At 69.5% G+C, this 57,671-nt stretch carries 46 protein-coding genes and 1 riboswitch (2 of these 47 running past the window's edge); of the genes, 28 read left to right on the forward strand and 18 right to left on the reverse strand.

Annotated features, from left to right (window positions below):
- The 4 genes from ACFT7S_RS12970 to ACFT7S_RS12985 form a co-directional block, all read right to left on the reverse strand.
- Window positions 1-805: the 5' portion of an ABC transporter substrate-binding protein gene (locus ACFT7S_RS12970; protein ID WP_382730510.1), read on the reverse strand. Its footprint begins 218 nt before the window's first position; the window shows 805 of its 1,023 coding nt (coding positions 1-805); its start codon is at window positions 803-805; its stop codon lies off the left edge, out of view.
- Between the two features lie 27 nt (window positions 806-832).
- A complete protein-coding gene (locus ACFT7S_RS12975; RefSeq protein ID WP_382730855.1) occupies window positions 833-1,606 on the reverse strand; it encodes an ABC transporter ATP-binding protein in 774 nt (257 codons plus the stop codon).
- Complete coding sequence (locus ACFT7S_RS12980) at window positions 1,606-2,715, reverse strand: FecCD family ABC transporter permease (protein WP_382730512.1); 1,110 nt, start codon at window positions 2,713-2,715, stop codon at window positions 1,606-1,608. Before ACFT7S_RS12980 ends, ACFT7S_RS12975 begins: the two co-directional genes overlap by 1 nt.
- Window positions 2,716-2,816: 101 nt before the next feature.
- Window positions 2,817-2,947, reverse strand: a riboswitch (cobalamin riboswitch).
- 57 nt (window positions 2,948-3,004) lie between these two features.
- Window positions 3,005-3,748, reverse strand: a complete 744-nt coding sequence (locus ACFT7S_RS12985; protein ID WP_382730515.1) for an AraC family transcriptional regulator — start codon at window positions 3,746-3,748, stop codon at window positions 3,005-3,007.
- A 54-nt stretch (window positions 3,749-3,802) separates the two neighbouring features.
- Here ACFT7S_RS12985 and ACFT7S_RS12990 point away from each other — a divergent pair, with 54 nt between their 5' ends.
- Window positions 3,803-4,960: an MFS transporter gene (locus ACFT7S_RS12990; RefSeq protein ID WP_382730518.1), complete on the forward strand. Its 1,158-nt coding sequence runs from the start codon at window positions 3,803-3,805 to the stop codon at window positions 4,958-4,960.
- 49 nt (window positions 4,961-5,009) lie between these two features.
- Here ACFT7S_RS12990 and ACFT7S_RS12995 read toward each other — a convergent pair whose 3' ends face one another.
- The gene (locus ACFT7S_RS12995; RefSeq protein ID WP_382730520.1) at window positions 5,010-5,276 is read right to left on the reverse strand and encodes a hypothetical protein; all 267 of its coding nucleotides are present in this window, start codon (window positions 5,274-5,276) and stop codon (window positions 5,010-5,012) included.
- Window positions 5,277-5,791: 515 nt separating this feature from the next.
- Between ACFT7S_RS12995 and ACFT7S_RS13000 the strand changes: the two genes are divergently transcribed.
- The 8 genes from ACFT7S_RS13000 to ACFT7S_RS13035 all read left to right on the forward strand — a co-directional run bounded on the left by ACFT7S_RS13000 (window position 5,792) and on the right by ACFT7S_RS13035 (window position 12,927).
- Entirely contained in the window at window positions 5,792-6,976 is a 1,185-nt protein-coding gene (locus ACFT7S_RS13000) for an ATP-binding protein (RefSeq protein ID WP_382730523.1), read from the forward strand.
- Entirely contained in the window at window positions 6,973-7,818 is an 846-nt protein-coding gene (locus ACFT7S_RS13005; RefSeq protein ID WP_382730524.1) for a roadblock/LC7 domain-containing protein, read from the forward strand. Before ACFT7S_RS13000 ends, ACFT7S_RS13005 begins: the two co-directional genes overlap by 4 nt.
- A complete protein-coding gene (locus ACFT7S_RS13010; RefSeq protein WP_382730527.1) occupies window positions 7,811-8,194 on the forward strand; it encodes a DUF742 domain-containing protein in 384 nt (127 codons plus the stop codon). The genes ACFT7S_RS13005 and ACFT7S_RS13010 overlap by 8 nt, the downstream gene beginning before the upstream one ends.
- Before the next feature lie 3 nt (window positions 8,195-8,197).
- On the forward strand, window positions 8,198-8,758 hold the full coding sequence (locus ACFT7S_RS13015) for an ATP/GTP-binding protein (protein ID WP_382730530.1): 561 nt from the start codon (window positions 8,198-8,200) through the stop codon (window positions 8,756-8,758).
- Between the two features lie 10 nt (window positions 8,759-8,768).
- Window positions 8,769-10,133: a cytochrome P450 gene (locus ACFT7S_RS13020; RefSeq protein ID WP_382730532.1), complete on the forward strand. Its 1,365-nt coding sequence runs from the start codon at window positions 8,769-8,771 to the stop codon at window positions 10,131-10,133.
- A gap of 92 nt (window positions 10,134-10,225) precedes the next feature.
- Window positions 10,226-11,473: a cytochrome P450 gene (locus ACFT7S_RS13025; protein WP_382730535.1), complete on the forward strand. Its 1,248-nt coding sequence runs from the start codon at window positions 10,226-10,228 to the stop codon at window positions 11,471-11,473.
- Complete coding sequence (locus ACFT7S_RS13030) at window positions 11,470-12,267, forward strand: enoyl-CoA hydratase/isomerase family protein (protein WP_382730538.1); 798 nt, start codon at window positions 11,470-11,472, stop codon at window positions 12,265-12,267. The genes ACFT7S_RS13025 and ACFT7S_RS13030 overlap by 4 nt, the downstream gene beginning before the upstream one ends.
- 138 nt (window positions 12,268-12,405) lie before the next feature.
- The gene (locus tag ACFT7S_RS13035) at window positions 12,406-12,927 is read left to right on the forward strand and encodes a hypothetical protein (RefSeq protein WP_382730541.1); all 522 of its coding nucleotides are present in this window, start codon (window positions 12,406-12,408) and stop codon (window positions 12,925-12,927) included.
- Window positions 12,928-12,993: 66 nt separating this feature from the next.
- Here ACFT7S_RS13035 and ACFT7S_RS13040 read toward each other — a convergent pair whose 3' ends face one another.
- On the reverse strand, window positions 12,994-13,560 hold the full coding sequence (locus tag ACFT7S_RS13040) for a hypothetical protein (RefSeq protein ID WP_382730543.1): 567 nt from the start codon (window positions 13,558-13,560) through the stop codon (window positions 12,994-12,996).
- Window positions 13,561-13,671: 111 nt separating this feature from the next.
- On the opposite strand from ACFT7S_RS13040, the gene ACFT7S_RS13045 reads away from it, so the two are divergent.
- Window positions 13,672-14,412 (forward strand): hypothetical protein, encoded by a 741-nt coding sequence (locus ACFT7S_RS13045; protein ID WP_382730545.1) that lies wholly within the window; start codon window positions 13,672-13,674, stop codon window positions 14,410-14,412.
- Here ACFT7S_RS13045 and ACFT7S_RS13050 read toward each other — a convergent pair.
- Both ACFT7S_RS13050 and ACFT7S_RS13055 read right to left on the reverse strand, forming a co-directional pair.
- Complete coding sequence (locus ACFT7S_RS13050) at window positions 14,409-16,067, reverse strand: tetratricopeptide repeat protein (RefSeq protein ID WP_382730548.1); 1,659 nt, start codon at window positions 16,065-16,067, stop codon at window positions 14,409-14,411. The two genes, ACFT7S_RS13045 and ACFT7S_RS13050, sit on opposite strands and share 4 nt — an antisense overlap.
- A 154-nt stretch (window positions 16,068-16,221) precedes the next feature.
- The gene (locus ACFT7S_RS13055) at window positions 16,222-17,631 is read right to left on the reverse strand and encodes a DEAD/DEAH box helicase (RefSeq protein ID WP_382730550.1); all 1,410 of its coding nucleotides are present in this window, start codon (window positions 17,629-17,631) and stop codon (window positions 16,222-16,224) included.
- Window positions 17,632-17,882: 251 nt separating this feature from the next.
- Here ACFT7S_RS13055 and ACFT7S_RS13060 point away from each other — a divergent pair, with 251 nt between their 5' ends.
- Window positions 17,883-18,704: a hypothetical protein gene (locus ACFT7S_RS13060; protein WP_382730553.1), complete on the forward strand. Its 822-nt coding sequence runs from the start codon at window positions 17,883-17,885 to the stop codon at window positions 18,702-18,704.
- On the opposite strand, the gene ACFT7S_RS13065 is transcribed toward ACFT7S_RS13060, so the two are convergent.
- The 4 genes from ACFT7S_RS13065 to ACFT7S_RS13080 form a co-directional block, all read right to left on the reverse strand.
- Window positions 18,634-19,362: a lysophospholipid acyltransferase family protein gene (locus ACFT7S_RS13065; protein ID WP_382730555.1), complete on the reverse strand. Its 729-nt coding sequence runs from the start codon at window positions 19,360-19,362 to the stop codon at window positions 18,634-18,636. The two genes, ACFT7S_RS13060 and ACFT7S_RS13065, sit on opposite strands and share 71 nt — an antisense overlap.
- A 74-nt stretch (window positions 19,363-19,436) precedes the next feature.
- Complete coding sequence (locus ACFT7S_RS13070) at window positions 19,437-20,168, reverse strand: DedA family protein (protein WP_382730558.1); 732 nt, start codon at window positions 20,166-20,168, stop codon at window positions 19,437-19,439.
- 39 nt (window positions 20,169-20,207) lie between these two features.
- Window positions 20,208-20,837, reverse strand: coding sequence for a lysophospholipid acyltransferase family protein (locus ACFT7S_RS13075; RefSeq protein WP_382730559.1), 630 nt, complete (start codon window positions 20,835-20,837; stop codon window positions 20,208-20,210).
- 277 nt (window positions 20,838-21,114) lie between these two features.
- Window positions 21,115-22,707: an MFS transporter gene (locus ACFT7S_RS13080; protein ID WP_382730562.1), complete on the reverse strand. Its 1,593-nt coding sequence runs from the start codon at window positions 22,705-22,707 to the stop codon at window positions 21,115-21,117.
- 287 nt (window positions 22,708-22,994) lie between these two features.
- On the opposite strand from ACFT7S_RS13080, the gene ACFT7S_RS13085 reads away from it, so the two are divergent.
- From ACFT7S_RS13085 to ACFT7S_RS13140, 12 genes are all read left to right on the forward strand, one after another.
- Window positions 22,995-23,699, forward strand: coding sequence for a lysophospholipid acyltransferase family protein (locus ACFT7S_RS13085; RefSeq protein ID WP_382730564.1), 705 nt, complete (start codon window positions 22,995-22,997; stop codon window positions 23,697-23,699).
- An 88-nt stretch (window positions 23,700-23,787) separates the two neighbouring features.
- Window positions 23,788-24,090 (forward strand): acyl carrier protein, encoded by a 303-nt coding sequence (locus ACFT7S_RS13090; protein WP_382730566.1) that lies wholly within the window; start codon window positions 23,788-23,790, stop codon window positions 24,088-24,090.
- Window positions 24,087-25,292 (forward strand): beta-ketoacyl-[acyl-carrier-protein] synthase family protein, encoded by a 1,206-nt coding sequence (locus ACFT7S_RS13095; RefSeq protein WP_382730569.1) that lies wholly within the window; start codon window positions 24,087-24,089, stop codon window positions 25,290-25,292. Before ACFT7S_RS13090 ends, ACFT7S_RS13095 begins: the two co-directional genes overlap by 4 nt.
- Before the next feature lie 101 nt (window positions 25,293-25,393).
- Window positions 25,394-26,656: an acyltransferase family protein gene (locus ACFT7S_RS13100; protein ID WP_382730571.1), complete on the forward strand. Its 1,263-nt coding sequence runs from the start codon at window positions 25,394-25,396 to the stop codon at window positions 26,654-26,656.
- Window positions 26,653-27,897 carry a flavin-containing monooxygenase gene (locus tag ACFT7S_RS13105; protein ID WP_382730573.1) on the forward strand — a complete coding sequence of 415 codons (1,245 nt, stop codon included), beginning with the start codon at window positions 26,653-26,655 and terminating at the stop codon, window positions 27,895-27,897. Before ACFT7S_RS13100 ends, ACFT7S_RS13105 begins: the two co-directional genes overlap by 4 nt.
- Window positions 27,894-28,874: a 3-oxoacyl-ACP synthase III family protein gene (locus ACFT7S_RS13110; protein WP_382730576.1), complete on the forward strand. Its 981-nt coding sequence runs from the start codon at window positions 27,894-27,896 to the stop codon at window positions 28,872-28,874. Before ACFT7S_RS13105 ends, ACFT7S_RS13110 begins: the two co-directional genes overlap by 4 nt.
- A 50-nt stretch (window positions 28,875-28,924) precedes the next feature.
- The gene (locus ACFT7S_RS13115; RefSeq protein WP_382730578.1) at window positions 28,925-30,166 is read left to right on the forward strand and encodes a cytochrome P450; all 1,242 of its coding nucleotides are present in this window, start codon (window positions 28,925-28,927) and stop codon (window positions 30,164-30,166) included.
- Window positions 30,163-30,990 carry an aldo/keto reductase gene (locus tag ACFT7S_RS13120; protein ID WP_382730581.1) on the forward strand — a complete coding sequence of 276 codons (828 nt, stop codon included), beginning with the start codon at window positions 30,163-30,165 and terminating at the stop codon, window positions 30,988-30,990. The genes ACFT7S_RS13115 and ACFT7S_RS13120 overlap by 4 nt, the downstream gene beginning before the upstream one ends.
- A 94-nt stretch (window positions 30,991-31,084) precedes the next feature.
- A complete protein-coding gene (locus tag ACFT7S_RS13125; RefSeq protein WP_382730583.1) occupies window positions 31,085-32,656 on the forward strand; it encodes an isocitrate lyase/phosphoenolpyruvate mutase family protein in 1,572 nt (523 codons plus the stop codon).
- Complete coding sequence (aepY, locus tag ACFT7S_RS13130) at window positions 32,653-33,807, forward strand: phosphonopyruvate decarboxylase (protein ID WP_382730585.1); 1,155 nt, start codon at window positions 32,653-32,655, stop codon at window positions 33,805-33,807. The genes ACFT7S_RS13125 and aepY overlap by 4 nt, the downstream gene beginning before the upstream one ends.
- Complete coding sequence (locus ACFT7S_RS13135; RefSeq protein ID WP_382730587.1) at window positions 33,804-34,979, forward strand: 2-aminoethylphosphonate aminotransferase; 1,176 nt, start codon at window positions 33,804-33,806, stop codon at window positions 34,977-34,979. The genes aepY and ACFT7S_RS13135 overlap by 4 nt, the downstream gene beginning before the upstream one ends.
- Complete coding sequence (locus ACFT7S_RS13140; RefSeq protein WP_382730589.1) at window positions 34,976-37,213, forward strand: FAD/NAD(P)-binding protein; 2,238 nt, start codon at window positions 34,976-34,978, stop codon at window positions 37,211-37,213. Before ACFT7S_RS13135 ends, ACFT7S_RS13140 begins: the two co-directional genes overlap by 4 nt.
- Before the next feature lie 109 nt (window positions 37,214-37,322).
- Here ACFT7S_RS13140 and ACFT7S_RS13145 read toward each other — a convergent pair whose 3' ends face one another.
- The 3 genes from ACFT7S_RS13145 to ACFT7S_RS13155 form a co-directional block, all read right to left on the reverse strand.
- Window positions 37,323-38,885, reverse strand: a complete 1,563-nt coding sequence (locus tag ACFT7S_RS13145) for an MFS transporter (RefSeq protein ID WP_382730592.1) — start codon at window positions 38,883-38,885, stop codon at window positions 37,323-37,325.
- Complete coding sequence (locus tag ACFT7S_RS13150; protein ID WP_382730594.1) at window positions 38,882-39,730, reverse strand: sterol desaturase family protein; 849 nt, start codon at window positions 39,728-39,730, stop codon at window positions 38,882-38,884. The genes ACFT7S_RS13145 and ACFT7S_RS13150 overlap by 4 nt, the downstream gene beginning before the upstream one ends.
- Before the next feature lie 145 nt (window positions 39,731-39,875).
- The gene (locus ACFT7S_RS13155; RefSeq protein WP_382730596.1) at window positions 39,876-40,634 is read right to left on the reverse strand and encodes a BTAD domain-containing putative transcriptional regulator; all 759 of its coding nucleotides are present in this window, start codon (window positions 40,632-40,634) and stop codon (window positions 39,876-39,878) included.
- A 344-nt stretch (window positions 40,635-40,978) separates the two neighbouring features.
- Between ACFT7S_RS13155 and ccrA the strand changes: the two genes are divergently transcribed.
- Both ccrA and ACFT7S_RS13165 read left to right on the forward strand, forming a co-directional pair.
- On the forward strand, window positions 40,979-42,337 hold the full coding sequence (gene ccrA / locus ACFT7S_RS13160; protein WP_382730858.1) for a crotonyl-CoA carboxylase/reductase: 1,359 nt from the start codon (window positions 40,979-40,981) through the stop codon (window positions 42,335-42,337).
- Window positions 42,334-44,076, forward strand: coding sequence for a 3-hydroxyacyl-CoA dehydrogenase family protein (locus tag ACFT7S_RS13165; RefSeq protein ID WP_382730598.1), 1,743 nt, complete (start codon window positions 42,334-42,336; stop codon window positions 44,074-44,076). The genes ccrA and ACFT7S_RS13165 overlap by 4 nt, the downstream gene beginning before the upstream one ends.
- A 64-nt stretch (window positions 44,077-44,140) precedes the next feature.
- Here the strand turns inward: ACFT7S_RS13165 and ACFT7S_RS13170 are convergent, their stop codons facing one another.
- Window positions 44,141-46,792: an AAA family ATPase gene (locus ACFT7S_RS13170; protein WP_382730601.1), complete on the reverse strand. Its 2,652-nt coding sequence runs from the start codon at window positions 46,790-46,792 to the stop codon at window positions 44,141-44,143.
- A gap of 653 nt (window positions 46,793-47,445) precedes the next feature.
- Here ACFT7S_RS13170 and ACFT7S_RS13175 point away from each other — a divergent pair.
- Window positions 47,446-48,243, forward strand: coding sequence for a BTAD domain-containing putative transcriptional regulator (locus tag ACFT7S_RS13175; protein ID WP_382730604.1), 798 nt, complete (start codon window positions 47,446-47,448; stop codon window positions 48,241-48,243).
- 91 nt (window positions 48,244-48,334) lie between these two features.
- Entirely contained in the window at window positions 48,335-49,528 is a 1,194-nt protein-coding gene (locus ACFT7S_RS13180) for a cytochrome P450 (RefSeq protein WP_382730606.1), read from the forward strand.
- Window positions 49,529-49,564: 36 nt separating this feature from the next.
- Here ACFT7S_RS13180 and ACFT7S_RS13185 read toward each other — a convergent pair whose 3' ends face one another.
- On the reverse strand, window positions 49,565-51,172 hold the full coding sequence (locus ACFT7S_RS13185; RefSeq protein WP_382730609.1) for a succinic semialdehyde dehydrogenase: 1,608 nt from the start codon (window positions 51,170-51,172) through the stop codon (window positions 49,565-49,567).
- Between the two features lie 275 nt (window positions 51,173-51,447).
- On the opposite strand from ACFT7S_RS13185, the gene ACFT7S_RS13190 reads away from it, so the two are divergent.
- Window positions 51,448-57,477, forward strand: a complete 6,030-nt coding sequence (locus tag ACFT7S_RS13190; RefSeq protein WP_382730612.1) for an SDR family NAD(P)-dependent oxidoreductase — start codon at window positions 51,448-51,450, stop codon at window positions 57,475-57,477.
- A gap of 141 nt (window positions 57,478-57,618) precedes the next feature.
- On the opposite strand, the gene ACFT7S_RS13195 is transcribed toward ACFT7S_RS13190, so the two are convergent.
- Window positions 57,619-57,671, reverse strand: the 3' end of a protein-coding gene (locus ACFT7S_RS13195) for a beta-ketoacyl synthase N-terminal-like domain-containing protein (RefSeq protein WP_382730615.1). The gene runs 1,699 nt beyond the window's last position; the window shows 53 of its 1,752 coding nt (coding positions 1,700-1,752); its start codon lies beyond the right edge, outside the window; the stop codon is at window positions 57,619-57,621.

Genomic DNA, 57,671 nt, shown 5'->3' on the forward strand with positions numbered 1-57,671 from the left:
CCACCGTCTCCCAGCCCACCGTCGTCCAGCTGTCCTTGAGGTCCTTCATGATGTGGTCGCCGCCCGCCTTGGTGATGATGTCGTGCGGCCCGGCGTACGCACCGGAGGTCAGCGGCTTGTCCTTGCCGTCGTCATAGAGGAAGACGCGCGGGCGGTCGGTTCCCGCCGCCGCCTTCGCCTGCGCCGCGGCGACCTCCTTCCGGAACGACGTGATGAGGGTTTCCGCCCGGTCCTCGACGTCGAATATCCGCCCCAGGTTGCGCAGGTCGGTGTAGAGCGCGTCGAGCGGCGCCATCACCCCGCGCGCCTTGCCCTGCCCGTTGCGGCACGACTCGCTCAGCAGGTAGGAGTCGATACCCACGCGCTGCAGCTCGGCAGGGGTGAAGCCCTCCCCCTCGTTGAAGCCGTAGTTCCAGCCCGCGAAGACCAGATCGGCACGGGCGTCGAGGACCAGCTCCTTGTTGATCGTCTCCTTCGAGAGCCACTTGGTCTTCTGGTAGCCGCCCTTCCAGGGCACGGACGTGAGATCTCCCTTGTCGTCGGGCATGACGTACCCCGCCATGTGGTCTTCGAGTTCGAGCGCGAACATGATCTCGGTGATGCCGACGTCATTGGTGACCACGCGCTGCGGGGCCTTGTCGTAGGTCTTCTTCTCACCGCAGTTCTCGACGGTCACCGGGTAGTGGCCTCTCGCTGCTCCGGAGGCGCTCTTCCGGTCGCCCTGCGAGGCGACGTCCGCTCCACAGCCGGTGAGGACCAGAGCGGCGGCGAGCACGAGTGCGGCGGGGCGTACGGGGTTCGGCATGGTGACAGGGGCTCCTTGGAACATCGGTTACGCGGCGAGGAGGCGGTCGAAAAGCAGCTGTACCGCGCCGGTCTCCGGGTGCGGTACGCGATGCGCCCGTACGCCGAAGACGTCGGCCAGCAACTCGGGTGTGAGGACATCGTGCGGAGCGCCGGACGCGACGATCCGGCCGCCGTCGATGACATGGATGAGGTCGCAGTGGAGTGCCGCGAGGTTGAGATCGTGCAGCGCGGTGAGGACGGTCAGTCCGCTCTCGCGCACCAGCGCCAGCACCTCAAGCTGCTGCGAGATGTCCAGGTGGTTGGTGGGCTCGTCGAGCACCAGGATTCGGGGCTGCTGAGCCAGCGCGCGGGCGATCAGAACGCGCTGCTTCTCACCGCCGGAAAGGGTGAGAAAGCCGCGATCGGCGAGGTGGCCGGCGCCGACTCCCGCCAGGGCGGCCTCGCACGTACGCCGGTCCTCGTCGGTGGTCCGGGCCATGGACCGCTGGTGCGGCAGCCGCCCCATCGCCACGACCTCGGCGACCGTGAAATCGAATTCGGTGACCGCCTCCTGGGGAAGCGCGGCGAGCCGGCGGGCGCTTTCGCGCGCACTCATCGCGTAGAGGTCCTCGTCGCCGAGCCGGACTGTGCCGGCCGAGGGGCGCAGGGCTCGGTAGACACACCGCAACAACGTGGACTTCCCGCTGCCGTTGGGCCCGACGAGGCCGACGAACTGCCCCTCGCCCGCTCGCAGCGTGACGTCGTCCACAAGTCGCGCGCCGGAGATCTCGACCGTCAGTTCATCGATGTCGATCCGCATCATGCGCCTCCGAACGTGTACGAGCGACGGCGCATGAGCAGGACGAAACACGGCACGCCGATGACCGCGGTCAGTACGCCCACGGGCAGCTCGGCCGGTGCGAGGACCACGCGGGAGAGGACGTCCACCCAGATCAGCAGGACGGCGCCCGCGAGCGGCGCGACGGCCAAGAGCCTGCGGTGGTCCGCGCCGACCAGCATCCGTGCGGCGTGCGGGACCATCAGGCCGACGAAGCCGATCGCACCGCTCACCGCGACGACCGCCCCTGTGACGGCCGCGGAGACGAGGAACAGCTCCTTGCGCAGCCGTCCCGCGTCCACCCCCAGCGCGGCAGCGGTTTCGTCGCCCATGGCGAGGGCGTTCAGGCGACGCGCCGACCATGCGAGGTGGGCGAGGCCGGCGAACACGGCCGTCGCGGCGATCGGCACGGAGGCCCAGGTGGCTCCGCCGAGGCTGCCGAGCAGCCACATCATCGCGGAGCGTGCCGCTTCGCCGCGCTCGGCGGCGAACACCATGAACGTGGTGACGGCCGAGAAGCCGTAGTACATCGCGGTACCCGTCAGGACAAGCCGCAGCGGGGTCAGGCCGCGATCGGTGCGGGCGATCGCGTACACCAGCACCATGGCGAGGAGGGCGGAGACGAAGGCCGCCGAGGACAGGGCCCAGATACCGAACGCGCCGAACGCGCCGAAGATGAGTACGGCGTTGGCGCCGACGGCCGCGCCCGAGGAGATACCGAGGACGAACGGGTCGGCCAAGGCGTTACGGACCATGGCCTGCACGGCGACGCCGATGGCCGACAGTCCTGCCCCGACGACCGCGGCCAGGACGGCTCGCGGAAAGCGCAGTTCCCAGACGATGGTGTACGCCGGGACCTCGTCGGGGGCTATGGGTCCGCCCGTGAGCCCGGCCCAGAGATAGTGCACCACCTCTGCCCAGGAGAGCCCCGACGCCCCGGTTCCGGCGCCGAAGGCGAGGGACACCGGGAGCGCGACGCACAGGCAGGTCAGGAGCAGCGGCAGTGACACGCGCTTGGGGGGCGCGGGCCCTGCTTTGGTGGGGGCGGCACGCGGCGGCACGGCGGGTATGCGTTCGAGCGATGTGGCCACGGGCGGGTCTCTTTCGCCTCGGGCCGTGCGCCTACGTATTCAAAGGAGCAGCCCGGGACTCGGGGCCCCTGTGCAGCACCTCTCGCAGTCCACGGCGAATTGACAGGAGCCATCACCACCGCGGGAAATCGGGCTTACGGAGACCTGTGTGGGCTCCGCCTACCGTTGCGGGTCAGCGCCGGACTTCGACCGGACTTCCCCCGCGGGGCGCATGCAGCTTAGCGCGGAACGTCCTGACCCACCGGCTGCCGCCGGCCCGACCACCGCCACGCACGCGAGGAGTCGGCGCTCAGCCCGTGGGGTGCGTGCCCGGTGTGTGGCCGAAGGTACGGCGGAAGACGTCGATGAACGCGCTGGCGGACGACCAGCCGCAGAGATGCGCGACCGCGGTGACGGGCGTGTGCTCGGCCAGCAGGACCACCGCTTGGTGGAGCCGCAACTGGGTGCGCCACTGCGGGAACGTCATACCGAGGTCGCTGCGGAACAACCGGGACAGGGTGCGGTCGCTCGCCCCCACCTCACGACCCAGTTCGGCGAGGGTACGGCTGTCCGCCGGATCGGCGCACAGGATGTCGCACAGGGCCCGCAGCAGGGGCACGGTCGGTGTGGGCAGGTGCAGTGGCTCTTGGGGCGAGGCGCGCAGTTGGTCGAGCAACACGGCGCGCAGCCGGGCCCGTTCGGGGTTGTCATCGCCCGGGGGGCGGGTATAGGCGACGATCAGTTCGCGCAGCAGCGGCCCCACGGCGAGTACGGTCGGCGTCTCCAGAGCGAGTGGATTCTCCGTCTCGGGCAGCCCCACGAGGTGCAGTTCGAGTTCGCCGTGGGCCTGGTGGGCATGCACGGTGCCGGCGGGGACCCAGATGGCGCGGGTGGCCGGGGCGACCCAGGAGCCCGCGCCGGTGGTGACGGCCAGCACTCCGCGCCCGGCGTAGACGATCTGGTGGTCGTCATGCCGGTGGGCGTCGATCGCTGCGCCGGGTGCCAGCCGCTGGGTACGGGTCGGGGCGACCGATGTATGGCGGATGTTCGTCATCGCCTGGCAGATTATCGGAAGTGCGACACCATGTCAGGCTCCGATCATGACGGGGTGCGAAGGAATCCGTCCCTCATCCTGTTGTCCATCGGGCACGCCTGCGTCGACGTCTACCAGGGCGCCGTGGCGTCCCTGGTGCCGTTCTTCGTCGCCGAGCGCGCCTACAGCTATGCGGCCGTCTCCGGCATCGTGCTCGCCGCCTCCCTGCTCTCGTCGGTGGCACAACCGGTCTTCGGTGCCCTCACCGACCGCTGGGCGATGCCCTGGCTGCTGCCGAGCAGCACGCTGCTGGGCGGTCTGGGTATCGCACTGAGCGGGGTGAGCGGCTCTTATGCGCTGACCCTCGTGTTCGTGGCGGTGTCCGGCGTGGGTGTGGCCGCCTATCACCCCGAGTCCGCCCGGGTGGCCCGGCTCGCCGGCCGGGGCAGCCACAGCGCGATGGGCTGGTTCTCGTTGGGCGGCAACCTCGGCTTCGCGGTGGCTCCGCTCGTGGTCACCGCCGTTGTCTCCCTCGGCGGTCTGCGCCTGACACCGCTCCTGGTGCTGCCGGCGCTTGTCGGCACCGCACTGTGTGTGCCTGTGCTCCGGGCACTGGAGCGGCGTCGGTCCGCCGGAACCGGTACGACGATGGCGGCCGGGCCCGATGACCGGGCGTCGTTCGCGAAACTGTCGCTGGCCGTGGTGTGCCGGTCGATCGTCTTCATCGGCCTGAGCACCTTCATCTCGCTGTACGCCACGGAGCGCATGGGCGGCAGCAGGGCGGCGGGCACCGCGGCGCTGTTCGTGCTCTATCTCGGCGGCGCGGCGGGCTCCGTGCTGGGCGGTGCGCTGGCCGACCGCTGGGACCGGGTCACGGTCGCGCGCTGGTCGTACCTGCTCACTTCCGGGTCCGTCGCGGGCCTGGTCCTCGTACCGGGCCCGGCGTTGTATCTGTTCGTGGCGCTGACCTCGGCCGGTCTGTACGTCCCGTTCTCGCTCCAGGTCACGCTTGCGCAGGACTACCTGCCCTCCCGGGTCGGCACGGCCAGCGGGGTCACGCTCGGGCTGACTGTCAGCATCGGCGGTCTGGTGGCTCCCCTCATCGGCAGCATCGCCGACGCGACGTCCCTGCAGACCGCCCTGGTGCCACTGGCCCTGATGCCCGCACTGAGCTGGCTGCTGTTCCGCACCCTGCCCGAACCCGCCGTGCCGGCTTCGCTGCGCGGCTCCTGATGTCGCCCGGTGGTTCTGCCTCACCCTCCGGGCGACGTATGCACCGCCCTTATGCGGAGGGAGCGTTCGTCCTGCGCACACGGCGCATCGTGTACCAGCCGGCGGTCAGGAGCCCGATCGCCGCGGTGGCGATGGACAGAACTGTCGCGCCGGTGGAAGCAAGGCTGCCGCCGGTGCCGCCTGCTGCGGAGATGCCACCGACCGTGGTGCCACCGCTCACAGAGGTGCCTCCGGCCGTGGCGCCACCGCCCGAAGTGCCGCTGCTCGCCCCGCCGGAGGAGCCCGTGCCGCCAGGCCTGATCTGACATGGCCTCACGTGTCAATCACTCCTTCACCGCCTCCACACACCCCGGTTACCACTATCAACTTCCGTCCGGCATAAACCTCGTGGACCGTGGGGCGAGCGACGCACACAGGGGTGATCCGGCGCCCCGAGCGCTTCCGGCAGCGGTTGCCGGAGACACCGGCTGTCGACGGCACAACCGCATGTGAGAGATTGTCACTCCTCTTGTGAAGGCCTCGAACGACCCTGGAGGACCGGGAGCAGGAGACGCGAGGACCGGCCTCGACGGAGGCGAACGCTCTTCAACACGCTTGCAAGCAGGGCTTGTTGGCCGATATCGGGGCCATGAACGACCTCGGTTGAGGGAGAGATTCCGGTGATAGCATCCGGGCATCTGTGATCTTGATCCACTCGATCCAGATGCTGATGCGCGATCGGCGGCCTGCTCTCCACGCAACAACGGCTGGGCAGTGCCCAGCCGCTGTATCGCGAGTCCTCGCGAGGTGTATCCGTCGCCGTCCGCCTGCCATGCGCCGGGAAAGGTTTCCATGATTCGAGATGCACTTGTGTGGTGCCTGGTTGCGGTGGCGGCGACAGCCGTCGTCGCGGTCGTGGCACTCGCCGCCCGCAATAGAGCTCTAGGGGCGAAGAAGCAACAGACCGAGGCCGAGCTGAGGGGCCAGCTCCACATATCGGACAGTCAACTGCATGTCTCACGAGCCGAGTTGCAGAGGTTCAGGAGCGAGCAGGACAGAACCCTCCGGGAGGCCAAGGAAGCGGCCGAGGAGAACACCAAGGCGGTCCTCAAGGGTGCCGCCAGCTTCCTGCAGAGTCTCGCGGCGGAGCAGACGACCCTCCTGGACGGCATACAGCGCAAGTACGGCGGCCACGCCGTGCTCAGCGACCTGCTGGAGGTGAACCACGCCAACGCCCAGATGGCGCGCAAGGCGCAGGGCATCGCGGTCATGTGCGGTGCGCCGCTCGGCCGCCGCAACAGGCCCGCCAGCGTCTACGACGTGGTGCGCAGCGCCCAGGGGCAGATCCGTAACTTCCACCGCGTCGCCATCATGCAGCAGACCGGTCTCGCGCTGAAGGCGTCCGCGGTCGCACCCGTGGCCCTCGCCGTGGCCGAACTGCTCGACAACGCCGCCAGCTTCTCCCAGCAGGACGCACCGATCGAGGTGACGTTCCAGCGGGTCCAGAACAACCTGTGCATCGTCATCGACGACGCCGGTGTGAGCATGAACGACGAGGACCGGCAGCGGGCGACCGAGCTGCTGTCCGGCGATGTCGTTTCCCGGCTGTCGCAGCTCGGCAACCAGCCGAAGTTCGGTTTCCCTGTGATCGGCCTGATCGCGCGTCAGTACGGCTTCAGGGTGGATGTCACCGGAGTCTCCCGGTACGGCGGCGTCCGGGCCGTCGTCCTGCTGCCCGAGGAGCTGTGGACCATGGAGGAGACGCCGCCGGCCCAGGAGGCCCCCGTCAGCAGCATCCTGCGTGCCGAAGGACGGCCCCAGACCGGGACGACGCGTACGACGCACGGTCTGCCGAAGCGCGGAGCCCGCCAGGCACCCATAGCGAGCGTGCCAGACCCCGAGGCCACGCCGTCGGCGCCCCGGGCTCCCGAGGGGACGGGCCGTACCTCCGGACGCAGCCTGGGTGCCTTTCAGCGCGGCACGCTGTCCGGCCGAAACCTTGATGCCACGTCGCTCGAAGGGTCCGAAGACGCATGACCGCCGACCTGTCGTGGATGCTCGAGGACATCGTGCACAACGTGCCCCGGGCACGGCACGCCGTCCTGCTGTCCGCGGACGGCCTTCCTCGTGGGGCCACGAAGGGCCTCGCCGAGAAAGAGGTGCGTACGATCTCCGCCGCCATGGCCGGGATGCAGTCGCTCAGCCGGGCCACGGCTCACTTCGCCGGACCTGAGGAGGACCGGCAGTGGAATCAGACGATCATCGAGTTCTCCCACGGGTGGAGCTTCCTGATCGGAGCAGGGCAGGGTGCGTATCTGGCCGCCGCCGCAGCGCCCGATGTGGACATGCAGCAGATCTCCTTCCGTATGCACCGCCTCGTCGCCCGGCTGGGCAACAACCTCACCTCGCCGCCGCGGGTGAACGCGGAGGACGACGCGGGTACGCGCAGCACCGGCGCGGCCCGGCGTGAGAGCGCGGGCGCCCCGGGGTTCGTGCTCGCCGACCTCGACCAGGTGATCGCCGATGTGCGGGGTGCCCGTCACGCCGTACTGCTGGGGGCCGACGGACTGCCCCGCGGGGCGACCAGCGGGCTGAACAGGGATCTGGCGGACACGATCTCCGCGGCCATGACGGGCATCCACGCCTACAGCAGGGTCACCTCGCAGTTCGCGGGTGTGCTGGAGGGCGCCGAGTGGCGGCAGACGGTCATCGAGTTCCAGCACGGCTGGATCTTCCTGATCGCGGCCGGTACCGGGGCCTTCCTGGCTGCCGCTGCCGAACACGACTGCGACATCGAAGAGTTCACCACGCGTCTGCACGAAGTGATCCCGAAACTGACCACGTCGGCAGCGCAAGGAGAGGGGGCAGGCCATGCCTGACGAACCCGAGCAGGAGCTGGAACTGACATCCCCGTTAGTGCCCCTCTTCGTGATCACGAACGGACGGGCGCTGCCCCCGGACCACGAGTACGAACACACCACGCTCGTCATGGCGGCACAGGACGCGACGGCCGCGGCGCGCACGCTTTCTCCGGAAGCGGGCCAGGTCATGGACCTGGTCGCCGACGGCTTCCTGTCCGTGGCCGAGGTGGCCGGCCATACGCACCTGCCGCTGGGCATCGTGCGCATCCTGCTGGCGCAGCTGGAGGAGGACAGCCTCATCCTCGTGAGAAGGCCGATACCGCGCGCCGAGCGTGTCGACAGAGAACTGGTCAGCGCCGTACTCGAAGGCCTGAAGAATCGATTCGGAGCGTAACGCGTGTACCTGGATCCAGACGTCTCCCATGCGGTGAAGATCCTCATAGTGGGGCACTTCGGGGTCGGGAAGACCACCTGCATCGGAAGTCTCTCCGAGATCGAGCCACTGCGGACCGAAGAGGAGATCACCGAGGCCAGCGAGGGTTTCGACGACCTGTCGGGTACTCCTCACAAGAAGACCACCACCGTGGCCATGGACTTCGGCCGCCTCACCCTCAGTGACACGCTGGTCCTCTACCTCTTCGGAACGCCCGGCCAGGAACGTTTCAAGGAGATGTGGGAGGAACTGTCCCGGGGCGCGCTCGGCGCGCTCGTCCTCGTCGACCCCGAGCGGCTGCACGAGTCCTTCCCTGTCCTGGACCTGGTCGAGAGCTTCGGCCTGACGTACGCCATCGGCGTCAATCACTTCGAGGGCACCACGGACTACCCGCTCGACGAAGTCCGCGAGGCGCTGAACCTGACTGCCGACACCCCCGTCGTGAAGTGCGACGTACGCGACGAGAACACCTCGGCGCAGGCACTCATCACCCTCGTCAAACATCTCATGTCCCTACTCGGCTAGGAGCGCCGGAATGCAACAGCCGCTTGACGCACAGGAGATACCCCCCGGATGCCCCGCACATGGGAACGTCCAGCTGTACGGCCCCTCGTTCGGAGCCGACCCCGACGGCCACTACGCGCATCTGCGTTCGTTCGGCCCGAGCGCGCCCGTGGACATCGCCCCGGATGTCCAGGTGGAGCTGATCACCAGCTATGACGCCGCCCTGTACGTCCTGCAGAACCCCGCGTCCTTCGTCCGCGACTCCCGCCGCTGGAACGCGCTGAACGAAGGGCGCGTCCCGGCGGACAGCCCGGCCCTGCCGATGATGAGCTACCGCCCCAACGCGCTGTTCAGCGACGGCGCGGCGCATGCCCGCCTGCGCCAGGCGGTCACGGACAGCCTCGCCACGGTCAACGAGCTCCAGCTCGTCAGGCAGACACAGCAGTCCGCGGACTACCTGATCAGCCGCTTCAGCTCCGAGCCCCGTGGCCAGGCGGAGCTGATTGCCGAGTACGCCCAGCCGCTGCCGCTGCTGGTGTTCAGCGACCTGTTCGGCTGCCCGCCCGAGATCGGTGACCGCGTGATCGCCGGGATCAGCGGCATCTTCGAGGGGACCCCCGGGTCCGACGAGGTGCTCGGGGGTGCGCTCACCGAGCTCATCGCTCTGAAACGGCGCCGCCCCGCAGCGGACCTGACGACGCGTCTGATGGAGCACTCGGCCCAGCTGACCGACGAAGAGGTGCTGCACCAGCTCGTGACGCTGCTCTCCGGTGGCACCGCACCTCTTACCGCTGCCATAGGAACCAGCAGCGCGCTGTACCTCGGCGATGAATGGCAGACCGGACTGCCGGTCGAGGACGCCATCGCCCAGAGTCTGTGGAACTACGCACCGATCGCCAACTACGCGGCCCACTACCCGACTCACGACGTCGAACTGGGCGGCAGGCTGCTCCGGGCCAACGACCCGGTGCTGGTCTCCTTCGCCGCGGCCAACACCGACCCGAAACTGACCGAGCACCGCCAGCAGCTCAGCGCCAAGGCGCATCTGGCCTTCGGCGCGGGCCCCCACGCGTGTCCCGCCAAGGACCCGGCGTTCATGATCGCGGTCACCGCCGTCGAGACTCTCCTCAACCGGCTGCCCGACGTCGAGATGCGCGTTCCGTTCAAGACGCTCACCTGGGCGCCGACTCCGTGGAGCCGCTCGCTGGTGACCCTCCCGGTCCGCTTCACCCCGCGAGCGGTGTCGTCGGCAGCTGCCGAGCCGGCCCGTCCGCAGGCCCAGGCGTCCCAGCAGTCGACACCCGCCGCCCGGTCGTCCCGGCCGACGACCTCTGCGGCGCCGCAGCACAAGGGGGGCATGTTCAGCCGCTTCCTGGCGTGGACGAGAGGGGAGTGATTTAAGTAACCTCTCGTGACTCCTGTGTAATTGGATGCTTCAACGATCTTGTGGGTATGCATGGCGGCTGGTTCTCAGAAAGGAGCCGCCACATGGGAGTTATCACGACTCCGTCGTATGACCGCAGGGCGTCCGCCTCCCTCTTCTCCCGTCTACGGACGGCAAGGGGGCAGGCCGACCCCTTCCCGATATACGACGAGTTGCTGTCGAGGGGCGATGTCAGCCTCGCCCCCTGGGGAGGCTCCATCGTGACGAGCTTCGCCGTCTGCGATCAGGTGCTGCGCAGCCGTGACTGGCTGGAGCCCGACAAGCGGTGGCGCGAGCGGCAGGGTTCGGGCACGCGCTGGAACGCTTCCTCCTCGCAGGAGATGAGCAACACGCTGGCCGCGCTCAATCCCCCGGACCACACGCGGGTGCGCCGGGCGGCCGGCACGTTCGACCGGGCCGCCGTGGAGCGGATCGGCCGGACCGTGACCCGGACGACGGATCAGCTTCTGGACTCCCTGGCGGAGCAGTTGCGCGAAGGGGAGGCGGACTTCGCGGCCCTGGTGGGCGAGGAACTGCCGGTCGCCACCATCGGCGACTGGCTCGGGATCCCCGCCGCCGACTGGCCTCGCCTGCGGCAGTTGACCCACGATCAGGTCTTCACCCAGGAACTGCTTCCCTCGGCGAGCCAGCTGGCCGGATCGGATACGGCCACCGCCGAACTGCGTGCCTATTTCATGGCTCTGGTGAGTGACCGGCGCGCCCACCCCGGTGAGGACCCCGTGTCCCGCTGGATACAGACGTGGGACTCCATGGAACCCGACCAGGACAAGGCCGACGAGGCGGTCTACTTCCTGGTTCTGTTCGTTCTCCTGGCTGCCCTGGAAACCACCGCGACACTCCTCACGACCATGACACTTCTGCTCGTCGAGAGCCCGGAACGCTGGGACATGGTCGCCGACCACCCCGACCTGGTGTCCGCGTTCGTGGAAGAAACGTTGCGTTACGACCCGCCCACCCATGTCATCAGCAGGGTCGCCGGCGAGGACTGCGTCCTGGGCGGTTTAGAGATACGCAAGGACGAAATGGTCCACCTCATGGTGGGAGCGGCACACCGGGACCCGGCCAGGCACAGTGACCCTCACCGGTTCGATCCCCTGCGCAAGCCGGCCCACCTCGCCTTCAGCGGAGGCATCCACTACTGCCTCGGTGCGCCGCTGGCCCGGCTGGAGGCGCAGATCCTTCTCCGACAGCTCATACGGCGCCTTCCCCGCCTCACGCTCGTGCGCCGCCCGGCGATGGCTCCCCGGGTGGCGTTCCGGCGCCTGCTGAATCTGGATGTCGCCTTCGCATGACCGAAACAGCCCGTAATCTCCCCAGCCCCCCCGGCAAGGCGATACGCGTCGAGCAGGACGGCCCCGTACTCCATGTCCGCCTCAATCCGTGGGAGCAGGACGACACACTGGGCGTCGCCGTCCTCGACGATCTCCTCCTCCTGCTCGACGACCTCCACGAACGCCCGGACATCCGCATCCTGACGCTGTCGTCCATGGGCGCGGACTTCTGCCTGGGCGCCGACCGCACCGAGTACCAGGAGACGCTCCTCGCGGACCCGACCGGAGCCGGACTGCGACGCATCGCGGACAAGGCCCACCGCCTGTGCCAGGCACTGGAAAGCACCCACGCGGTCACCATCGCCCGGCTCCACGGCCGCGTGATCGGCGCCGGGCTCGCGCTCGCCTCGTTCTGCGACCTGCGCGCGGGCGCGGACACCTGCCGCTTCCGTATGCCGGAGGTCGGCATCGGACTCCCACCCGCCTGGGGAGGAGCGATGGGCCGTCTGGTCTCCGAGGCCGGCGCCGCCCGCATCCGCGAACTCATGCTCACCTGCGATGTGTTCGACGCGGACACCGCCCACCGGCTCGGCCTCCTCCACAAGACCGCCCCGCTCGACCGGCTGGACGAGGTCGTCGCTGCCTGGACGAGGCCCCTCGTCCGGCGCTCGCCGGAGGCCCTCGTCCTGACCAAACGCATGCTGGCCGGCTACGCACGGGCCGACCGAATGGCAGATGCCTCGCTGCTCGACTCCCACCTTCTGACGGCCCACATCAACCAGCCCCGAGGACCGGTTCCGGCCGGCGCCGGGTGAGATAGCCGGGTACAGGTGCCGCCGCACCCTGTGTGATCCGCATGCGTGCAGGTCACATAGGGTGCGGCGGCGTCCCGGCCCGGGAAAGGGCGAACCTTCTTCCTACGGACGGCATCGGCACGTGACAGGCTGAGCCACATGATCAGCGAAGCCGTTGAGCCACGTAGAGAACTGTTCCTCCGAGGCGACCTGGAGGCCGCAGACGTGGTCAGCGCCCACCGTGAGGCGCTTCGTGTCCTGCGGGACAGCATCGAGACCGCTCACGTCGACGCCTACAGCGATATCGCGTGGCCGCAGGACGTTATCCCGGCGTACGAACGCGCGTTGTCGATGGCCAAGAGCCAGTTGACCGAGGGCGTCCGGTCGGCCGAGGCCGATCCCGGCATGGCGATTGACGTCGCCGTCCACGACGACGCGCAGTTCGACGTGCTTCTGGCCTTGGCCCCCTTCACAATCCATGCCGAGGCGTGGCGACACGGTCAGGAGATCTTCAGCACGGCCGACACGGGCACAGCCCTGTGGATCGCTGTCACCGCACAGCAAGAGGTTCAGCTCATGTCACGGCTCGGTGCGCTGGGTATCCCCCAGACGGCGTTCACGGCCCAACGTCCCGAGAGACGAAGGCTGTTCGCCCGTTGGTCACGGCACCGGAGCGCGTAGCCACCTGCCTCCGGAGCACGCCCCCCGTCGGGATCAACTTCCGGAACCCGGGCATCCGGTTGCCTTCTAGCTGAGCTCTTCGGCTCCGGAGCGAAGATCGTGCATCGGAAACGTCGTGATCGAGGGATGCGCCGCGCAGGATTCCCCATGCAATTCTTCGGGGCGCAGAGCCCAGGCGATGGCTTCGCCGGCGCCGCAGTAGGAGGGGTCCAGCCAGAACGTGACCCTGGTTCCGTACGGCTCGGACGCCGTGCACTCTTCCCAGGCGCCCGTCGGCGTCGTCCCGGCGAGCTCCTGGCGGTAGCCCCGGCCGTCCAGCCAGACCTCGACAACCGTACGGACACTGAGTGCGGCAGCCGCGGCGGGAACCCGTCGCTCCTTGTCGAGCAGGGAATCAAAGAATCCGGGAAGCGGCCTTCCCTGCTCGTCCACGCTGTGGCGTCGGTTGTCCTCCACGGTGAAGCCGAGGTCGGCGGTGATCTCGACACTGATCCGTCCGTGAGTGCCGTCGCCGTGGTGCAGTGCGTCCCAGACCACCCGCTGAAGCACCTCGGTGGGAAGCTCGGGACTGTGCCGCCCGACCCCGAAGTACATGGCCGGCCTGGCCCGCACGTGATCCTCGAAGGCAACCACCCGAACCAACTCCCCTACAACGAATGAGGCCCACACAGCCATGGAACATCCACCATGATGGGAACCTGATCACCCTGGAATACGGGCGCGTCGGCCAAAGGAGACCAGGCTGTGTTCGCACTACTGACCAAACTGGCAGAGCTGCTCGCTCAGTTCGGGACCGGTTTCCTGACGCTCCGACGCACCGCCAAGGACACGGACGTGGCGGCTGCGATGCTCCGCTGCGCAGTGGCTATGCAGGACCTGTGCGTACGCGGTGACCGGCTTCTGGCACTGGTCGAGGAGATGCTCGACGGTTCCACGCCGCCCGGTCCGGCCCAGGAGTTCGCGGACATGGTGGACCACCAGGCCAGGGAGATTGGCTCCCTGCGTGCCGCCCTGACCGACTGCCAGGCGTTGATGGCCACCGTCGATGCGACCATCTACGTCCAGCTCGCGACCTTCCTCGACGCGAAGTCCGGCCTCATGACGCGCTGGGGTCAGCAAGCCGCTTTGAGCCGGTTCTCGACGACGACGTTGTTCTTCTTGCCGGCAGAAACCCTGAACCGCGTCATCGCGATCGGAGGGGCTCAGGCAACCCAGGACGGGCTGACTGGCGATCGCACGGACTACCTGCTCGCTATCGCCGAAGGCACGCGAGCGGCACGGTCCCACGAGGTGCGCGACTTGAGCCGTGCGGTGGCGGCGCGACATGTATCCGTTGTCAGGGACGAGGTCGTGACTGCCAAGGCCGATCTGATCCACGCCGGTGATCTGTGCGGTCAACTGCTGGCCGCTCTGCAGGAGGCAGTGGGCCCAGAGGCCATGGCGCGCCTTCGGCGGGAGCTGGTGTCGAAGCCGAGCCACCGCTAGAACGGGCCGGGCCGCCCCTCGGCCGGTGCGTGGACCTTCGCGAACAGTTCGGGGTCCTGCGGAAATCCGGCTTTGGCGAACGCGACACTCCCGATGTCGGTGGCCATGATTTTGAGACTCCTGAGGCCGAGCGCTCTGGCGAGCTGCTCGGTGTTGTACTGCAGGCGCTGGAACAGCCCCCTTCCCCGCGCACCCGCCATGATGCGGATCTCGTCGATCGTGATCTCGCTCGTACGGAAATCGAACCGGAGCTGAAGAACGGCCTGGCTCTCCCCGTCATTTCGGAGCACCAGGTCCGCGCTACCGGCACCGTCCGGATAAAGGGTGATGTCCGCCTGCGCCCCGATCAACCGGTCCGTGAGCAGATCGGTGAACCTCGCCGGGGTGATCGGCATCAATGTCTTCCAGGTCGCGACGAACTCCTCATCCAGCTGGGCGACGAGCAACCTCGATTCCAACGCCTCGAAGTCCCCCACGGTCAGGGCCCCGACAACGGTGCTCTCGTCCACCCGTTCCTCACGCACGGACGGAGTCAAGGTCATGCTCGACGCGCTACGCGTCAGGTGCTCCCACACCGGATCCTTCGGGAAGGGCGGCAGGTTCCAGTCGCCTGCACGCGCCTCCCAGCCTCGCTGCCACCACGCGACAGCTCGAAGCGACCGCAACCCGAACCGGACCGCGCCCGCGATGACGCAGCGCACGAGCAGACCCGTCCCCGCCAGCACGTCGCTGTCCGTCCCACCGGCAACCGCGGCCATGGCGAAGCGCTCGGCGTCCGCGACCATTTCGGCATAGCTGATCAGCAACGGTGCGTTCGAAATCACTACAGGGATCGGCGACTGGAGGACCACGACCGGATCCTCCGGCGCGAACAGCACATTGTCCGCGAGGACGATCAACGGTCTGACGTCGTCGCCCTCGATCATCACGAACTCGAGCGCCGCGTCGCCCATCGGCGTGTAGCTCTTCGTGAGGCGCTTGACGTCGCAGACCGGCACGCTGAGCGACTCGCCGATCGCGGGGATGGCGACGGACACCCGTCCGCCGGACACGCGCGGCTCCAGTCCCAGTACCTCGGCGAACGCGGACGCGATCTCGCGCGCCATCGCGGCGTCGTCCTCCTCCCGGTGCGCGTTCCGCTCCAGCATGTCGCGCATTCCCGCGAGGGATTCGAGGTTGCCGCGCACAGTCTGGGTCAACGAGTGGCCTTCACCCAGGACGCGGAGACAGTCGACGAGGCCCTGCTCGAACGTCGCAATGCCTCTCCTGCCCTGACCGGCCGTGACGTACGCGGTGGCGAGATCACTTCGCGCGGAGAGAGTGCCGGGATCGTTCACCCCGGTGACCCGCACCCGCTCGGAGACCGCCAACTCGTATAGGGGTAAAGCCAGTTCAGGACGACCGTCAGCAAGCCACCCGGAGAACCAGATGGAGGCAAGGTCGGTGAGTGTGGAAGCCGTGAGGCGATCATCCGCGCCGAGGGCACGCACCACCCCTGCGAGGAGCTGTTCCTGGAGCCCGAACGCTTTCACGTACTCCCGGGCCTGGTAATACGCGTGGGCCAGTTCCCCACGAGCAACCAGGGTGCTCGGGTGGCCCTCACCCAGCGTGCGGACGTTCTCGTCGTGTAAGCGCCGGAGATCTTCGATGCCCATGCCTACCGCCTTCTCTCATTTCCGAGCAGGGCTCGGACCGAAGGCGCCCACCGAATGGACGAGTTGGGTAGCCCGAGGGAGTCTCACCCCCTCGGGCTACCCAATCTGCAGCTGCTCCGAATCCTGGCGCAGGTGTCAGCACTGGTGGGACGGGTCAGCGCCCCTTGCGCACCCGGGCGGCCGCGCGTGCTTCCGCTGTCTTGCGGGCCTCGGACGTCTTGCGAGACTCCTTCGGGCGGCCCGGACGCGTGCCGATGCCACGGAAGGGGGCGTTGCCGCTGCCCTTCCCTTCGATCGGCGGGCGCTTCGCCCCGGTGATGGCGGTCAGCTTCTCCTCACCGGAGTGCACCTGTGTGACAGTCGGCCGGATCCGGGCGTCGGTCATGATCCGGTTCACGTCTCGCCGCTGGTTGGGGGTGACCAGCGTGACTACGTTCCCGGATTCCCCGGCGCGTGCCGTGCGCCCGCCACGGTGCAGGTAATCCTTCGCATCGGCCGGCGGGTCGACGTTGACGACAAGGTCGAGCGCGTCGATGTGAATGCCTCGCGCCGCCACGTTGGTGGCCACCAGCACGGTGATCTCACCGTCCTTGAACTGGGCGAGCGTGTGTGTGCGCTGCGGCTGCGACTTCCCGCTGTGCAGGGCGGCAGCCCGTACGCCGCTGGCCCGCAGGTGCCGGGTGAACTGGTCCACACTGGCCTTGGTGTCCAGGAACATCAGGACTCGGCCGTCCCGCGCGGCGATTTCGGTCGCGATCGCGTACTTGTCGGCGGCGTGGATGTTCAGCACATGGTGTTCCATCGTGGTGACCGAGCCCGCCACACGGTCGAGCGAGGCGAGCACCGGCTCGTGCAGGTAGTTCCGCACCAGCTGGTCGACGTTGCGGTCGAGCGTGGCCGAGAACAGCAGCCGCTGCCCGTCGGGGCGGACCTGGTCCAGGATTTCCGAGACCTGCGGCAGGAACCCCAGGTCGCACATCTGGTCCGCCTCGTCCAGCACCGTGATCCGCACCTGATTCAGGTGACAGTGGCGACGCGACACCAGGTCGGTCAGCCGCCCCGGCGTCGCGACGACCACTTCGACGCCGGTCCGCAGCAGCGCCGACTGCCGGTTGATCGACAGCCCGCCGACCACCGTCGCCATGCGCACATTCAGCGCCTGCGCGTAGGGCGCCAGCGCGTCGCTCACCTGCTGCGCGAGTTCCCGGGTCGGTACCAGGACCAGTGCGAGCGGTCGCTTCGACTCCGCTCGCCTGCCTGCCGTCCGGACCAGCAGCGCAAGCCCGAAAGCAAGCGTCTTGCCGGAGCCTGTCCGCGCGCGGCCGAGGACATCACGGCCGGCCAGCGCGTTGGGCAGGGTCGCCGCCTGGATCGGGAAAGGCTCCTTCACCCCGAGGCCGGTCATCGTCTTCGTCACCTCCGGCGGCAGCCCGAGTGCGTCGAAGGACTCGACCGGCGGCAGGCCCGGGGCCGCCGTCTGCGGCGTCGCGAGTTCGCCCTCCGGCGCTGTCGCCCACTGGGGTCTTCCGGCACGGGACCCCGGGGCCGGCGGCTTCGCGTTCATGGACAACCTTCCTCACTCTGGCGCCCGGAACGCACCGGGGCCCGTACCCCTCGGTACGGGCCCCGGCGGTGTCGAAGCGTGCCCCCAGTTTACCAGCGGGCGCCCCGACGCATACCGGTCCGGACGGCCGGCGCCCGAACGACAGGGCAGGGCCGCCCGCCGCCTCACGGACGTGCACTTCGCGGCCGCGGACGCGGGACGGACAGCCGCTCGTGCCATGTCCGTCCATGGCGTCTCATTGGGGAGCGGACATGACAACGGTTGACCAGGAGGCGGAGCTGTGGAATGCGGCAGATCACGCGGCGTCGCCCGAAGAGCCGGCTCGACGCATGGAGCACATCGCAAGGGTGCAAGGCGTCGACCTGGGCAAGGTGCGGACCGTCTCCGGATGGGACGCCGGGGCCGAGGTGATCACCGATCGCGGAAGGGTTGTCGTGTCCCCTCAGCCGGAGGATGCCACGTTCCGTGTGCGTATCCTCGACAGCCGCGTTTCTGCGTGGTCGGAGGGCTGGACGAGCGACCTCGCCGCGGCGGTGGGAGTCGCGGGCCTGTGGCGCCGGGGTGGCCGTCTGCGGGAGCTGCAGGACCGCGTCCCGTTCATGAGTCGCAGCGAGCTGGCACAGGCGTTCGAGGACGGCGACCCCATCCTCACGAAGTGGCGCCAACTCCTTTCCAGTGAGTGGCATCTGCGCGATCGGCTGCTGCTTCAGGCGGCCCATGCACACCGTGAACTGCCCGCGTTCCACCCGGATATGAGCCAGTGCAGCCTGATGCTCAGCCGCAAGCCGTTCGACTTCGAATCGGGCCTCGTGAAGATCATGCCTCTGTCGGGAGACAACTACCGAGTGACCATGTGGCCGGTCGTAGTGGGCGCGGTCGTCATCCGGGTTGTCGGGGTCCAGGTCGGCGGTCCTCACTACCGCCCGGGCCCCGCCGACTCCAGTGGCTCGTACACAGCCTCGGCCGGACGGTCGACGTCGGTGGAACGACGGGTTTCAGCTTTCACGTGCCGTTCCCTGGCGGGCGCTGCTCCCCGCGGATCTCCTCCAGCAGGGCCACGATCGCGTCCATGATCCGGTTGCTGGCCTCCCTGAGCACGGGGACGGTCAGCCCGGCGTCGAACAGGTCCGAGAGGTCCACCGGGGGCCCGGCGTGCACCACCAGGGTGGGTCGTGGACGGAATCTGACCCGTCTGCCTCCCCTGGCGTAGGGCGGCGCAATCTCGTGGGCGCCCCACTGCGCGACCGGTATGACGGGGGCCCGCGTCATCAGGGCCAGTCGGGCCGCCCCCGTCTTCGGCTGCCCCGGCCACAAGTCCGGGTCGCGGGTGAGCGTCCCCTCCGGATAGATGGCCACGCACTCCCCCCGCCGGACCGCCTCGTACGCCGCCCGCAGCGAGTCCGCCGCCCGGGAGCTGCGCCGCTCGACGGGAATCTGGCCGGTCGCGCGCAGCACGGCGCCCAGGACAGGGACCTTGAAGAGCGATGCCTTGACGAAGAAGTGGGGCGGCTTGCCGCTGCTGTACTGGAAGTGTCCGTAGGCGAGAGCGTCCACATAGGAGTTGTGGTTGATCACCGTGAGGTAGCCCCCCGCCACGGGCAAATGATGACCGCCCCGCCACTCGCGGCGCGCGAGAACGCGGGAGGCCGCACGCACGACGACGGCGATCAAGCGGTAGGTCACCCCGATTCTTCCGGGCGATGCGTTCTGCGGATCCGTGTTCTCGTCCATGTCCCTGTCCGTACGTTCCGTATCCCGAGCCCGGCCGTGTCAGCACGCTCGTGATCAATGCGTCCAGCTCCGGATCAGTGCATGGCGCCGGTCCCGGCGCGGTCGGCAGCGGCCCCGTCGGGCGCGGCATCCGTCCCGGCGGGACGTGCGGTGGCCTCGGCGCGTGCGACCCTGCGGGTGCGGACTATCTCGATCAGGACCGGGAGCATCGAGACGCCGATGATCAGGAACACCGCGGGCAGCAGATAGTTGTCGATGCTGCCCTTGAGGGTGTCGCCCAGGCGGTAGCCGAGCAGCAGAATGCCGACCGTCCACACCAGGCCCCCGACCGTGTTCCACACGAAGAAGATGCCCGCGCGGATTCCCAGAACCCCTGCCACCGGGTTGAGGAACGTCCGCACGACAGGGATGAAGCGCGCGAGGACGATCGCCTTGCCGGCCCCGTAACGGCTGAGGTACGCCTCGGCCTTCTGGACGTACTCCTGCTTGAACAGCCGGGAATCGGGACGCGCGAACAGCCTCGGTCCGATCCTTTCGCCGAGCAGGTGCCCCAACTGCGCCCCGGCGACGGCACAGATGGGTGTCCCGATGAGGAGCATCGGCAGGGAGAGGTGGAAGCCGGGTCGGTCGAAGACCTCGGCGGCCGCGCCGGAGGCGCCCACGCCGGCCAGGAACAGCAGGGAGTCGCCGGGCAGGAAGAAACCGACCAGCAATCCGGTCTCGACAAAAATGATCACGAAGATGCCCGCCAGCCCGAAGGCGGTGATCATCGACTGGGCATCCAGCACATTCACGGCAAGGTCCACGGAGGACTCCTCGGAAGGGGATGGGGGCGTGGTCCCGCCTCAGGTGGCTGCGGACGTGGCGTAGACGGGGACGTACTCCTGGCCGGAGAGCGCGGCGACGGCATCCGTGACCGTGTCGGCCGCGAGGCGTCTGGCCCGCGCCTCACCGGCCCGGCCCGCGAACTCCGTCAGATCCACCGGTGTCCCGAAGGCAATCCGGACCCTGGCCGGGTGGGGCAGGTGCCGGCCGGGCGGGAGCACTTTGTCCGTGCCGAACATGGCGACGGGCACCACCGGTGCTCCGGATTTCAGCGCCAGCCACGCCACTCCGGTACGGGCTCGGTAGAGCCGGCCGTCCGGTGACCGGGTGCCCTCCGGGTAGATGCAGAAGACACCGCCCTGTTCCAGGACCGCCAGACAGGGGTCCAGCGAGGCGACAGCCGCCCGACGATCGGCTCGGTCGACGGGGATCTGGCCGCTGCCGTTCATGAACGAGGACGTGAACTTCCCCATCAGACCGCTTCCCCGGAAGTACTCGGCCTTGGCCATGAACGTGACGTGGCGGTCCAGGACGAGCGGCAGAAATGTGGAATCCACGATCGAAAGATGGTTGGAGACCAGAATCGCTGCCCCCGACTGCGGCACGTTCTCCAGGCCGGTCGCCTCAAGACGTACCGCTGCACGCAGCAACGGACCGGCTATTCGCCTGAGTTGTTGATAGATCGGCAACTTCGAGTTACTCCGCTCTGTTCCCGCATATCGATGAATGAGCGATCGGACATACATGCGCAGGCTCGACGAATATTAGACAGCACCCATCGGTCGGTCAAGTGGGGTTAATCCGCTGAGGAATTACTGAATTTCTACCGCCTGGTTCGCTAAGTTCCGACTAAAGAGAAAGCGCCCCGTCCGCTCCTGCCGAGGCGGGAGTGGACGGGGCGCTGTCCGAAAGAGGTTGCAGGAAGCGTCAGGTGCGCTTGCCCCGCACCCCCAGCGCGGCGACGAGTGACCCCGCGAGGGCCACGACCACCGCCGCGCCGAGTGCATATGTCATCGCGTCCATGAAGACGGAGGAGCTCAGCTGCTCCCAGGCCGCCGCGAGTTCGGCGGGCATGCCGGCGACAGGACGGTGCAGGCCGACCGAGGCCTCGTCGATCGCCCGGGATACGACATCGGGGTCCACCGGAGGGCCGCCCGCCCGGTCGAGTTCGGCGCCTACGAGGACCTCGGCCCGGCCGGCGAGCATCGTGCCCATCACCGCGATGCCGATGCCGCTGCCGATCTGCATGCCTGTCTGGTGCAGCCCGCCCGCCAGTCCGCCCAGCTCCGGCGGCACACTCGACACAATGATTTTGGTGGTCCCGACCAGGGCCGGCGCGAGCCCCAGTCCCAGGGCGAACAGCAGCAGGCTCAGCTCCAGTGAGCCGGCGTGCGGCCCCAGCCGGGACAGCCCGTAGGTGGCGGCGGCAGTGACCAGGAGTCCCGCGCCGACCACCACTCGGGCCCCGGCCCGCCGCATGGCGAAGCCCGACAGGGCGGCCGCGACGATCAGGGTCCCGGTGAGCGGAAGCACGTGGATGCCGCCGGCGACAGGATCGAGCCCCAATTGGTTCTGGACGTAGTAGGAGAGCACGAACAGGGTGCCGATCATGGCGAACGACAGCGTGATGACCAGGAAGAATCCGACGCCGAGCGCCGGCGTCCGCAGGAGGGCGGGAGGCATGAGCGGGTCGCGGACGCGCTTCTCGATGCGCGTGAAGACCCAGGTGAGGGCGAGGACGAGGACGACCAGCCCGGCGCTGCGCAGGTCGAGCAGACCGTAGGAGGTGATCTTGGAGACGCTGAAGAAGAGGGCGAACAGGACGGTCGCCAGGACAGCGGCGCCCACGAAGTCGAAACTGCGCGGGCTCGACCGGGTGATGTGGCGCGCGGGCCTGCCGCGCCACAGAAGCGCACCCGCCAGCACGGTCAGGAGCCCCAGAGGGACATTCATCATGAAGACCGCTCGCCATGAGACGTGCTCGACCAGCAGCCCGCCGACCACCGGGCCGGCCGCGGTGGAGGCGGCGATCGCGGCGCTGCGGATGGCGATGGGCATGTCGAGCCGGTCGTCCGGATAGGTCTCCCGCAGCAGCCCCAGCGTGGCCGGCTGGAGCACGGCTCCGCTGACTCCCTGCAGTACCCGCAGGCCGATCAGCCAACCGGCGTCGTGGACCCCGGCGATCAGCCCCGAGGTCACGGCGAAGCCGGTGACTCCGATCAGGAAGGCCCATCGGTTGCCGATTCGGTCGCCGATGCCCCCGGAGATCACCAGGAGGCTGCCGACCGCGAGCAGGTAGCCGGTCGTGACCCACTGGACCTGTTCCAGGCTCGCCCCGAGGTCGGCCTGGAGCGCGGGCTGGGCGAGCAGAACGACGGTGCCGTCGAGCGAGACCATCATGGCGCCCAGAGCGGCGACGGCGAGTGTCAGCCATGCTCTTCGCGGCTCGAAGTCCGTATCGGGTGGCACGGCACTGGGCGGCCTGCTCCCGCCGACACTCGAGTCGTGGATACGTGACATGGGAACCGCCTAGAACTCCGCGCCGGTGAGGATGGAACGCCCGCGACGATATCCGAGGCAGTGCACAGGGCAACGGTTCTCGGCCGACTCCTGACCGCTCGCCAGGCCGCACCGGTGCGGGCCCGGGCCGCCACGGCGGGCCGGAGACGGCAATCGGTAAGGGTGGACCGGGTCCCTCGCTAAAGCGGATCAATGAGCGCGGTAAAGCCCTTCGAATCGGCCTTGAGTTGCGCTCGGAGGCTTCGACATAGTGGGCCGCCGAGACGGTGTCCGACACGGACCCGAGAATGAATTTTTCCCTGGGGGAAGTCATGGCCGGCCGTGAGATCATGCGCAAGGTTCTGTCGGGTCTGGCGGTCGCCTATTTCCGGCCCCGCATCACAGGCATGGCCCATATCCCAAAATCCGGTCCATTCGTCGTCGCGGCGAATCATCTGTCGTTCTCGGACCACATTTTCCTGACCGTCTTCGTGCCCCGCCCGGTGTACTTCGTGGGCAAGGCCGAGCGGCTCGGCAGGAAGGGGCTCAGGGGGCGCCTCAGCAGCTGGTTCTTCGAGCAGGTCGGCATGATCCCGGTGCGCCGGGACGGCGGCCGCGGTGGTGTCGCCGCCCTGGAGACCAGCCGTGAACTCCTGGAGCAGGGAGTGGGGGTGGGAATCCATCCCGAGGGCACCCGTTCGCCCGACGGCCGGCTGTACCGCGGACAGACGGGCGCCGCGTGGCTGTCCCTGGTGACGGGGGCTCCCGTTGTGCCGTGCGGCCTGGTCGGCACCGACCGGGTCCAGCGGCCGGGGCGGCTGCTGTTGAAGCGGACCTCGTTCGAGGTGCACTTCGGCGAACCGCTCACTCCCGCCGAGTACGCCGGCCGGGAGAAGCAGAGCTTCAGCCGCCGGCAGTACACCGACCGGATCATGCGCGAGATCGGGGCCCTGTCGGGTCAGGAGCTCGCTCCCGAATTTGCCGTCAAGGGCGCGGCGTTGGCCGCCGGGTGACCTCCTTCCCGGTCGGCACCGCCCGGGCCGGCCACGAGCGGCCCGCCCCGGCCCACCTCGATACACCACTCTCCGATGGGAGTCACAGATGACCACGTCCGACATCACGGACAGCCCGCTGCGCTCCGCCGCCACGGCCGACGCCGACAAGGCGGCGAACCTGGAGCTGATGGCCTCACTCATCGCCGAAATCACCGGCCTGCCGAAGGACAAGGTCGTCCCGGAGGCCGATCTGATCGAGGATCTGTACATCGACTCGGTGGCGAAGATCGAGCTGATGGTCGCCTGCGAGACCCGGTTCGGCGTCCACATCCCCGATGACGTCGTGAACGAACTGCGCGACGTCGAGGCGGTCCTGGACTACCTGGCCGAGCACAAGGCGGCGTCATGAGCATTGCCGTCACGGGGGCGGGCGCCGTCACACCCGTCGGTACGGACGCGGAGAGCTTCTATCGCGGCCTGCTCTCGGGCAGGTCCGGCATCCGGCTGCTGGACGGGCCCGGGCTGGAGGGGCTGCCGACCCGGCTCGCAGGGACCGTCGATGTCGAGGGCCGCCTCGACAGGATGACCGCACGGACGATAGAGCGCGTCCAGCAGCTCGCGCTGATCGCGGCCCGCGAGGCGTGGCACCAGGCGAAGGCTGCGGATGTGGCGCCCGAGCGGCTCGCGGTGGTGATCGGCACCAGCATCGGCGGTGTCCAGGCCGTCCCCCATCAGTTCCAGGTCCTTCAGGATCACGGGCCGCAGCGCATCAGTCCGTACCTCATGTCCCAGCTGATGCCCAACGCCGCGGCCGCCGGCGTGGCCATGGATCTGGGGGCGCTGGCGGGGGCGCACACCCCCGTCAGCTCCTGCGCCTCCGGTGCGCAGGCCATGGCCATGGCCATGGACCTGCTGCGGCTGAACCGGGCGGACGTCGTCGTGGCGGGCGGGGCGGATTCCTGCCTGCATCCGATGACTCTGGCGGGCTTCGCCCAGTTGCGCGCGCTCGCCCGTCGCGACGACGACCCGTCCACTGCCAGCCGGCCGTTCGACCAGGACCGGGACGGCTTCGTTCTGGGCGAGGGCGCGGGCATGCTGGTGCTGGAGCGGGCCGAGCACGCCGAGGCCCGGGGAGCTGCGGTCCTGGGCACCCTGCTGGGTGCGGGCGCCACGTCCGATGCGTATCACCTCATGGCCCCCGACCCCTCGGGCAGCGGCGCCGCGCGGAGCATCGAGATCGCACTGCGCGACGCCGGTGTGACGGCGGCCGACATCGGCCATGTGAACAGCCATGGGACGGCGACGCCGGCGGGGGACCTCGCCGAGTCCCGCGCCCTGAACCGCGCGCTCGGCCGTCACCGCCCGGCGGTAACGGCCACGAAGTCGTGCACGGGACACCTGCTGGGCGCCTCCGGGGCCGTCGAGGCGGTGGCGACCCTTCTCACCCTGCGGGACGGACTTGTCCCCGCCGTCCGCAACCTCGACCGGCCCGGCGATGGGATCGATCTGGACCTGGTGCGTACACAGCCCCGCGCGCTCCAGCACCGCGTCGCATTGTCCACGTCGTTCGGCTTCGGCGGCCACAACACCGCCCTGGTTTTCGCGCGCTGATCGCCCGACCGGCCGATCCCCGGACCGCCTGAAGGCCCGGCCGCCAGATCACGGGCATCGCCGGAAGACCTACGAGACACGAAGCACACGGGAGTATCTGGATGACCACGCCAAGCCCGGTGAAGGTGCCGGTCGAGACCCCACAACTCCGGCCCAAGGGCCCACCACTGCTCGATTCCCTGACCGGCCTGCGGGGACTGGCCGCCATCCTGGTGTTCTTCTTCCACTTCACCACCTTCAGGATGGTGTTCGGCGACAGCGGCGGCCTGGAGTTCGCGCCACTGACCCGGCCCCGCTTCCTGACGATGAGCGGCAACTTCGCCGTGGGGAGCTTCTTCATCCTCAGCGGTTTCGTCCTGGCACTGACCACCCGTCAGGGGACGAGCATGGCCAACTTCGCGGCCAAGCGCGTCGGCAAACTCGTACCGGTCTACCTGTTCACGTCCGTGCTGGCCATTGCCGCCATCCTCCTGATCGGCATGCCGATCAGCGTGAACAACGTGGTGCTGCACCTGACGCTGCTCCAGTCCTGGGTGCCGTTCCAGGACATCTATCACGGAGTCAACCCCGTCACGTGGTCGCTCAGCACCGAGGGCTTCTTCTACCTGCTCTTCCCGGTGGCCCTGTTCCTGGTCCGCCGACTGGCCACCCGGGCCCTGTACTGGCTCCTGGGTATCGCGGTCTTCCTCGAGTTCGCCCTGCCGCTGTACGTGATGAAGTACTTCGCGGTCGGTGACACCGGCGGACACGAGACGTACATGAGCACGGGGTCCAAAGGCGGCGACCTGGCCTACTGGTTCACTCTGCCGTTCCCGCCGTACCGCTTCCTGGAGTTCCTGGTCGGCATGATCGCCTGCATCCTGCTGATGCGCGGGGTGCTGCCCACCGTCCGGCTCGGCTGGGCCTGGTCGCTGTGCGCCGTCGCCTATGCGGTCGGTACGTACGTCCCGGGGCCGCTCCAGCGCACCGCTGTCGGGATGGTCCCGCTGACGATCCTGGTGGTCGCTCTGGCCCAGGCGGACTTCGCCGGCCGGACCTCGCTCCTGCGCCGCCGGCTCTTCGTCGAACTGGGGAAGCTCTCCTACGGGATGTACGCCATCCAGCTCCTCGTCTTCCTTCCGACCGGGCCCTTCGTCGTGCGCGGGCTGTCCGAGGCGCTGTCGCTGCCGACCGAGACGCTCGACGGAGCGCTCTACCAGATACCCATCGCGCTCGCGTATTTCCTTCTCATCATTCTCCTCGCCATCCCGATCTACCGGTACATCGAAGTGCCCGCCTACGACTACGCGAAGAAGCTGTACCGCGACCGCGAGGGCTCCGATCTGTTCGCGGTCCCCGGCACCTCGGAGGGACGGTCCCAGTGAAGGTCTGTGTCATCGGTTCGGGCATCTGCGGCATCGCCGCCGTACGCGAACTCCAGCGCCACCTTCCGGCCGGGTCCCTGCACTGGCTCTCCGAGGACCCGGAGGCCGGGGGGCTGTGGAGCTCCTCCTCGCGGCGCAGCCGGGTGTACGACGCCCTGTACCTGAACACGTCACGGGAGCGAAGTGCCTTCACCGGCAGTCCCATCCGTGCGGAGGCTCCGGTCCAGTACCTCCACCACTCGCGCTATGCGGCCTACCTCGAGGAGGTTGCCGCCGAGTGCGATGGCGCCGAGCGTCACTGGGAGTGCCGGGTGACGTCGGTCGACCGGCATCCGGACGGTGGCTGGCTGGTCCGCTGGGTGGGGCCCGACGGCGCAGCCTCGGAGGCGGAGTTCGACGCTGTCGTCGACGCCACGGGGCACAACGGCGAACCCCGGGGCCCCCAGGTCCCGGTGGCCGCCGATCCGGTCTACGCGTACGCGCACTCGTCGGCGTACCGCAACCCCGAGCCGTACCGCGGCAAACACGTCCTGGTGGTGGGGAACGGCGCCTCCGCCGTCGACATCGCCTGTGACCTCGTCGCTGTGGCGGCCGGTGTCGGCATCAGCATCCGGACACCGAAGTGGCATCTGCCGAAGGCGATCCTGGGCAAGCCGATCGACCACTCCTCGGACGGCCGGCTGCAGCATGCCCCCCTCGTCGGCGGGCTCGCCGCACGGGTGGCGGAGTCGGTCGTGCGGCGGCTCGTTGGCTCCTACGCCGCGTACGGCCTGCCGAAGCCCGGCAAGCCGCTGTCCGCCTCGACCCCTGTGCTGAGCGACCACTTCCTGTCGCACCTGAGCCATGGCCGCTTGCACGTATACGGCCGGGTCGCAGCCCTGGAGCAGGAGGCGGTGCAGTTCGCCGACGGGACCGCGGAGAAGTTCGACGCGGTCATCGCCGCCACGGGGTTCAGCGAGAGCTCGCCGCATTTGCCGGCCGACGCGCAGCGGGTGCTGCGCGAGGACCGGCTCGGTCTGGCCCTGGAGGTGCCGGGATGCGGCGGCCTGTTCCTGATGAACCGGTTCCGGTGCGGCGAGGCGGCGGTCCGCTGTGCCGAGCCCCAGGCGGCGGCCGTCGCCCGCGCGCTGAGCCGGCCGCGGTCCGGCACGGGCATGCCACCGGGGGTCCCGGCCCCCTCGGGAGCCGGTTCCCGCGTCACCGCCCACACCCTAGAGAAGGTCTACGAGGCATACCGATGAAGACAGCCGAGCAGCGGATGGGTGTCGCGGGCCTGGGGTGGCACGTCCCCGGTCTGCGCATCGACAACGAGACGATCTCCCGGTGGAGCGGCGCGGACCCCGGGTGGGTCGTCAAACGCACCGGCGTGGAGGAGCGCCGGTACGCGGCAGCCGACGAGCCGACTTCGGCACTGGCGGCCCGGGCCCTGTCCATGGCCCTGGAGGACGCGGGACTGCGCGGCGAGGACCTGGCCGGGATTGTCGTCTGCACATCCACCCCGGATCAGCCGCAACCGCCGACTGCGGCCTTCGTCCTGGCTCGCCTGGGCCTCACGGGGATCCCCGCCTTCGACGTCAACGGCGTCTGTGCCGGGTTCCTCTATGGGCTCGGTGCGGCCGAGGGGTGGCGCCGCCGCGGCCCGGTGGCCCTCATAGGCGCCGACAAGTACTCGTCGATCGTGAATCCGGCGGACCGCAGGACGGTGAGCCTGTTCGGCGACGGCGCCGGCGCCGTCATCCTCGAACCGCCGGCCGAGGACTCCGGACTCATCAGTGTCGTGGCCCGGTGCCAGCCCGAGCACCTGGACCTGGTGCGGGTGCGCGGCGGTGGCAGTGCGCTGCCGCTGCGGGACACGGCGGACCCGCTCGCCGACCGGTTCGAGATGGAGGGGCGCTCGATCGTCACCTGGGCCGAGACAGCCCTGCCGGTCGTGGCGCACCAGGCGTGCGAGGAGGCCGGGCTGACCCTGGCCGACATCGACCGGTTCGTACTGCACCAGGGCAGTACGCGCATGGTCGAGCTGTGCACCAAGTGGCTCGGGGTGGCCCCGGGCAAGGTGGCGCTGTCGGCGGACCGGTTCGGTAACACCGGGGCCGCCTCCATTCCCCTGACCCTCGCCATCGAAGTGCAGCAGGGGCGCATCAGGCGAGGCGACCGCGTGATGCTCGCCGGCCTCGGTGGCGGAACAGCGGCGTGCGCCGCCGTCGTGAAGTGGTGAGCCCGCACGAGGCAAGCCGTCCAGCAATGAGCCGTGAAGTGGTGAAAGAAATGACTGTTGATGTGAACACCGGTGCCTCGGAACGCCTCGAACTGCCCGACCTCCCCCAAGGCGCCGCCGCCGGTTGCCCTTTCGCCCCGCCGCAGGCGGTCGCCAAGCTGCGCGAGGAGAGCCCGCTGACCCAGGTGGCCATGCCCGACGGCACGTCGGCCTGGCTGGCCACGAGCTACGAACTGGTCCGCGAGATCCTCACCCTTCCGGGGTTCAGCGTCAATCCGAAGGCGCCGGGTTTTCCGCGCTGGAACTTGCCGGGCGGGACGGATCTGCCCCTGAGCATGACGCACGCCGATCCGCCCGAGCACCCGCGGTTGAGGGGCATGGTCGCGGCTGAGTTCACACCCAAGCGCATTGGCCGGATGCGCCCCGACATCGAACGGATCACCCGGGAGCGGTGCGAGGCCATCGAGGCCCTCCCCCAGCCGGTGGACCTCGTCAAGGAGTTCTCCACCCCCATTCCTGCCATGGCCATCAGCCTGCTGCTCGGAGTTCCGGCCGGCGAACTGGACTTCTTCGAACGCAACGTCAGGATCGTGCTCGCGCACGACGAGTTGGAATCGGAGGAGCGCGACCACGCGAAGCTGGAGCTGCTGCAGTACGTGCTGAAGCTGATCGAGCTCAAGCGTGCCGAGCCGGACGGCAACCTGCTCAGCATGATGATCAGCGACTATCCCGAGCTGAGCGACATCGAACTGGTGTCCTTCGTGGCGCTGCTGCTCTTCGCCGGTTTCTCCACCACGGCCCATCAGATCGAACTGACCGCCCTGACACTGATCCAGCGACCCGATCTCGCGGAACGGGCACGTCAGGACCCTTCGGTCATCCCGGCGTTGGTGGAGGAACTGCTGCGCTACCACTCCATCGTCCGGGACTCACCACGGCGGGTGGCCATGGAGGACGTGGAACTGGGCGGCGTCACCATCCGTGCGGGTGAGGGCGTCATCACTTCGGTCCAGGCGGCGAACTGGGACGCGGCGGCCTTCCCCGACCCGGACGTGATCGATCTCGACCGCCCGCGCAGCCCTCGCCACCTCGCGTTCGGCCATGGGATCCACGTCTGTCTGGGCGCCGCGATGGCCCGGATCGAACTCGAGGTCGTCCTGGAGCAACTGGTGACGCGCTACCCGGACATGAAGCTCGCGATCCCGGAGGACGAGATCGCCTTCCGTACCACCACCCACCTGCACGGCTGCTACGCGCTGCCGGTCGACCTCGGGCTGGAGGAGGGGGCGTGACGGACCGCGTGACCCTGAACACCGGCGCCACGGTCCCCCGGCTGGGCGTGGGCACCTGGCAGATCCCGGACGACCGGGCGGAGGCTGTCGTCGGGAACGCGCTGGAGGCCGGCTACCGCAGCATCGACACGGCCACCAGTTACCGCAACGAGCGCGGCATCGGGGCTGCTGTCGCCGCCTCCGGCATCCCGCGCGACGAGGTCGTCGTGACGACCAAACTGTGGAACGGCGACCACGGCACCGATGAGACCCTGCGCGCCTTCGACGCGAGTCTGGAGCGCCTCAGGCTCGACCATGTCGACCTGTACCTCATCCACTGGCCCCTTCCCATGCGCGGCCGGTACGTGGAGACATGGCGCGCGCTGGAGAAGATCCACGCCGACGGCAGGGCACGGGCGATCGGGGTCTCCAACTTCACGACCGGGCACCTGGCCCGGCTGATGGAGACCTGCGACATCGTGCCGGCTGTCAACCAGGTGGAACTCCACCCGCTGTTCCCGCAGCAGAAACTGCGGGAGTTCCACGCCGCCCACGGCATCGCCACGCAGGCATGGAGCCCGCTCGGTTCGGGGCAGGGGCTGCTGGACCTTCCGGTCCTCGGCGAGATCGCGCGTGCGCACGGCCGCTCGCCGGCCCAGGTGGTGATCCGCTGGCATCTTCAGCTGGGCAACCTGGTCATCCCCAAGTCGTCGACGCCGAGCCGCATCGCCGAGAACTTCCGCGTCTTCGATTTCGCTCTGGACGAGGGCGAGATGGCCGCGATCGCGGATCTGGACAGCGGTCGGCGCTGGGGGCCTGACCCGGACACCTTCGACTACGGATGAGGGCGCGCGCATCCGCCGGACCGTCAGCGCCGACGCGATTCCGGCACACACCAGGGCAGAGCAGCTCGGACATCACAGGAATGCAGGGGGAAGTATGGAACCCGTCAGGGAAAAGAGTTTCGGCACGGGCGGAGCGACGCAACTGCGGGAGCTCTTCGCACGGCCGGGGGTGGTCCGGATCGTCGGCGCGCACAATCCTCTTGGCGCACGGCTGGCGGAACGTGCGGGGTTCGACGGTGTCTGGTCGAGCGGCCTGGAGATCTCGGCTTCCCAGGGGCTGCCCGACACGGACCTGCTGACGATGGCGGAATTGCTGTCCGTCGCCGGTTCGATGGCCGGCGCGGTGGACGTCCCCGTCGTCGCCGACTGTGACGCGGGGTACGGAAACGCCCTCAACGTCATGCACATGATTCGGCGCTACGAGCGCGCCGGGCTGGCCGCCGTCAGCATCGAGGACAAGGTCTTTCCCAAGGTCAACAGCTTCATCGCGGGCCGCCAGGAACTCGCCGGACTGGACGAGTTCTGCGGAAAGGTCGAAGCCGCCAAGAGCGCCCAGCGCGGCTCCGACCTCATGGTGATCGCCCGTATCGAGGCCCTGATCGCCGGACACGGGATGGAGGAGGCGTTGCAGCGGGGCGAAGCGTACGCCGAGTCCGGAGCGGACGCGGTGCTGATCCACGCCAAGGGCTCGTCCCCGGATCCCGTCCTCGAGTTCCTCCGGCGCTGGCGCCTCGACCTGCCCGTCGTCGTGGTGCCCACCACCTATCACACGATCACCGCGGACGAACTGGGCGCCGCCGGCGCCAAGATGGTCATCTACGCCAACCACGGGCTGCGGGCGGGGATCAACGCGGTCACCGAGGTGTACGGCAAGATCCTCTCGGAGGGGCGCAGCACGGGGATCGAGGAGCGCATCGCGCCGCTCGCCACGGTCTTCGACCTCCAGGGCATGGCCGCGCTGAAGCGGGACGAGGAGCGGTTCGTCCGCGAGCGCGGCCCCGGTACCCGGGCGGTGATCGTGCCCGGGGCGCCCATCGGCGCCCCGCGGGATCCGGCCGACGACTGCCGCTCCGGTCTCGCCCGGCTGCGTGCCGCCGCGCTCGAAGAGAGCGGGGTCGCCGACGTCGTCGCGGCCCCCGAGGGCGCCGGGCACCCGGCCGGGGACGCCGCTGCGGCGCTGGTCGAGGTACCGACCGGTTTCGCCGGCCGCACCGTGGTGAGCACTGATGACGTCTTCGCCGACGCCGAATCCCTCAACTGGCTGACCACCTCGACCGCCGACATCGCGGTCCTGGTCGATGTGGCCGCGCGTGACGGCGTGCCGGTGGCCCTGTCCTCGGGAACCATCGGCGGCCGACTGCTCGCCGGCACCGGTGGCCATGTCGTGACCGCCCTCGGTGAGATGGTGACGGGCCGGGCGAAGGGCGAGTTCCCGGGCGTCGCGGCCTTCTCGGCGCGCGGGTTCACCGCGCTCCAGCAGGCGGCGGAGAAGCGCAACGTGCTCCAGGAAGACCGCCCGGTGTCCCTGGTCGACCTGCTGTCCGACCTCATCGCCACCGGCTGGACGGTCCGGGCGACCGGAATCGCCGGAGGGTGGACGCATGTGCGTTCGCAGGAGGAGCTGCGCGAGCTGTACGCGCTGGTGTCCGAGCAGGTGACGGCTTGAGCGCGGCCCTCGACCCCGCGAAGGTCGTCGCACTCTTCGAGGAGGCGGGACTCGGTCCGTTCACGGGAGTGCCCTGCTCCTTCCTCGGCCCTGTGATCAGCTGCCTTCAGGACACCCGCCCGGACCAGTACCTCATCGCCGCCAATGAGGGCGAGGCGGTGGCCATCGCCGCCGGGTCGCGGCTGGCCGGCCGACGCCCCGTCGTCATCCTCCAGAACTCGGGTCTCGGCAACGCCGTCAATCCGCTGACCTCGCTGTGCCACACCCTGCGACTGCCTGTCCTGCTGCTCGTCACCTGGCGCGGTGAGCCGGGCTCGCCCGACGAGCCCCAGCACGAGCTGATGGGCCGGATCACTCCCAACCTCCTGACGGCCATGGAGATCCGAAACGAGATCCTGCCGCAGGACGAGGCGACGCTGGCGGAGCGCCTGCTGGTGGCCGACGAGCACATGCGGGACACGGGGCTGCCTTTCGCCTTCGTTGTCCGCAAGGGGGCCATTGCCCCCTACTCGTCCCCGGCCCGCTCCGGTCAGGTCCCGGCCGCGGCGCCCGAAACACGGACAGGGGCAGGCGCAGCCGGCGGGTACATGCTGCGCAGCGAGGCCATCGCCCACGTGATGCGCGTCGTCGGCGAACGGGCCCTGGTCGTCGCCACCACCGGCAAGACGGCCCGGGAGCTGGAGCACGAGTGGGACCGTCCCGGGAACCTCTACGTCGTCGGCTCCATGGGCTGTGCCTCCAGCATCGCCCTGGGTGTCGCCCTGCACGCACCCGCCCGCCAGGTGGTCGTACTCGACGGAGACGGCGCCGCGCTCATGCGACTGGAGGCGATGGCCACGATCGGCCGGCTGGGACCGCCCAACCTGCTGCACATCATTCTCGACAACGAGTCGTACGAGTCGACGGGCGGCCAGCCGACCGGCTCGGCCCACCTGAACTTCACCGAGGTGGCGGCAGCATGCGGCTACGTCCAGGCCGCCGAAGTGACCGGCCCCGAGGGCCTGATGGCCGCGCTGGAGCACCAGCTGCTGCACGTGGGCCCCTCCCTGCTCCGCGTACGAATTGCCTCGTATTCCGACCCCGGGCTGGGGCGCCCCGCCCTCCCACCGCCGGCCTCGGCCGCCCGATTCCAGGAGATGATCGCCCCGTGACCAGCGACTCCTTCGCTGTCCCGGCCGAAGCCGCCGTGGCCGGGCGCCGCTTGGTGCTGATGAACCCCGGTCCGGTGAACACCGTCGAAGCGGTGCGCGGCGCACTCGGAGGCCCTGACATGTGCCATCGCGAGCCGGAGTTCGGCGCGCTCATGAACCGGATCCGGCGCAAGGTCACCGCGGTGTGCGGCGGCGGCGCGGATCACGCGTCCGTCCTGCTCACCGGCTCCGGCACGGCCGCGCTTGAAGCCGCCGTGACCTCGGCGATTCCGGCGGACGGCGGGCTGCTGGTGGTCGACAACGGCCACTACGGCAAGCGGCTGTTCGACATCGCGAGCGTCCACGGCATCCGTGTCACCCGCCTCGACCTCGGCTGGGGCACCCCTGCGGACCCGACGACAGTCGGCCGTGCCCTGGCCGCCGACCCGTCCCTCACCCATGTCGCCGTGGTGCACCACGAGACCAGCACGGGGATGCTCAACGACGTCGCCGGCATCGGTGCGGTAGCCCACGAGCATGGGTGCCGCACCATCGTGGACGCCATCAGCAGCGTGGGCGCGGAGCCCTTGGACATCGTGCGGGACGGCATCGACTGGCTGGTCGGAACGGCGAACAAGTGCCTGGAGGGAATGCCGGGCGTCTCCTTCGTCTGTGCATCCCGGTGCGACTTCGACGGCCTTGCGGCTCACCCCTCACACACGTACTACCTCGACCTGAACCGGCACTACCAGGCGCAGGAGAAGGCTGGCGCCCCCGCCTTCACACCGTCGGTCCCCGTGTTCTACGCCTTCGAGGCGGCCCTGGACCTGGCACTCACCGAGGGTGTCACCGCCAGGGGCGCGCGTTACCGCGCCCTCGCCGAGCGGCTGCGCACCGGCCTGACGGAGCAGGGCCTGCGCATCATGCTCGCGCCCGAGCACCGCGCGGTGAGCCTGACCGCGATCCAGCTTCCCGCCGGAGTGCCGTACGAGACCCTGCACCATGCCTGCAAGCGTGCCGGGTTCGTGATCTACGCGGCCCAGGACCAACTGGCAGGCGGCTTCTTCCGCCTCTCCACCATGGGCGCCATGGACGAGCGGGAGATCGACAGGTTCCTCGGCGTGCTCGGCGCGGCGCTCTCCGGGACGGGGCGGGGCACGCCCGTGCGCACCGGACCCGGGGAGGCCGCGTGACCGGCACACCGAGGGTCCACCGGCTGGCCATCGTCGGTGGTGGGCCCCGCGCCACGTACGCCCTGGAACGGCTGTCGGCCGATATCGGCCGCCTCGGCCCGGGACGCTCGCTGGAGATACGGGTCTTCGAGCGGAGCGGGGAGTTCGGGTCCGGAGAGGCGCACAGCCCGACGCAGCCGAGGACGAGCTATCTGAACCGCATCGGCAACCAGGTGTCCTTCGCCGCCGACGAATCGGTGAAGGACGCCGGGCCGCTGCGCGCCCCCGGCCGGCGCCCCACCCTCCACCAGTGGTGCCGGAGCCGTTTCATCCGGACCGGCCACCCCGACCTCGACCTCGGCCCCGAGGACTGGCCCAAGCGCTATGTCCACGGCATGGCGCTCCAGGACATGTTCGGCAGTTACCTCACCGAACTGCGCGCGCATCCGCACGTCGACGTGTTCCTCCACCACGAGGAGGTCGTGGACGTGGAGCGGCACGGCGAGGAGCTGACGATACGAGTGGCCGACGGCGTCGGCTTCCCCGCCGACCAGGTGCTGATGGTGACCGGTCACACCCACCACGATCCGCGCTGGTCCGCGCGGTCGCGGGCGCTGATGGACTTCGCGTGCCGCACCGGGTCCACCTACGTCCCGTACGCCTACCCGCTGGACAAGGCGCTGACAGCCGACGTCAGTGGCGCCGGGCACGTCGTGGGCATTGCCGGTATGGGTCTCACGGCGATCGACGAGATCCTCTACCTCACGGAGGGACGAGGAGGGAGCTTCGTACCCGACGGGCAACTCGGCCTGCGCTATCGGCCCAGCGGTGCGGAGCCTGCGAAACTGCTGGCCTTCAGCGAGACGGGCCTGTTCACCTTTGCCCGCCCCGACAACCACAAAGAAGCCGACCCGGCCCGACTCGAACACCAGGGGGTGTTCCTGACGCCCGCCGCCGTGGACCAGCTGCGGGCGAGTGTCGGCATCCCCAGGGCAGGCGCAGGGCCCAACCAACTGGACTTCGAGCGGGACGTCTTGCCGCTCGTGGTCCTGGAGATGGCGTTCGTCCACTACACGACTCTCTTTGGCAGCCACTTGGCCGACTTCTTCGGCGAGCGGCTCGCTGGCGTCTACCGCGGGTTTCTTGCGGGCGGTCCGCCACACGGCGATCGCCCGGGAGACCCGGCGCGGCTGCTCGGTCCGCTGGAGGACGCCGTGAGCGAGCTGGCCGACGTGGTCGACGCGGTCCTGCACGGCCGCGTGACGGTGGCGCAGGCGGAGGCCGGCACGTCCGGCCGGCTGCCGGTGGAGGCCACCGTGCTGCGGTGGATCGGGGTGGTCTTCGGGGCCGAGCAGGAGGCGGTCACCCGGGCCGCCCTGTGCCGCAACCTCGCCGCGCCGGAGCGCGCCGCCGCGTCATGGGTCTCGCCCTGGCGGCTCGACGAACAGCCGCACGGGAATCGGTTCAGCTGGGAACGCACCCTGGCGCCCCTGGCCGCGGGCCCCTCGCGGTCTCCCGAGGAGTACCGGGCAGCGGTCCTCGACTTCATGGACCGCGACCATGTGTGGGCCATTCACGGCAATCTGAACAACCCCCACAAGGCAGCCGCGGACGGGGTGTGGCGGGATCTGCGCGGGGTCATCTCGTACGCGGTGGACGACGGAGGTCTCACCCCGGCGTCCCACCGCGTCTTCCTCTCGCGGTACGTTCGGGTCCACAACCGCCTCGCCAATGGCGCCGCCGCCGACGTCATGTCCCGTATCCGGGCGCTGATCCGGCACGGTGTGCTCGATGTCGGCACCGGCCCCGGAACGGTCGTCGTCAGGGACGCGGAGGCCGGCCGCTTCCGCGTCAACGGGCCCGTCACGGGCGCGTCCCGCCTGGTGGACACCCTGGCCGACGCCAGGATTCACCCCTTCGACCCGCACCTGGACGCGTCGCCGCTGTTCCGCAACCTGCTGGAGCACGGAACTGTACGGCTGTGGCGCAACGCCTCCGAGGGGGGCGACGTGTTCGAACCCGGCGGGCTCGACCTCACCGACCACTCCCACCCCGTGCGTGCCGACGGAAGCGTCGAGGAACGTCTCACCGTGCTGGGGCCGGCGGCGGAGGGTCGCAGGTCGTTCCTGCTCTCCGCGCTCCGCCCGGGTGCCGACCACTACGTCATGCGGGACACGCTCACGTGGCTCCAGGACTTCTGGGGGATGCTGGAGAGCGCTGACGCGGCCGGCATCGCCGCCGTACGGACGGCGTGAGGGTACGACCGAACGGAAGAGGGGCGGGAACCGCGGTCGCGGTTGCCGCCCCTCTTCCGGCGTCGGCCTGCCTCTTGGTCCCGTTCCTCTCATGCCACGGCTCGGCCTTCTACACCGTGGTCTTCACCTCTGACTCCGCTTCCTCCTCCGCTTCCTCATCCGGCGCCTCTGCCTCCGCCGCGGAACGGCGCAGCAGCAGCCACCCGGCCAAGGCGGCGAGAGCCGCCACGAGGCCCGAGATCAGGAGGGTGGCGTCCATGCCGTCGATAAAGGTGCCCGGGACGACGGACGCCGCCTCGGGTCCGAACGACTGCGGTGCGATCCCCAGGGAGACCGAACGGACCGCCTCGTCCAGTTCCCGCCCTGACAGCTGTGTGCCGGTCCCGGCGAGACGCTGCGGGAGAAGTCCGTCCACCCGGGCCACGAGCACAGCACCCAGCACGGCGGTGCCCAGGCTCCCGCCGACCTGCATGGCGGTCTGCTGGAGACCGCCGGCGACGCCCGAGTGGCGCAACGGCGCGGCGGCGACGATGAGGTGGGTGGACGCCACGATCACGGCGCTGAAGCCGAGCCCCAACACGACGAACCACAGGCGTAGTTCGCCCAGTGACGACCCGGCACCTGTGGCGTGCGCCAGACCCGCCGCGGCGACGGCAGTGAGCGCCATGCCCAGCAGGGCCGGCGCCCGCGAACCGGTGCGCCGCATCAGCAGGCCCGTGCCGATACCCGCCACGACCATGGCGAGGGTCAGCCACAGAACCAGGACGCCGCACTGCACCGGGGACAGGCCCAGCACGTTCTGCAGGAAGAACGTGCAGACGAACGGCACGCCGAACATGATGAAGGAGACCAGCACCATCAGCATCACTCCGGCCGAGAACGCGGGTGAGCGGAACAGCGACAGAGGTACGAGCGGTTCGGGCGCCCGTGCCTCCCACATGCAGAAGCCGGCGCCCAGGACGCAGGCGCCGGCGAGTGCCCCCCAGATCCTGGTGTCGCCCCAGCCGTACTCGGGAGCCTGTACAGATCCCCACAGCAGCGCGAGCAGTGTCCCGGAGAGCAGGATCACGGCGACGGGATCCGAGGATTTCGCCGCCGAGTCCAGGCGCGCCTCACGCAGGACCAGCAGGCCCATCGCGATGGCCACCACGCCGAGGGGCAGGTTGATGAAGAAGATGGACTCCCAACGGCTGTACTGCACCAACAGCCCGCCGATGACCGGGCCGGCCGCGGTAGCGATCCCAAGTGCCCCGCTGCGGACGGCGATCGGCACGTTCAGACGGTCCGCGGGGAACGTCGCACGCAACAGGGCGAGGGTCGGCGGCTGCATCAGTGCCCCGAACACGCCCTGGACCACCCGAAGTGCGGTGATCCACGTGATGTCCGTGGACAGGCCGATGGCGACGGACGTCGCTGCGAAGCCCGCCGTCCCCACCAGGAAGACCCGGCGGTGGCCCAGCCGGTCGCCGAGCTTCCCGGCAACGACGAGCATGGCCGCCAGCGACAGCAGGTAGCCCGTTGTCACCCACTGGATGTCCCCGACCGACGCCCCGAGATCGGCCTGCATGGCGGGCTGTGCGACGGCGACGACGGTGGTGTCCAGGGACACCATCATGCCGCCCAGGGCAAGGGGCGCCAGCGTGAGCCACGGGTGCCCGCGCAGGCGGTTCATGCCGCGGTGCGTTCCGGGGCCGGCCTGCTTCGGGCCTGCGGAGGCTGCCAGCCGGGCGGGCCGAACACATAGCCGGCACGATCACGCCAGGAGGTCGCGCCGCGGATGTCACGGAACATCTGGGCGAACTCGTGGGCCTGGATGCGCCAGATGCTGTGCGTGTTGATCTGCTTCGTCAGTCCGTACGTGGGGCGGTGGAGCTCCGGCTGGAACGTGCCGAACATCCGGTCCCAGATGATCAGCATGCTGCCGTAGTTCTTGTCGAGGTACTCCGGGTCGTTGCCGTGGTGAACCCTGTGGTGGGAGGGCGTCACGAAGATCGCCTCGATCGGGCGCGGGAGCTTGCCGATCTTCTCGGTGTGCGCGAAGAGGCCGTAGATGAGGTGCAGTGAGTGCATCGTGAAGACCAGGGCAGGCGGGACACCCATCAGAGGAAGCGGCAGCCACATCAACTTCTCGAACCACTGCGCCCATTTGCGCCGCAGGGCGACCGAGACGTTCAGGTACTGGCTGGAGTGGTGGACCTGGTGTCCCGCCCACAGCAGTCTGATGCGGTGGGTCATGCGGTGGTAGCAGTAGATGGTGAGGTCGACTCCGACGAAGAGAACGACCCACGTGTACCAGGCGTCCACGGGCAGCTGGAACGGCGCGATACAGACGTAGATCCACGCGTAGAAGACCAGAGCCGCGGTACGCAGCACACTCGAGACGACCAGAGCCCCAAGCCCGGTGAGGATGTTGGCGCGGGTGTCCTTCGCCGAAAAGCGCTCGCGATCCTCGTCGTCGAAGCGTATCGCTATGAATTCGACGAGGATAATCACCACAACCGCGGGAAGCGCGTACATGATGGGATCATGAAGGCGATCCGAGAGATGAGATAGCAAGAATTCTCCCGCTGTCGAACGGTGGAAATGTCGAGTAGACGTTGGCCCCACTGGGGCGTAGCGACAGTAACAGCGGGTGCAATTAATCCGGCTAAAATTCCACTAATCAGTACGCGACCGGCAGAACCCGGCGGGTCTCCAGCGAGGGGTCCCTCGCCAGGATTGCCGTGTGCAGCAGCCGGATCCGCTCGCCGGGTTCCAGCCCGAGCTCGTCAACCAGCGAATCGCGGACTCGGCGGTACGCCTCCAACGCCTGCGCGACGCGTCCGCTGCGGTACAGAGCAAGCATGAGTTGCGAGTGAATGGTCTCCCAGGTCGGGTGTTCGCCGGCGAGGCCGTACAACTCTGCGACGACGTTCTTGTGCTGGCCCAGGCTCAGCTGGATGTCGATCCGCCGCTCCAGGACCTCGATGCGCCTCTCGTCCAGCTGTCGGGCGAGGTTGTCGAACGTCGGCAACCCGCGGAGGTCCGCCAGGGCGCCGCCGCGCCACAGAGCGTGGGCGGCATGGAGGCCGGCCAGCGCTTCTTCCGGGCAGCCCGCGGCCGTGGCCGCCCGGGCCTGCCGGAAGTGGCGGTCGAACTCGTGCAGATCGAGCTCCCCGGCCCGCACCTCCAGCACGTAGCCGTGCGGCTTGGTAATCAGCCGGTCCGCGAGTCCGCCGTGCTCGTCGAGGTACTTGCGCAGCTTCGATACGTAGACCTGCAGGGCGGTACGCGCGGTCCTTGGCGGATGGCCCGCCCATAGCGCCTCGACCAGGCTGTCCCGGGAAACGACCGTCCCGGCGTGTACGCAGAGCAGGGCCAGGACCGACCTGATCTTCATGGGCTGCGGCGTCACCGCACCGTCGGCTTCGACCAGCTCCAACGGTCCCAACACCTTGAATCGCACCATGCGTTCCCCCCGTCGCGTTTGGTGGTGACCAAACGGCTGACCACGAATTGCGGCCGCAGTGGGACGATGCCGGAGCCCGCCGATACGGGCAACCCATAAATCCGCCTCAGCCCCGAGGCCCCCTTAGGTATACGGGGCGGTCGCTGCATGACCCCTACTCCGTGCCGACACCCCTGATTCTCTGGGGAGCCCATTCGACGTCGTCGGGGGGTCACCGAATAGGGGTTATCCGCCCGGGGGTGCCTGCTTAGGCTTCCTTACCGGCGCACACTCTTTCGGCGGCTCCTATTTTCAAGGAAAATCACGTGAAGGAAGTCATCGATACTGTTCTTGCAGGTGATGCGACAGCGAGGGATTTCGAATCCCTCCGGATGCCTGAAAGCTATCGGGGGGTCGTCCTGCGCAGGGAGGACGTCGGCATGTTCACCGGGATGGCCACCGGCGAGAAGGACCCGCGCAAGTCCCTGCACGTCAAGGAGGTCCCGGTGCCCGAACTGGGCCCCGGCGAGGCCCTGGTGGCGGTCATGGCCAGTTCCGTCAACTACAACACTGTCTGGAGCTCGATCTTCGAACCCATGGCGACGTTCGGGTTCCTGGAGCGGTACGCACGGCGCAGTGCCCTGGCCGCCCGTCACGATCTGCCCTACCACGTCGTCGGCTCGGACCTCGCGGGTGTCGTCCTGCGCACCGGTCCTGGTGTCACTGCCTGGAACCCGGGTGACGAGGTCGTCGCGCATTGCCTGTCGGTCGAGCTGGAGTCGTCCGACGGCCACAACGACACCATGCTCGACCCCGAGCAGCGCATCTGGGGCTTCGAGACCAACTTCGGCGGCCTGGCAGAGATCGCACTGGTGAAGTCGAATCAGCTCATGCCAAAGGCGGCGCACCTGAGTTGGGAGGAGGCGGCGGCGCTGGGCCTGGTGAACTCCACCGCGTACCGCCAGCTCGTCTCCCGTAACGGCGCCGGCATGAAGCAGGGCGACAACGTCCTGATCTGGGGCGCAAGCGGTGGCCTGGGCAGCTACGCCACCCAGCTCGCCCTCGCGGGCGGCGCCAACCCGGTCTGCGTCGTGTCCTCGGCTCAGAAAGCAGAGATATGCCGGGCGATGGGCGCCGAGGCGGTCATCGACCGTAGTGCCGAGGGCTACAAGTTCTGGAAGGACGAGCACAACCAGGACCCGCGCGAGTGGAAGCGGTTCGGCAAGCGCATCCGTGAGCTGACCGGTGGCGAGGACGTGGACATCGTCTTCGAGCACCCGGGCCGCGAGACCTTCGGCGCCAGTGTGTACGTGACCCGCAAGGGCGGCACGATCGTCACCTGTGCCTCGACCTCGGGCTACAACCACGAGTACGACAACCGCTACCTGTGGATGTCGCTGAAGAAGATCGTGGGCTCGCACTTCGCCAACTACCGCGAGGCGTGGGAGGCCAACCGCCTGGTCGCCAAGGGGAAGATCCACCCGACGCTGTCGAAGGTCTACTCCCTGGAGGACACCGGCCAGGCCGCCTACGACGTCCACCGCAACCTCCACCAGGGCAAGGTCGGCGTCCTGGCACTGGCACCCCGCGAAGGTCTGGGCGTGCGCAACCAGGAACTGCGCGAGCAGCACATCGACGCCATCAACCGCTTCCGCACGGCGCCGACGGGGCAGAAGGAAAGGAAGGCAGGGCGATGAACCCGTCAGTGGTAGGCATCGTGGGGCTGGGATCGGTCGGAGAGCCCCTGCTGCGCGCGTTGCACGCAGTCGGCCATGACGTCGTCGGTGTCGAGAGCGATCTCGACGTCCTGGCGCGGGTAGACCGGCGGCTGAAGGCCCCAGCAGCCGACGGGCCGGGCGGCAGCCGCTGTGTGCTGACGACTGACCTGGCGGCCATGGCCCGGGCCGACGTCGTCATCGAGGCCATGCCCGAGGACCTGGCGGCCAAGACCGAGACGCTCCGCCGGCTCGGCTCGCTGTGTGCGGAGCACACGGTATTCGTCAGCACCACTGCCGCGCTTCCCCTCGTGCGCCTCGCCGCCGCGTCCGGAAGGCCGGACCGGACCCTGGCGTTGCGCTTTCTGCGTCCCCCGACGGCGGGGGGCGCCGTCGAGGTCGTGGCCACGGCCATGAGCCGCGCTGAAGCCGTCGCCGTACTCGAGGGCCTGACGGCATCGCTCGGGCTGACTCCGGCGACGGTCGGCGCACACGCGGGCGACGATGCGACCAGCTTGGTGTACCGCTTCCTCAACCGTGCCGTGGCCATGATCGAGGACGGATACGCCGACCGGGACGCCATCGACGCCGCGATGCGGCTGGGCTGCGGCCTGCCCCTCGGGCCCCTGCAGCTCCTGGACCAACTGGGCCTGGACCATGCGCACTCCACGCTCGCCGCACAGTGGGAGCGCACCGGCGACGACACGTTCCGTCCCGCGCCGCTGCTCGGCTCCTTGGTCGGCATGGGAGCGCTGGGCAGGAAGAGCGGACAGGGCTTCTATGTGTACGACGAGACCGGAGCGCCCCAAGGGGCGGTGCGGACCCCGTCCCTGACGGACGCTGTCCACAACGGCCGCGGTGCCGGCACCAAGGACATCCGGCTTGTCGGCGTCGTGGGCTCGGGCACAATGGCCCGCGGTATCGCGGAAGTCACCGCGACCGCCGGACTGCGGACGGTCCTCGTGGCCCGCAGCCGGGGGAAAGCGGACGCGGCAGTGGAGGCGATCGGCGCCTCGCTCACCCGCGCCGTACGACGGGGCAGGGTCACACCCGACCGGAAGGCAGGGGCACTCGGGCTGATCGAGGGCGCTGACAGCTTCTCGGCGTTGGGAGACTGCGACCTGGTGATCGAAGCGACGGCGGAGGAACTCCCCCTCAAGCAGAGCGTCTTCGCCCAGCTGGGCTCGGTGTGCCGCCCAGGGGCTCTGCTGGCGACCACCACCTCCAGCCTCTCCGTCGCGGCCTGCGCGGACGCCTCCGGGCGCCCCCGGGACGTGCTGGGACTGCACTTCTTCAACCCGGCACCCGCGATGCAGCTGATCGAGCTGTCGCGCACGGCCATGACCGACGAGGAGACCGTCGCGGCCGCTCGGGCGTTCTGCGCCCGGCTCGGCAGGACCACGGTCGAGTGCGGGGACCGGGCCGGCTTCATCGTGAACCACCTGCTCTTTCCCTACCTCGGTGACGCCGTCCGGCTGCTGGACCGCCACGACAGCGCGATCGAGGAGACCGATGCCGCCCTGGAGCAGGGATTCGGATATCCGATGGGCCCGTTCGCCCTGCTGGACAGCATCGGCCTCGACGTCTCGCTGGCGATCATGCGACGCCTACGGGCGGAGTTCTCCGCACCGGATTTCGCAGTGCCACCCATGCTCGAAGAGCTGGTCGCCGGTGGCTTCTTCGGCCGCAAGAGCGGCCAGGGGTTCCGCTGCTGGTCGTAGGAGGGGAAGAGGGGTTTCCATGGCCCCGCTCCCCGGACCGCGCCGGGCCACTGCCCGGCCCGGGCTACGTACCGCTCCGGGCCGGTTTCCCGCTTGTCAGCAAGCCCATGATCAAGGGAAGGTCCGACCGCCCCCGGACCTCGAGCTTCTGGTACGTCCGTGTCAGGTGCTGCTCCACCGTGCTCGTCGTCACGAACAGCTCCTCGGCGATCTCCCGGTTGGTGCAACCCCGGGACGCCAGCATGGCGACCCGCTGCTCGGCTCGGCTGAGGACTTCGACGCGTCTGGTGCCCAGCCCCTCCTTGATGTGCGGGGCATCCCGCAGGACCGTCCCGGACCTGGACCGTTGCTTCACCGGCTGCGTCGGCCGGACCGTCATACGAGTGCTGCCGAACCGTTCGAGCGGCACCGCCTGCTCGTACAGCGGTTGGTTGCCCATCTTCTGCTTCGAGTGCCAGGCCTCGAGCAGTTGGTCGGCCTCGCCCTGATGCCCGAGCCCGGTCAACGCCTTGGCTGCGTACACCTGCCAGCCAAGCGACACCGAGGCGTTCAGGTTCCACGCGGCCATCAGGTCACGGCAGGCGTAGAAGTCGCCGAGTGCGGCCTGGTACCGCCCGACCGACAGGTGGTACCTGCCGCGCGCCAGGAGATAGTGCAGCCCCGGCACCGTCTCGAACATCGTCTCGGGCAAGGGGATCCTGAAGCACTCGGCCGCGCTTTCCTGGTCCCCCTGCGCCGTGCACGCCAGCACCTTGGCGGCCAGTGGAATACACAGGGCGATCCCCCATGCCGCCGGGCTCAGCAGGCTCAGCGCCTCGTCGGCCCGCCGCCTGGCCACCTCGAAGTTTCCGAGCCGGGTCTCCACCGCGGCGCTGGCCGCCGCGAGGATCGCCCGCACGGTGGGCGACCGGTGGTCGGCGTCGCGATAGAGCAGGTCGCACCACTCGGCGGCCTCGTCGAGCCACGCGGCGTCGAACAGCGAGGTCAGGGCCGCGCCTACGGCCGCCACGGAAAGGTCCTGCAGGGCCTGGCCCTGCAGGAGCCGCGAGGCAGTCTCGGCGACACCGCTGACCGGCCCCTCGGACCGCAGGGTGCGCAGAAGCAGCGCCCCTTCCGACTCCGGGTCGGCCGCTCTCAGGAACGGGGCCGACGCCGAACCGCCGAGCGCAACACCGCCGGCGTGGCGCGCTCCCAGAGCGGGATAGACGTAGGCGAACCAGATCCGCAGGATCTCCAGGCTGGTCCTGGACTCGCCCACCAGCTGATCCTCGGCGGCATCGAGATCGGTGAACACCTCCTCGGCCACCTGCGGCTGGCCCTGCCACAGCAGGTGGGCGATCAGCCGCATGCTGTGGCGCGGATCCAGAAGACCGCACCGGTGGTCGTCCAGCATCCGGCCGAGCTGGTGCCGGACCGCGCCGGGGTCCAATTCCCATTCCGCTTGGACGAGTTCGGAGCGGATCGCAGCCAGCTGTCGATCGTCCCGGCACGCGTCGTGCGCGGCACGCAGGAGTGTCACCGCCCCCTGCGCGTCGTTGGTGCGAAGGGCTTGATCGGCCGCGTGCAGCAACGTCGGGAGCGCCCAACTGTCGTCCACCGGGCCACCCGCCGCCAGATGGCCGGCGACCACCTCCGACGCGGCCCCGTCCTCGTACAGCAGGCGAGCCGCCTCGCGGTGCAACACGGCACGGCACTCGGGGGCCATGTCCGCCAGCACCGCCGTCCGGGCGGCTTCCAGGTTGTACCGCCCCTGAATGGTCAGGCCGATGGTGTCCAGGACGCCCATTGCGGCTGTGGCGCCGCCGCCGGCAATGTTCATCAGCCGCTCGACGAGCATCGGCGTCGCCGCCGTACCCAGCAACGCAAGGCCGTGGGCAACGCGCCGTACCGGCTCGCTCACTTGGCTGACCAGGTACTGGACCGCCAGTCCGAACGCTTTGCCCGCGACCGGGGTGGCACCGTCCCCCTCCGCTGCGGCCGTCTGCCGGTCCGTCAGCAGCGCCTGCAACAACAGCGGGCTGCCGCCCGAGGCGCCCTGCCAGGCAGGCAGGTTGCCGAGGGCGCCCTCCGGCCGGGTCGCCTGGTCTGCGATCGAGGACCCGATGCACTCCGTCGACAGCGGAGTGAGATGAACCAGAGCGCACCGGGGATTCCGGACGAACTCGGCCGTCAGAGAGAAGGTGGCTTCCGGTACTTCGGTGCGCTCACCAAGAACCATGAGAACGCGCGAGAGCCCTACCCGTCGTATCCCGTAAAGCAGGCAATGTAAGGAAGCCGGGTCGATCTCATGGATGTCGTCGACCGTGATGACTATGAATTCACGCTCGGCCAGCCGGCGGATGACCCCATGGATGGAGTCGATCACTGAAATTACCTGGGAGGGCGGGAGACACGACGAGTCCCAGCATTCGGCGGGAAACCGACGCGCGGCCTCCAGCAGCTCGGCCAACTCGGCCGCCTCGGAGGCCGGTAGACCCCTGGCACCTATCAGCTGGCCTATCACCCCCATCGGCAAGTCCCGCTCCGCGCACGAGGCAACACCGCTCAGAAGCACGGCCCCTAACGACTCGACATGTGTCTGGATATCACGGAGCAGGGTGGTCTTGCCCATCCCGTGTGCACCTGCGACGAGCACGGCCCGGCCATCGCCGCTTTCTGCGTGCACGAACATGTTCTTGAGGACTTTCCATGCGCGCGTTCGATCCAACAGATCCATAGAGTTGCCCCCGTGTTTCTTTCGCGAAGCCTGGAACGTTGATCAACCTACCTTGGCGGCTGAGGCAGGTGCCGTGTTCCACCCTCACCCTGGGCACCTCGCCTCCCTCCTGCCGGACCACCACGCGCTTGGACGCGGGCTCGCGCCTGTCCCCCGCTCCAGCAAGCGGCCAGTGGGCGCACACCCAAATCGAACGTGTGATCTAGGACGGTCATGCAATCTACCCACCGTGATTTGGCGGCAACAAGGAAGTTGAGGAAACCTTGAGCTCGGTACGCCCACAGCGAAGCGGAATCAAAGACTTCGGGACTGAGCACACACGAACACAACCCCTGGACGATCAACGGTTTCAGACACTTGATAATCAGAAGTCGGGTTCGTCGCGTGCCCACCGGCCCCGATAAGGCCGAACACCGACGATCAGGGCCAACCACCCATCTCGACCGGCAAGAACGCTCCAGTCCTGTACAGCTCGGCGGGGTACTTCCTCGGCGAACTTTCGACTCTCGACGGCCATCAAGATCGGAAGTCTCCGGACAAACCGGGGAGATTCGCTCCGACCTTGAAATCACCCCTGGGGGTTGTTCGGACCACCACCCCCTGGCAGCATGCAACGCCGGTCAGCTGTCAGCAGCCGAACGAGACGGGGGAAAATGGGTACTGCGAATGTTCAGTTCCACGTATTAGGTCCAGTGGAAATCACCAAAGGTACTTGCTCGATCACGCCGAAGGCCGCGAAGATCAGAGCCCTCATGGCGTTACTCTGTGTAAAGTCCGGAACAGTCGTCTCCAGGGACTTCATCATCAACGCTCTCTGGTCAGGAAACCCCCCGCGCACGGCGCGCACGGCACTCCAGGTCTACGTCTCCAAACTCCGCAAGCACCTCGACGCACACGCGGGACTCGCCGGCCGGCTGATCACCAGACCGCACGGCTACATGCTGGAGCTGGGGACCTCGGAGCTGGACCTCCGCGCCTTCGAGCTGCAGGTCAGCCTGGCCAAGTCGACCGCCGCAGCCGGCCGTACGGACGAGGCGCTGGAGAACTGGCGAGCGGCGTGCGACTTCTGGCGGGGCCCCGCCCTGGCCGATCTGCGGGGGCTTTTGGTGTTCGAGAATTTCGCCCGGCAGTTGGACGAAAAGCGTATCGATGCCCTGGAGCAGCGGATCGCCCTGGAGTTGAACCTCGGCCGGCACGCAGGCATCATCAGCGAGCTCTGCGGACTGGTCGCCGAATACCCCCTGTGGGAGGACGTCCATTCCCAGCTCATGCTCTCGCTGTACCGAAGTGGCCGGGTAGCAGAATCGCTCCACATTTACCACAAGGTGCGTGACGCGCTCGTCCGGGAGCTCGGCCTGGAACCTGGTGAGCGAATTCAGCGGCTCCATCAGTCGATCCTGGTCCGCGATCCGGATCTCGACGCATTCCCCGTGCTTTCACGAGCCGGTTGACGAACTCCGGGTTGCTGGCAGCCCCTGGTCAGAATCAGGACATTACGGCGTCTCATCAAAGCCCTGTCCCCACTTGTCTAAAGTGCTCCGCATGACCAAGATCGTGGATCTCACCGCGCACGGCGACGAGTTCACCGCCGACCCCTATCCGCTCTACGCCAAGCTGCGCGAACGCGGCCCCGTGCACCGGGTGCTGACGGACGAGGGCGAGCAGTGGCTGATCGTCGGGTACGACGCGGTCCGGGCCGCGCTCACCGACCCCCGGTTACACAAGGACTGGCGGCGCAAGTCCCGCCCCAACTCGGACGGCGACCGGGTGTCGCCGATCGACGCCAACCTGCTGGAGACCGACCCGCCGGACCACACCCGGCTGCGGAAGCTGGTGTCCAAGGCATTCACCGCCCGGCGGATGGCCTCGCTCCAGCCGCGCATCCAGCAGCTCACCGACGAGCTGGTCGACGCACTGGTGGCGAAGCAGGACCGCCGGGCGGACCTGGTGGACGCCCTCGCCTTCCCGCTCCCGATGACCGTGATCTGCGAGCTGCTGGGCGTCCCCGAGCTGGACCGCGAGGCGTTCCGCACATGGTCGAACGACTTCGTCGCGCCGACCGGCCCGGAGTCCGCGACGGCCGCGGTCGCCGCCATGGAGAGGTACCTCGACGAACTGATCGAGGACAAGCGTGCCTCGGCGCTGACCGACGACCTGCTCAGCGCCCTGATCCGGACCCGCGCCGAGGACGGTGACCGCCTCTCCCGCGACGAACTGATCGCCATGGCGTTCCTGCTGCTGGTCGCCGGGCAGGAGACCACCGCCAACCTGATATCCGGCGGCCTGCTGTCGCTGCTCAAGCACCCCGGACAACAGGCCGCGCTGCAGGCCGACTTCTCGCTCCTAGACGACGCGGTGGAGGAGATGCTCCGCTACGACGGCCCGGTCGAGACGTCGACCTTCCGCTTCACCGAGTTGGACATCGACTTCGCCGGGACAGTGATCCCCGCGGGCGCGATCGTGCGGGTGGTGCTCGCCGCCGCCGACCGCGACCCGTCCCGCTTCCCGCTGCCCGACAGCTTCGACATCCACCGCTCCCCCCAGTCCCACCTTGCCTTCGGCCATGGCATCCACTACTGCATCGGCGCCCCACTGGGGCGTCTGGAGGCCCGTATCGCCATCCGCACGCTGCTGGAGCGCTGCCCCGGACTGACCCTGGACACCGACCCGGGAGCGCTCGACTGGCGTCCCGGGCTGCTGATCCGGGGCGTAAAGCGACTGCCGGTGCGCTGGTGAGCACCGTGGCGGTGCACCGAGGAGGCTGCGCTGCCGTCAGCGCAGCCGGAGCTGCTTCAGCAGCCGCAGGCTCCTCGTCATGAAAGCCGCGTAGCCGGCGCCTTCGACCTTGAGCGGGCCGAGCGCGAAGGGTGCCATGGGCAGCAGCCGCTGCTGGGCGATGGTCTGCGACTCGGTGAAGCGCTGGATGCCTTCTGCCCCGTGCCGGCGGCCCAGCCCCGAGCTCTTCCGGCCGCCCATCGGGGACCCGACGCTTCCGAAGGCGGAGGCATAGCTCTCGTTCACGTTCACCATGCCGGTCCGCAGCCGGGCGGCAAAGGCCCGGCCGCGGGCCCCGTCCCTGGTCCAGACGCTCGCGTTGAGGCCGTAGTCGGTGTCGTTGGCGAAGGCGGCGGCCTCGCTCTCGTCGGCGAACCGGTGGACCGAGACCACGGGTCCGAAGGTCTCCTCCGCGAAGACTCGCATGGAGGCGTCCACCCCGGACAGGACGGTGGGTTCGTGGAACAGCGGACCGAGGTCCGGCCGCGGGCGCCCGCCGACGACCACCTCGGCCCCCTTCGCCACCGCGTCCGCCACGTGTTCCTGCACGGTCCTCAGCTGCTGACGGGAGACGAGCGAGCCCATGTCCGGCCCGTATTCGAGGTCCGCGCCGAGCCGCAGCGCGGCCGTCCGCTGCGCGAAGGCGGCAAGGAACTCCGCCGCCACGACCTCGTGCACGTAGATCCGCTCGATGGACATGCACAGCTGTCCGGCGGAGGCGAAGCAGCCCCGGAGCGCTCCATCCACCGCCCGGTCGAGGTCGGCGTCCTCGAACACGATCATGGCGTTCTTGCCGCCGAGTTCGAGCGAGCAGCCGACGAGCCGGTCGGCCGCCCGTCGGCCGACCTCGCGCCCTGTGCGGGTGGAGCCGGTGAAGCAGGCGTAGTCCGCGTGCTCCACCACCGCCCGGCCGACCACAGGTCCCTCGCCGATGACGGTGCGCCACACCTCCCGCGGCAGGCCCGCCTCCACCAGCAGTTCGCGGACCCAGAGCGTGCTCAGCGCCGACTGGGTATCGGGCTTGGTCACCACAGCGTTCCCGGCCGCGAGCGCCGGCAGCGCGTCGCTGACGGTGAGCGCGAGCGGATAGTTCCACGGGACGATCTGGCCGACCACCCCCACCGGGTGACGCACCTCCACCGTCCTGGTGACTCCGGGGATCGCCCCTCCGCGGCGCCGTGGCTTGAGATAGGAGTGCGCCGCGCGGCCGTAGTGGCGGACCACCGCGGCCGACGCGAGGACCTCCTCCAGCGCATGCAGCCGTGTCTTCCCGGTCTCCAGCTGGATGAGATCGAGGATCTCCTCCTGGCGTGCGAGCAGGAGATCGTGGAACCGCAGCAGCACCTGCGCGCGGCGCCGCACCGGGACGGCCGCCCACTCCTCCTGTGCCTCCCGGGCGCCGGCGAAGGCACGGGCGACATCATCTGTCGATGACTCCGGTATATCGGCGAGCTTCCGCTCGTCGAAGGGGCTGCGCCTGAATGTGGAACCGCTCCCGTGCACGTCCGCGACGAGACGGTGCACTAATTCTGGATCAAACACCCAATCCCGTACGTCGGTCGGGTCGGAGAGAGTTCCGGAAGAACTGCTCGTGCGGTGAATCATTACGCTCCGATCGGCGGTTCCTGATCGTGGAAATCCTGCCTGCGCAACCGAAAACCCTACCGCACGAAAGGTCGTCGGCGGGGTGGCGATCAGGCCGCCTCCGAGCTGATGCCGGCCGGTTAGTCAGGCTTTAGCGACGCTTTGGCCTGTGCTCCTAACGTGGGGAGCGGCACGGTGGCCACACCTGCAGCAGTACCGGACATTTCAGAATATCCGGGCTCTTCAACCATCGCCGCACCTCGCGCGAGTTCACGCGAGGTACAGAGGAGGGCTTTGTGAGCAACACCCGGTCCGAGCTGGTCGCCGCCGATCTGGTCGCCATTGTCGGAATGGCAGGAAGATTCCCGCAGGCGCCGGATCTGGAAGCGTTCTGGGAACTGCTCATCAAGGGTGGCGACGCGGTGGGTCCGGTGCCGCAGGAACGCTGGGACCCGGCCCGGGTAATTGACCCGACACGCGAAATCCAGGGGGTCGGGGGATTCATCGACGGGGTCGACGGATTCGACGCCGAGTTCTTCGGGATCTCACCGCGCGAGGCCGAGGTCCTGGACCCGCAGCAGCGGCTGATGCTGGAGACCGTCTGGCACACCCTGGAGGACGCGGGCGAGGTGGCCGCAGGGCTCCGCGGCTCGCGCACCGGGGTGTACGTGGGCGGGCTCTGGCACGACTACGAGCTGCTCCGCAAGGACAGCGGCGCCGCCGCGACCCAGCACAGCATCGTCGGCAACTCGCTCGACATGGTCTCGGCCCGGCTCTCGTACTTCCTGGGGCTGACCGGTCCCAGCCTGACCATCGAGTGCAGCTGCTCCTCCTCGCTGGTGGCGCTCCACCAAGCCTGCCAGGCGCTGCGGTCCGGTGAGATCGAGGCCGCGCTGGTCGGCGGTTCGAACCTCATGCTGACCCCCGAAGTCACCATCGGACTCACCCACTTCGGCGGCCTGTCGCCGACCGGCCGCTGCCACGCCTTCGGCGCGGGGGCCGACGGCTTCGTACGCGGTGAGGGTGTCGCCGCCGTCTACCTCAAGTCGTACGAGCGTGCCGTGCGGGACGGCGACCGGGTGCGCGCGGTGATCGCCGCCAGCGCGGTCAACAACGACGGTGGCGGCGAGAGCCTGGTCACCCCCAACCCGCAGGCGCAGCGCGAGCTGCTGCGGCGGGTCTACGGCTCCGGCGGCGTACCGGCCGGGCGGCTCGCCTATGTGGAGGCGCACGGCACGGGCACGGTGCGCGGTGACGCCGCGGAGGCGGGCGCGCTCGGGGAGGTGCTGGGCACCGCCCGCACCGGCGGGCGGCTGCACATCGGCTCGGTGAAGACCAACATCGGCCACCTGGAGCCGGCCGCGGGTCTGGCCGGGCTCTTCAAGGCGGTACTCGCGCTGGAGCACGGCACCGTACCGGCGAGTCTGCACGCCGAGGAGCTCAACCCGGACATCGACTTCGACGGGCTGAACCTGGCCGTGGCGAGGGAACCTCTGCCGCTGGAGCCGGACAGCCTGATCGGCGTCAACTCCTTCGGCTGGGGCGGGACGAACGCGCACGCCGTCGTCGCGCTGCCGCCACCGACGGGGCCGGCAGCGGAACCTGCGACGCCGGTCACGGACTCCTCCACCGAACCCTTCCTCGTACCGCTGAGCGGTCACAACGCGCAGGCGCTGAGCCGCCGCACCGAGCAGGTCGAGGAGCAGCTGCGGGCCGGCGCGTCCGCCCGGGAGACCGCGCAGGCGCTCGCCTGGCACCGCGACCACTTCCCGGAGCGCCGCGCCCTGTTCGGGCCCGGGCTGACCGAGACGGCGGCGGGCCGGGCCCGGGAGGCGGGCAAGGTCGCGTTCGTCTTCCCCGGCCAGGGTGCGCAGTGGGCGGGCATGGGCGCCGGACTGTACGGGCACGACGCCGCCTTCACCGAGACCATGGACCGGTGCGCCGAGGCGCTCTCCCGCCACGTCTCCTGGGATGTGCGCGACCTGGTGACCGGCCGCGCGGACCTGGCAGGCGTGGACCGGGTACAGCCCGCGCTGTGGGCCACCTCGGTATCGCTGGCGGCGGTGTGGGAGCGGGCAGGCGTACGGCCCGATGTCGTCGTCGGCCACAGTCAGGGCGAGATCGCCGCCGCCACCGTCGCCGGAGCTCTCTCGCTGGCGGACGGTGCACTGGTGGTGAGCAGGCGCAGCAGCCTGCTGCGGCAGGTCGCCGGGCGGGGCCGGATGCTCGCCGTGGACCTGGACCCGGCCAGTGCGCAGCAGGCCCTCGCGGGCTTCGAGGGGCTGGTCGAGCTGGCGGTGCACAACGGGCCGCGGTCCTGTGTGCTGGCCGGCGACACCGACTCGGTGCTGCTGCTGAAGGAGATCCTGGAGGCCGACGACGTGTTCTGCCGGCTGGTCGACGTCGACTACGGGTCGCACAGCCCGCAGATGGACGCGATCGGACCGGCCATCCACGAGGTGCTGGCCCCGGTGATCCCGCGCGCCGCACACACGCCGATGCTGTCCACCGTCGGCCTGAAGTGGCTCGACGGCACCGAGACCGGCGCCGGGTACTGGGCGGCCAACCTGCGCAGCAGGGTGCGGTTCGCCGAGGCCGTGGACCAGCTTCTCGACGACGGCGTCAGCCACCTCGTCGAGATCAGCCCGCACCCGGGGCTCGGCACCGCACTGCGGCAGCTCGGCGCCGCCCGCGAGGGGCCACCGGTGGTGCTGGGCACGCTCCGCCGCGGCGAGGGCCGGCCCGAGGACCTGGTCCGGGCGTTCGCCGAGGCGTACGTGTCCGGACTGCCCGCCTGCGGCCCGCGCCCTGCTCGGCGGCCGTCCGCGGTGCCACCGCCGTACCCGTTCCAGCGCGAGCGCTACTGGTTGCGCCCCCGGCAGCGGCCTTCGTCGCACGACGGGCGGCTGGAGCTGCAGTTGAGCCCGTCCACGGCGAACGGCCTCTGGGAGGACGCCGTCGGACTCACCGTCCAGGACCATCCCTGGCTGGCCGACCACCAGGTGCACGACGCCGCGCTCTTCCCCGCGGGCGGCTACCTGGCGCTGCTGCAGCACGCGCTGCGCGACCGGGCCGATGGCCGACTCCTGCTGCGGAACGTCCAGCTGTCGGCGGCGCTGACCGTGGGCGAGGAGCCGGTGCGGCTCGGCGTGACCTGGCGCCCCGGCGCGGGCTCGGCGGGCGTCGTGACGGCGGCCTCCGGCGACGAGACCGGCTGGACCCAGCACTGCCGGGCAGTGGCCTCCTGGGGCGGACCGCTGGACGCCCCGGCCTTCCCGGACCACCTGCTCGACGGTGACCGCCTGACGGCGGAGGAGTTCTACCGGCGCTGCACGGAGCGGAACCTGGGCTACGGGCCGGCCTTCCGCTCGGTGACCGGCGCCCGACTCGGCGAGGGCGAGGCCCTGGTCTCCGTGGAGCTGCCGGGCGGCAGCCCCTCGGGGCGGCTTGCGGGGGCGCTGCACCCGGTGCTCTGGGACGGAGTTCTGCAGGCCGCCCTCGTGGTGAGCGACGGTCCTTCGCTGCCGGTCGCGATCCGGTCGGCGGCCCTCGACGCGGTCGACGCACCCCGGCTGTGGGTCCATGCCCGGCGCGCGGAGCGGGGCTTCGAGCTGACGGTGTTCGACGCCGCCCATAGCCCGGTCGGCCATCTCGACGGCGTGGTTCTCGCGGATCTGCCGGTCCGCAGAAGCGAGGACGACCTGGTCCGGCACGTGTTCCGCACCCAGTTCGCGGCGCAGCCGCGGGAGGCGGGGGACCCCGGCCCTGTGGTCGTTCGCGGGCGGGCGGAGGTGCTCCCGGAGGCGACCGGTCAGGAGGAACTGGCCAAGGCCGGCACGGTGGTCTTCGTCGCTCCCGAGGACGGCCGGCAGGGGCTCGCGGAACTGACGGAGCTGGTACGCCACTGTCTCGCCGAGAACCCCTCGGTACGGCTGGCGGTGGTGGTACGGGAGGGTGACCCCGGAGCCGGGCTCTACGACGGCTATGTGGCCGTGCTGCAGGCGGAACACCCGCAGCTCGGCACCCGGCTGATCACGGTCGACACCTTCTCCCCGGAGGTGCTGGAGGAGCTCGGTGCCACCGAGGACCGGGTCGCACTGCGGGGCGGTGAGCGCCTCGTCGGGCGGCGCGTACGCGGCGGGGCGCCGACCGCTCCCCCGCCGCACCGCACCGGCGCGGGCCCGCAGCCGTACCGACTGGGCATCTCCCGAGCGGGCAGCCTCGACTCGCTGTGTGCCCTGCCGCTGGATCAGGCACCGCTCGCCGAGGGGCAGGTGACGGTGGACGTGGCAGCCGCCTCCCTCAACTTCATCGATGTGATGAAGGCCCTGGGTGTGTACCCGGACAGCTCGCCGGACCGCGACGTGCTGGGGCTCGAATGCGCGGGCACCGTGGCGGCCGTGGGCCCCGGGGTGACCGGTCTCGCCGTCGGGGACCAGGTGGTGGCGTGCGGCTTCGGGGCGCTCGCCTCGCAGGTCGCGGTGGACGCGCGCCACGTGCTGCCGGTACCCGCCGGGCTGAGCCTGCCGGAGGCGGCGGCGCTGCCCATGGTGCTGGTCACCGCCTGGTACTCGCTCGTCCACCTGGCGCGGCTGGAGCCGGGCGAGACGGTGCTCATCCACTCCGCCACCGGCGGCCTCGGCCTGGCGGCCCTGCAGATCGCGCGGCGGGCCGGGGCGGAGGTGCTCGCCACCGCGGGCACCCCGGAGAAGCGGCGCCGGCTGCGCGTGCTCGGGGTACGGCACGTCTTCGACTCGCGCGGTCTGGACTGGGCCGAGGGTGTGCGCCAGGCGACCGGCGGCCGGGGCGTGGACGTCGTGCTCAACTCCCTGTCGGGCGCGGCCATCCCGCTCGGCCTGGACGTACTGGCCGAGGACGGCCGGTTCGTCGAGGTCGGCAAGCGGGACATCCACGACGGGACCTCCGTCGAGCTCGGCGCGTTCAAGAAGTCGGTCTCCATCACCGCGGTCGACATCGCCGGCCTGCTGCGGCGACGCCCCGAGCGATTCGCGCAGGCGCTGGGCACGGTGTGGGAGCTGGTGCGGACCGGGGAACTGGCACCGCTCCCGGTACGGACGTCGCCGTTCGCCGAGGCCGCAGCGGCCTTCCGCACGATGTCGCGGGGCGAACACATCGGAAAGCTCGTGCTCACCGGCCCGTCGGACGGCACCGCGGTGACGCCCGAACCACTGCCCGGCGGCCGGTTCCGCGAGCGGGGCACGTATCTGATCACCGGCGGACTGGGCGCCCTCGGCATGTCGCTGGCGGAGTTCCTGGCCGCCTCCGGCGCGGGCGCGATCGCACTGCTCGGCCGGTCGGAGCCGGCCGAGACCGAGCGGATCGAGGCGCTGCGCGCGACCGGCACCCAGGTCCAGGTGTGGTCCGCGGACGTCACGGACCAGCAGCGGATGCGAACCGTGCTGGCGGAGATCCGGGCGACGATGCCGCCGCTGCGCGGGGTCTTCCACGCGGCGGGCATCCTCGACGACGCCACCGTGGAGCGGCTCGACGCCGCGCGTACCGACCGGGTGCTGCGCCCCAAGGCCGACGGCGCCCGGGTGCTGCACGAGCTGACCGCCGCCGACGGGCTGGATCTGTTCGTGCTGTTCTCCTCCGCCGCGGCCTTCGTAGGCACCGCGGGCCAGGCCGCCTACGCCGCGGCCAACAGCAGCCTGGACGCGCTCGCGAGGGAGCGCCGCAGGGCCGGGCTGCCGGGCCTGAGCGTGCAGTGGGGGCCGGTCGCCGGCATCGGCCTCGCGGCCCTCGACGCGGCACGCGGCGGCCGGCTCGCGGACCGTGGCATGGGCAGCGTGACCCCGGAGGAGTGCTGGCGCGCGCTGCGCCGGTTCATCGAGACGGACGAGGACGTGGTCGCGTACGTGGCACTCGACGCACAGCGCTGGCTGGAGACCTATCCGGCCGCCGCCGGGCTGGCGAGCTGGCAGCAGCTCGCGGAAACGGACGGCCCCGCCGCGGAGACAGGGCTGTGGAACGTGCCCGCGGAGCACCGGCGCGAGCTGGTGGAGGAGCTGGTGCGTGCCGAGGCCTCGCAGGTGCTCCGCATCTCCTCCGACCGGCTGGCCCGGGACGTGGCGTTGAGGTCGGTCGGCATGGACTCGCTGATGTCGCTGGAGCTGCGCAACCGGCTGGAGGCCGCGCTGGGCCTGCGGCTGAGCCCGACGCTGCTGTGGAAGTACGGCAGCCTCGCGCGCCTCGGCGCCGCGCTGTCGGAGCTGCTCGACGAGGCGAGTCCGGAGTCGGCGGGGCCCGACCTTGCGGACCCGGCCCCCGCGAGCACGGTTCCCGCCGCCCCGGCACCGGCCTGAGCCGGGCCCCGCCCGGCTCGAATCCGGTGCGAGCCCCCTGGCGGCTCGCACCGGGCCCCGGGCCCGTTGTGTGTGCTCGCGGTCCGGGTGATCTCCCAGGTCCGCACGGTGCGCAGGCCGAGCCGGCCCGCACAACTCGCCTCAGGCCGTGGGCACCGGGCGGATGGAGTGGATACGCCGCTCCCAGGGGTACC

The sequence above is a fragment of the Streptomyces sp. NPDC057136 genome (genome assembly GCF_042670885.1).
Taxonomy (GTDB): Bacteria; Actinomycetota; Actinomycetes; order Streptomycetales; family Streptomycetaceae; genus Streptomyces.

Coding starts and splice junctions, on each gene's coding strand:
- ACFT7S_RS12975 (WP_382730855.1), bottom strand. CDS start 1,606: ATGCGGATCGACATCGATGAACTGACGGTCGAGATCTCCGGCGCGCGA.
- ACFT7S_RS12985 (WP_382730515.1), bottom strand. CDS start 3,748: ATGACGAACATCCGCCATACATCGGTCGCCCCGACCCGTACCCAGCGG.
- ACFT7S_RS13000 (WP_382730523.1), top strand. CDS start 5,792: ATGATTCGAGATGCACTTGTGTGGTGCCTGGTTGCGGTGGCGGCGACA.
- ACFT7S_RS13005 (WP_382730524.1), top strand. CDS start 6,973: ATGACCGCCGACCTGTCGTGGATGCTCGAGGACATCGTGCACAACGTG.
- ACFT7S_RS13010 (WP_382730527.1), top strand. CDS start 7,811: ATGCCTGACGAACCCGAGCAGGAGCTGGAACTGACATCCCCGTTAGTG.
- ACFT7S_RS13020 (WP_382730532.1), top strand. CDS start 8,769: ATGCAACAGCCGCTTGACGCACAGGAGATACCCCCCGGATGCCCCGCA.
- ACFT7S_RS13025 (WP_382730535.1), top strand. CDS start 10,226: ATGGGAGTTATCACGACTCCGTCGTATGACCGCAGGGCGTCCGCCTCC.
- ACFT7S_RS13030 (WP_382730538.1), top strand. CDS start 11,470: ATGACCGAAACAGCCCGTAATCTCCCCAGCCCCCCCGGCAAGGCGATA.
- ACFT7S_RS13035 (WP_382730541.1), top strand. CDS start 12,406: ATGATCAGCGAAGCCGTTGAGCCACGTAGAGAACTGTTCCTCCGAGGC.
- ACFT7S_RS13050 (WP_382730548.1), bottom strand. CDS start 16,067: ATGGGCATCGAAGATCTCCGGCGCTTACACGACGAGAACGTCCGCACG.
- ACFT7S_RS13055 (WP_382730550.1), bottom strand. CDS start 17,631: ATGAACGCGAAGCCGCCGGCCCCGGGGTCCCGTGCCGGAAGACCCCAG.
- ACFT7S_RS13060 (WP_382730553.1), top strand. CDS start 17,883: ATGACAACGGTTGACCAGGAGGCGGAGCTGTGGAATGCGGCAGATCAC.
- ACFT7S_RS13065 (WP_382730555.1), bottom strand. CDS start 19,362: ATGGACGAGAACACGGATCCGCAGAACGCATCGCCCGGAAGAATCGGG.
- ACFT7S_RS13080 (WP_382730562.1), bottom strand. CDS start 22,707: ATGTCACGTATCCACGACTCGAGTGTCGGCGGGAGCAGGCCGCCCAGT.
- ACFT7S_RS13085 (WP_382730564.1), top strand. CDS start 22,995: ATGAATTTTTCCCTGGGGGAAGTCATGGCCGGCCGTGAGATCATGCGC.
- ACFT7S_RS13090 (WP_382730566.1), top strand. CDS start 23,788: ATGACCACGTCCGACATCACGGACAGCCCGCTGCGCTCCGCCGCCACG.
- ACFT7S_RS13095 (WP_382730569.1), top strand. CDS start 24,087: ATGAGCATTGCCGTCACGGGGGCGGGCGCCGTCACACCCGTCGGTACG.
- ACFT7S_RS13100 (WP_382730571.1), top strand. CDS start 25,394: ATGACCACGCCAAGCCCGGTGAAGGTGCCGGTCGAGACCCCACAACTC.
- ACFT7S_RS13110 (WP_382730576.1), top strand. CDS start 27,894: ATGAAGACAGCCGAGCAGCGGATGGGTGTCGCGGGCCTGGGGTGGCAC.
- ACFT7S_RS13115 (WP_382730578.1), top strand. CDS start 28,925: ATGACTGTTGATGTGAACACCGGTGCCTCGGAACGCCTCGAACTGCCC.
- ACFT7S_RS13125 (WP_382730583.1), top strand. CDS start 31,085: ATGGAACCCGTCAGGGAAAAGAGTTTCGGCACGGGCGGAGCGACGCAA.
- ACFT7S_RS13145 (WP_382730592.1), bottom strand. CDS start 38,885: ATGAACCGCCTGCGCGGGCACCCGTGGCTCACGCTGGCGCCCCTTGCC.
- ACFT7S_RS13150 (WP_382730594.1), bottom strand. CDS start 39,730: ATGTACGCGCTTCCCGCGGTTGTGGTGATTATCCTCGTCGAATTCATA.
- ACFT7S_RS13165 (WP_382730598.1), top strand. CDS start 42,334: ATGAACCCGTCAGTGGTAGGCATCGTGGGGCTGGGATCGGTCGGAGAG.
- ACFT7S_RS13170 (WP_382730601.1), bottom strand. CDS start 46,792: ATGGATCTGTTGGATCGAACGCGCGCATGGAAAGTCCTCAAGAACATG.
- ACFT7S_RS13175 (WP_382730604.1), top strand. CDS start 47,446: ATGGGTACTGCGAATGTTCAGTTCCACGTATTAGGTCCAGTGGAAATC.
- ACFT7S_RS13180 (WP_382730606.1), top strand. CDS start 48,335: ATGACCAAGATCGTGGATCTCACCGCGCACGGCGACGAGTTCACCGCC.
- ACFT7S_RS13185 (WP_382730609.1), bottom strand. CDS start 51,172: ATGATTCACCGCACGAGCAGTTCTTCCGGAACTCTCTCCGACCCGACC.